This window comes from Cohnella faecalis, assembly GCF_003570905.1.
GTDB lineage: Bacteria > Bacillota > Bacilli > Paenibacillales > Paenibacillaceae > Cohnella > Cohnella faecalis.
In genome coordinates, this window is record NZ_QXJM01000023.1 from 57,510 (window position 1) to 113,934 (window position 56,425).

62 protein-coding genes, 1 tRNA gene and 2 pseudogenes (2 of these 65 only partly in view) are annotated in these 56,425 nt (G+C 55.3%); 62 read left to right on the top strand and 3 right to left on the bottom strand.

The genetic code is table 11. The features are described 5' to 3' along the window. The 38 genes and pseudogenes from D3H35_RS03890 to D3H35_RS04070 form a co-directional block, all read left to right on the top strand. Positions 1–262, top strand: partial view of an ABC transporter permease gene (locus D3H35_RS03890; RefSeq protein WP_119147841.1) — the final stretch only. It extends 725 nt beyond the left edge of the window; 262 of the gene's 987 nt are visible here — the last part of the coding sequence; its start codon lies off the left edge, out of view; the stop codon is at positions 260–262. Positions 263–367: 105 nt separating this feature from the next. Continuing rightward, positions 368–640 (top strand): HU family DNA-binding protein, encoded by a 273-nt coding sequence (locus D3H35_RS03895; RefSeq protein ID WP_119147842.1) that lies wholly within the window; start codon positions 368–370, stop codon positions 638–640. Between the two features lie 85 nt (positions 641–725). Then, positions 726–802, top strand: a tRNA-Pro gene (locus tag D3H35_RS03900). Positions 803–919: 117 nt separating this feature from the next. Further along, entirely contained in the window at positions 920–1,144 is a 225-nt protein-coding gene (mtrB, locus tag D3H35_RS03905) for a trp RNA-binding attenuation protein MtrB (RefSeq protein ID WP_119148088.1), read from the top strand. A 146-nt stretch (positions 1,145–1,290) separates the two neighbouring features. Beyond that, positions 1,291–1,830 (top strand): hypothetical protein, encoded by a 540-nt coding sequence (locus D3H35_RS03910; protein WP_119147843.1) that lies wholly within the window; start codon positions 1,291–1,293, stop codon positions 1,828–1,830. A 102-nt stretch (positions 1,831–1,932) separates the two neighbouring features. Then, positions 1,933–2,676 (top strand): heptaprenyl diphosphate synthase component 1, encoded by a 744-nt coding sequence (locus D3H35_RS03915; protein WP_158593936.1) that lies wholly within the window; start codon positions 1,933–1,935, stop codon positions 2,674–2,676. Next, positions 2,673–2,810 (top strand): hypothetical protein, encoded by a 138-nt coding sequence (locus D3H35_RS30570; protein ID WP_158593937.1) that lies wholly within the window; start codon positions 2,673–2,675, stop codon positions 2,808–2,810. The genes D3H35_RS03915 and D3H35_RS30570 overlap by 4 nt, the downstream gene beginning before the upstream one ends. A gap of 7 nt (positions 2,811–2,817) precedes the next feature. After that, a complete protein-coding gene (locus D3H35_RS03920) occupies positions 2,818–3,537 on the top strand; it encodes a demethylmenaquinone methyltransferase (RefSeq protein ID WP_119147845.1) in 720 nt (239 codons plus the stop codon). Continuing rightward, positions 3,534–4,409 carry a UbiA-like polyprenyltransferase gene (locus D3H35_RS03925; protein WP_119147846.1) on the top strand — a complete coding sequence of 292 codons (876 nt, stop codon included), beginning with the start codon at positions 3,534–3,536 and terminating at the stop codon, positions 4,407–4,409. Before D3H35_RS03920 ends, D3H35_RS03925 begins: the two co-directional genes overlap by 4 nt. After that, the gene (locus D3H35_RS03930) at positions 4,403–5,026 is read left to right on the top strand and encodes a UbiX family flavin prenyltransferase (protein ID WP_119147847.1); all 624 of its coding nucleotides are present in this window, start codon (positions 4,403–4,405) and stop codon (positions 5,024–5,026) included. The genes D3H35_RS03925 and D3H35_RS03930 overlap by 7 nt, the downstream gene beginning before the upstream one ends. Then, complete coding sequence (locus D3H35_RS03935; protein WP_119147848.1) at positions 5,019–5,900, top strand: menaquinone biosynthetic enzyme MqnA/MqnD family protein; 882 nt, start codon at positions 5,019–5,021, stop codon at positions 5,898–5,900. The genes D3H35_RS03930 and D3H35_RS03935 overlap by 8 nt, the downstream gene beginning before the upstream one ends. Beyond that, complete coding sequence (locus tag D3H35_RS03940) at positions 5,897–6,871, top strand: polyprenyl synthetase family protein (RefSeq protein ID WP_119147849.1); 975 nt, start codon at positions 5,897–5,899, stop codon at positions 6,869–6,871. The genes D3H35_RS03935 and D3H35_RS03940 overlap by 4 nt, the downstream gene beginning before the upstream one ends. Positions 6,872–6,926: 55 nt before the next feature. Continuing rightward, positions 6,927–7,370 (top strand): nucleoside-diphosphate kinase, encoded by a 444-nt coding sequence (gene ndk / locus D3H35_RS03945; protein ID WP_119147850.1) that lies wholly within the window; start codon positions 6,927–6,929, stop codon positions 7,368–7,370. Further along, positions 7,361–8,161, top strand: a complete 801-nt coding sequence (locus tag D3H35_RS03950) for a CheR family methyltransferase (RefSeq protein ID WP_325049999.1) — start codon at positions 7,361–7,363, stop codon at positions 8,159–8,161. Before ndk ends, D3H35_RS03950 begins: the two co-directional genes overlap by 10 nt. A 63-nt stretch (positions 8,162–8,224) precedes the next feature. After that, positions 8,225–8,383, top strand: coding sequence for a hypothetical protein (locus D3H35_RS31240; RefSeq protein WP_199728457.1), 159 nt, complete (start codon positions 8,225–8,227; stop codon positions 8,381–8,383). Positions 8,384–8,474: 91 nt separating this feature from the next. Then, a complete protein-coding gene (gene aroC / locus D3H35_RS03955) occupies positions 8,475–9,644 on the top strand; it encodes a chorismate synthase (protein WP_119147851.1) in 1,170 nt (389 codons plus the stop codon). Further along, positions 9,644–10,750, top strand: coding sequence for a 3-dehydroquinate synthase (aroB, locus tag D3H35_RS03960; protein ID WP_119147852.1), 1,107 nt, complete (start codon positions 9,644–9,646; stop codon positions 10,748–10,750). The genes aroC and aroB overlap by 1 nt, the downstream gene beginning before the upstream one ends. A gap of 6 nt (positions 10,751–10,756) precedes the next feature. Further along, on the top strand, positions 10,757–11,125 hold the full coding sequence (gene aroH, locus D3H35_RS03965) for a chorismate mutase (protein WP_119147853.1): 369 nt from the start codon (positions 10,757–10,759) through the stop codon (positions 11,123–11,125). A gap of 293 nt (positions 11,126–11,418) precedes the next feature. Next, positions 11,419–12,984, top strand: a complete 1,566-nt coding sequence (trpE, locus tag D3H35_RS03970; protein WP_119148090.1) for an anthranilate synthase component I — start codon at positions 11,419–11,421, stop codon at positions 12,982–12,984. A 27-nt stretch (positions 12,985–13,011) separates the two neighbouring features. After that, positions 13,012–14,061 carry an anthranilate phosphoribosyltransferase gene (trpD, locus tag D3H35_RS03975; RefSeq protein WP_119147854.1) on the top strand — a complete coding sequence of 350 codons (1,050 nt, stop codon included), beginning with the start codon at positions 13,012–13,014 and terminating at the stop codon, positions 14,059–14,061. Continuing rightward, on the top strand, positions 14,051–14,878 hold the full coding sequence (gene trpC / locus D3H35_RS03980) for an indole-3-glycerol phosphate synthase TrpC (RefSeq protein WP_119147855.1): 828 nt from the start codon (positions 14,051–14,053) through the stop codon (positions 14,876–14,878). The genes trpD and trpC overlap by 11 nt, the downstream gene beginning before the upstream one ends. Beyond that, the gene (locus D3H35_RS03985) at positions 14,875–15,555 is read left to right on the top strand and encodes a phosphoribosylanthranilate isomerase (RefSeq protein ID WP_119147856.1); all 681 of its coding nucleotides are present in this window, start codon (positions 14,875–14,877) and stop codon (positions 15,553–15,555) included. The genes trpC and D3H35_RS03985 overlap by 4 nt, the downstream gene beginning before the upstream one ends. After that, entirely contained in the window at positions 15,552–16,754 is a 1,203-nt protein-coding gene (gene trpB / locus D3H35_RS03990; protein ID WP_119147857.1) for a tryptophan synthase subunit beta, read from the top strand. Before D3H35_RS03985 ends, trpB begins: the two co-directional genes overlap by 4 nt. Continuing rightward, a pseudogene (gene trpA / locus D3H35_RS03995) lies at positions 16,751–17,586 on the top strand (tryptophan synthase subunit alpha). The gene trpB and the pseudogene trpA overlap by 4 nt, the downstream one beginning before the upstream one ends. Before the next feature lie 134 nt (positions 17,587–17,720). Continuing rightward, entirely contained in the window at positions 17,721–18,818 is a 1,098-nt protein-coding gene (gene hisC / locus D3H35_RS04000; RefSeq protein WP_119147858.1) for a histidinol-phosphate transaminase, read from the top strand. A 4-nt stretch (positions 18,819–18,822) separates the two neighbouring features. After that, the gene (locus tag D3H35_RS04005) at positions 18,823–19,962 is read left to right on the top strand and encodes a prephenate dehydrogenase (protein ID WP_119147859.1); all 1,140 of its coding nucleotides are present in this window, start codon (positions 18,823–18,825) and stop codon (positions 19,960–19,962) included. A gap of 1,718 nt (positions 19,963–21,680) precedes the next feature. Continuing rightward, entirely contained in the window at positions 21,681–22,280 is a 600-nt protein-coding gene (locus D3H35_RS04015; protein WP_119147861.1) for an RNA polymerase sigma factor, read from the top strand. After that, positions 22,277–22,879: an anti-sigma factor family protein gene (locus D3H35_RS04020; protein ID WP_119147862.1), complete on the top strand. Its 603-nt coding sequence runs from the start codon at positions 22,277–22,279 to the stop codon at positions 22,877–22,879. The genes D3H35_RS04015 and D3H35_RS04020 overlap by 4 nt, the downstream gene beginning before the upstream one ends. Next, a complete protein-coding gene (locus D3H35_RS04025) occupies positions 22,876–23,484 on the top strand; it encodes a histidine phosphatase family protein (RefSeq protein WP_119147863.1) in 609 nt (202 codons plus the stop codon). The genes D3H35_RS04020 and D3H35_RS04025 overlap by 4 nt, the downstream gene beginning before the upstream one ends. Positions 23,485–23,608: 124 nt before the next feature. Next, entirely contained in the window at positions 23,609–24,856 is a 1,248-nt protein-coding gene (locus D3H35_RS04030) for a hypothetical protein (protein WP_119147864.1), read from the top strand. A 73-nt stretch (positions 24,857–24,929) separates the two neighbouring features. Further along, the gene (locus D3H35_RS04035; RefSeq protein ID WP_378124781.1) at positions 24,930–25,421 is read left to right on the top strand and encodes a gamma carbonic anhydrase family protein; all 492 of its coding nucleotides are present in this window, start codon (positions 24,930–24,932) and stop codon (positions 25,419–25,421) included. Between the two features lie 37 nt (positions 25,422–25,458). Then, a complete protein-coding gene (locus D3H35_RS04040; RefSeq protein ID WP_119147866.1) occupies positions 25,459–25,641 on the top strand; it encodes an IDEAL domain-containing protein in 183 nt (60 codons plus the stop codon). Positions 25,642–25,785: 144 nt separating this feature from the next. Then, entirely contained in the window at positions 25,786–26,223 is a 438-nt protein-coding gene (locus D3H35_RS04045; RefSeq protein ID WP_119147867.1) for a DUF2487 family protein, read from the top strand. A 225-nt stretch (positions 26,224–26,448) separates the two neighbouring features. Next, positions 26,449–26,985 (top strand): ubiquinol-cytochrome c reductase iron-sulfur subunit, encoded by a 537-nt coding sequence (locus tag D3H35_RS04050; RefSeq protein ID WP_119147868.1) that lies wholly within the window; start codon positions 26,449–26,451, stop codon positions 26,983–26,985. Between the two features lie 19 nt (positions 26,986–27,004). Then, a complete protein-coding gene (gene qcrB / locus D3H35_RS04055) occupies positions 27,005–27,676 on the top strand; it encodes a menaquinol-cytochrome c reductase cytochrome b subunit (RefSeq protein ID WP_119147869.1) in 672 nt (223 codons plus the stop codon). Positions 27,677–27,695: 19 nt separating this feature from the next. Further along, complete coding sequence (locus tag D3H35_RS04060) at positions 27,696–28,562, top strand: menaquinol-cytochrome c reductase cytochrome b/c subunit (RefSeq protein ID WP_119147870.1); 867 nt, start codon at positions 27,696–27,698, stop codon at positions 28,560–28,562. 89 nt (positions 28,563–28,651) lie between these two features. After that, the gene (locus D3H35_RS04065) at positions 28,652–29,302 is read left to right on the top strand and encodes a DUF1405 domain-containing protein (protein ID WP_233567755.1); all 651 of its coding nucleotides are present in this window, start codon (positions 28,652–28,654) and stop codon (positions 29,300–29,302) included. Between the two features lie 42 nt (positions 29,303–29,344). Continuing rightward, on the top strand, positions 29,345–30,289 hold the full coding sequence (locus D3H35_RS04070; protein ID WP_158593938.1) for a sporulation protein YpjB: 945 nt from the start codon (positions 29,345–29,347) through the stop codon (positions 30,287–30,289). 22 nt (positions 30,290–30,311) lie between these two features. Here the strand turns inward: D3H35_RS04070 and D3H35_RS04075 are convergent, their stop codons facing one another. Next, positions 30,312–31,181 (bottom strand): YitT family protein, encoded by an 870-nt coding sequence (locus D3H35_RS04075; RefSeq protein ID WP_119147872.1) that lies wholly within the window; start codon positions 31,179–31,181, stop codon positions 30,312–30,314. Between the two features lie 96 nt (positions 31,182–31,277). On the opposite strand from D3H35_RS04075, the gene D3H35_RS04080 reads away from it, so the two are divergent. The 23 genes and pseudogenes from D3H35_RS04080 (at position 31,278) to D3H35_RS04190 (ending at position 53,679) form a co-directional block, all read left to right on the top strand. Beyond that, a complete protein-coding gene (locus D3H35_RS04080; RefSeq protein WP_199728458.1) occupies positions 31,278–31,646 on the top strand; it encodes a nucleotide pyrophosphohydrolase in 369 nt (122 codons plus the stop codon). A 45-nt stretch (positions 31,647–31,691) separates the two neighbouring features. Beyond that, positions 31,692–32,240, top strand: a complete 549-nt coding sequence (locus D3H35_RS04085; protein ID WP_119147873.1) for a hypothetical protein — start codon at positions 31,692–31,694, stop codon at positions 32,238–32,240. A gap of 5 nt (positions 32,241–32,245) precedes the next feature. Further along, positions 32,246–33,049 (top strand): 4-hydroxy-tetrahydrodipicolinate reductase, encoded by an 804-nt coding sequence (gene dapB, locus D3H35_RS04090; RefSeq protein WP_119148093.1) that lies wholly within the window; start codon positions 32,246–32,248, stop codon positions 33,047–33,049. 44 nt (positions 33,050–33,093) lie between these two features. Beyond that, entirely contained in the window at positions 33,094–33,516 is a 423-nt protein-coding gene (locus D3H35_RS04095; protein ID WP_199728459.1) for a methylglyoxal synthase, read from the top strand. After that, positions 33,513–34,226 carry a bacillithiol biosynthesis deacetylase BshB1 gene (bshB1, locus tag D3H35_RS04100; RefSeq protein ID WP_119147874.1) on the top strand — a complete coding sequence of 238 codons (714 nt, stop codon included), beginning with the start codon at positions 33,513–33,515 and terminating at the stop codon, positions 34,224–34,226. Before D3H35_RS04095 ends, bshB1 begins: the two co-directional genes overlap by 4 nt. Before the next feature lie 72 nt (positions 34,227–34,298). After that, positions 34,299–35,462, top strand: coding sequence for an N-acetyl-alpha-D-glucosaminyl L-malate synthase BshA (bshA, locus tag D3H35_RS04105; protein ID WP_119147875.1), 1,164 nt, complete (start codon positions 34,299–34,301; stop codon positions 35,460–35,462). Positions 35,463–35,468: 6 nt separating this feature from the next. Continuing rightward, positions 35,469–36,812 (top strand): CCA tRNA nucleotidyltransferase, encoded by a 1,344-nt coding sequence (locus D3H35_RS04110; RefSeq protein ID WP_119147876.1) that lies wholly within the window; start codon positions 35,469–35,471, stop codon positions 36,810–36,812. Further along, positions 36,809–37,804: a biotin--[acetyl-CoA-carboxylase] ligase gene (locus D3H35_RS04115; RefSeq protein WP_119147877.1), complete on the top strand. Its 996-nt coding sequence runs from the start codon at positions 36,809–36,811 to the stop codon at positions 37,802–37,804. Before D3H35_RS04110 ends, D3H35_RS04115 begins: the two co-directional genes overlap by 4 nt. A 305-nt stretch (positions 37,805–38,109) precedes the next feature. Continuing rightward, positions 38,110–38,973: a 3-methyl-2-oxobutanoate hydroxymethyltransferase gene (gene panB, locus D3H35_RS04120; RefSeq protein WP_119147878.1), complete on the top strand. Its 864-nt coding sequence runs from the start codon at positions 38,110–38,112 to the stop codon at positions 38,971–38,973. Next, positions 38,970–39,857, top strand: a complete 888-nt coding sequence (panC, locus tag D3H35_RS04125; RefSeq protein ID WP_119147879.1) for a pantoate--beta-alanine ligase — start codon at positions 38,970–38,972, stop codon at positions 39,855–39,857. Before panB ends, panC begins: the two co-directional genes overlap by 4 nt. After that, positions 39,857–40,240, top strand: a complete 384-nt coding sequence (gene panD / locus D3H35_RS04130) for an aspartate 1-decarboxylase (protein WP_119147880.1) — start codon at positions 39,857–39,859, stop codon at positions 40,238–40,240. The genes panC and panD overlap by 1 nt, the downstream gene beginning before the upstream one ends. A 72-nt stretch (positions 40,241–40,312) precedes the next feature. After that, positions 40,313–40,972 carry a tetratricopeptide repeat protein gene (locus tag D3H35_RS04135; RefSeq protein WP_119147881.1) on the top strand — a complete coding sequence of 220 codons (660 nt, stop codon included), beginning with the start codon at positions 40,313–40,315 and terminating at the stop codon, positions 40,970–40,972. 13 nt (positions 40,973–40,985) lie between these two features. Further along, positions 40,986–43,864 (top strand): annotated as a pseudogene (gene dinG, locus D3H35_RS04140) (ATP-dependent DNA helicase DinG). Further along, positions 43,861–44,493, top strand: coding sequence for a redox-sensing transcriptional repressor Rex (locus tag D3H35_RS04145; RefSeq protein WP_119147882.1), 633 nt, complete (start codon positions 43,861–43,863; stop codon positions 44,491–44,493). The pseudogene dinG and the gene D3H35_RS04145 overlap by 4 nt, the downstream one beginning before the upstream one ends. A gap of 21 nt (positions 44,494–44,514) precedes the next feature. Continuing rightward, on the top strand, positions 44,515–45,825 hold the full coding sequence (locus D3H35_RS04150; RefSeq protein WP_378124782.1) for an amidohydrolase: 1,311 nt from the start codon (positions 44,515–44,517) through the stop codon (positions 45,823–45,825). Beyond that, complete coding sequence (locus D3H35_RS04155) at positions 45,822–46,364, top strand: cell wall elongation regulator TseB-like domain-containing protein (RefSeq protein WP_119147884.1); 543 nt, start codon at positions 45,822–45,824, stop codon at positions 46,362–46,364. Before D3H35_RS04150 ends, D3H35_RS04155 begins: the two co-directional genes overlap by 4 nt. A gap of 339 nt (positions 46,365–46,703) precedes the next feature. Continuing rightward, the gene (locus D3H35_RS04160; RefSeq protein WP_119147885.1) at positions 46,704–47,240 is read left to right on the top strand and encodes a hypothetical protein; all 537 of its coding nucleotides are present in this window, start codon (positions 46,704–46,706) and stop codon (positions 47,238–47,240) included. Further along, positions 47,233–48,729 (top strand): AAA family ATPase, encoded by a 1,497-nt coding sequence (locus D3H35_RS04165; protein WP_119147886.1) that lies wholly within the window; start codon positions 47,233–47,235, stop codon positions 48,727–48,729. The genes D3H35_RS04160 and D3H35_RS04165 overlap by 8 nt, the downstream gene beginning before the upstream one ends. Positions 48,730–48,971: 242 nt before the next feature. Next, positions 48,972–49,532 carry an RNA polymerase sigma factor gene (locus D3H35_RS04170; protein WP_119147887.1) on the top strand — a complete coding sequence of 187 codons (561 nt, stop codon included), beginning with the start codon at positions 48,972–48,974 and terminating at the stop codon, positions 49,530–49,532. After that, entirely contained in the window at positions 49,519–50,700 is a 1,182-nt protein-coding gene (locus D3H35_RS04175) for a hypothetical protein (protein WP_119147888.1), read from the top strand. The genes D3H35_RS04170 and D3H35_RS04175 overlap by 14 nt, the downstream gene beginning before the upstream one ends. 161 nt (positions 50,701–50,861) lie before the next feature. Then, positions 50,862–51,734 (top strand): 3-hydroxyacyl-CoA dehydrogenase family protein, encoded by an 873-nt coding sequence (locus tag D3H35_RS04180; protein WP_119147889.1) that lies wholly within the window; start codon positions 50,862–50,864, stop codon positions 51,732–51,734. Then, positions 51,731–52,939 (top strand): acetate kinase, encoded by a 1,209-nt coding sequence (locus D3H35_RS04185; protein WP_119147890.1) that lies wholly within the window; start codon positions 51,731–51,733, stop codon positions 52,937–52,939. The genes D3H35_RS04180 and D3H35_RS04185 overlap by 4 nt, the downstream gene beginning before the upstream one ends. Then, complete coding sequence (locus tag D3H35_RS04190; protein WP_119147891.1) at positions 52,936–53,679, top strand: DnaD domain protein; 744 nt, start codon at positions 52,936–52,938, stop codon at positions 53,677–53,679. Before D3H35_RS04185 ends, D3H35_RS04190 begins: the two co-directional genes overlap by 4 nt. Before the next feature lie 135 nt (positions 53,680–53,814). Here the strand turns inward: D3H35_RS04190 and D3H35_RS04195 are convergent, their stop codons facing one another. After that, positions 53,815–54,747: an alpha/beta hydrolase gene (locus D3H35_RS04195; RefSeq protein WP_119147892.1), complete on the bottom strand. Its 933-nt coding sequence runs from the start codon at positions 54,745–54,747 to the stop codon at positions 53,815–53,817. A 185-nt stretch (positions 54,748–54,932) separates the two neighbouring features. Here D3H35_RS04195 and D3H35_RS04200 point away from each other — a divergent pair, with 185 nt between their 5' ends. Beyond that, positions 54,933–55,439, top strand: a complete 507-nt coding sequence (locus tag D3H35_RS04200; protein ID WP_119147893.1) for an SRPBCC domain-containing protein — start codon at positions 54,933–54,935, stop codon at positions 55,437–55,439. Positions 55,440–55,698: 259 nt separating this feature from the next. Here the strand turns inward: D3H35_RS04200 and D3H35_RS04205 are convergent, their stop codons facing one another. Continuing rightward, positions 55,699–56,425 carry the 3' portion of an alpha/beta fold hydrolase gene (locus D3H35_RS04205; protein WP_119147894.1) on the bottom strand. 86 nt of this gene lie beyond the right edge of the window, so 727 of the gene's 813 nt are visible here — the last part of the coding sequence; its start codon lies off the right edge, out of view — the gene reads right to left on this strand; it ends in the stop codon at positions 55,699–55,701.

Here is a 56,425-nt window from a genome sequence, read left to right on the forward strand (position 1 = left end):
GCGTGTCGGCAACGGCCAGGTCGACGCCGGAGCGCCCTTGCTCATGGATGCGGTAGCGGCCGTGTTCGTAGGGTTTTCGGTATTCGGCGCGGGCAGGCCTAACATCATCGGCACCTTTTTCGGAGCGATCCTGATTGGGGTTCTCGTTAACGGGATGACCATGCTTAATGTCGAGTACTTCAAGACGGATATCGTCAAAGGAGTCGTGCTCGTGCTCGCCCTGGCCGTTACTTTCATTCACAAAGACCGACATAAAGCTTGAAAGTTCAAGCCCCGCTTGAAACTGCGAGCCCGGTCTGTGTATAATTTCTGATGAAACGGATAAACAGTTAACGAGCGAGTTTTTCGTTCCGGGAGGTGAATTGCCATGAACAAAACCGAATTGATCGCCAAAGTGGCCGAGTTGACCGATCTGTCCAAGAAGGACGCAACGCAAGCGGTAGACGCCGTGTTCGACGTTATCTCCGAAGCGCTGCAGAGCGGCGACAAGGTTCAGCTCGTCGGCTTCGGTAACTTCGAAGTTCGCGAACGTTCCGCCCGCAAAGGCCGTAACCCGCAAACCGGAGTCGAAATCGAAATTCCGGCCGGTAAAATCCCAGCTTTCAAGCCGGGCAAACAACTGAAAGAAGGCATCAAATAATCGACTGATTATCGCTTTCTTTTTTGTAATGGAAAAGGTTGCATAGCTGGAATGGCCTGTGCTATAATCGCTCTCGTATTTACGTCGGGACGTGGCGCAGCCAGGTAGCGCGCACCCTTGGGGTGGGTGAGGTCGAGAGTTCGAATCTCTCCGTTCCGACCATTACATAACCGCTGAACTGCTTTTCCGACGGGTTTCCCGCGGGGAAGCAGTTTTTGTTTGACATCGATATCCTTTTTCCTTCATCATGAGAAAAAAGAGGAGGCTGACGGAGCCGTTATGGAAGAAAAGACGCAAGCGGAGTATGTCGTCATCAAGGCGAAAGACAACGGGGTGCAGGTGATCGGATTGACTCGGGGCCAGGATACGAAGTTTCATCATACCGAGAAGCTTGATCGCGGGGAAGTGCTGATCGCCCAATTCACAGACCATACGTCGGCCATCAAGATTCGCGGCAAGGCGACGGTACTGACCAAGTACGGTACTGTAGATACCGACGTGTAAGGAGCGGGAGCTTCGCGCGGAGGCGGCCGACCGGCACATCGAATTCCGGCTTGGCAACGAACAAAGCGTAATGCAGGCATAGCCTGCCTTTTTCTTTTGTACAATGGGAAGGAGGACATCCGTCCCGGCGAAAGGGGAAGGCTGACATGGCCCATTGGCTGCGTTTTGGAGGGCTGCTTGCGACCGGCTTCGCCGTCGTTCTGCTGCTCGGACGGCTGCCGGCGATCGAGAGGAGCCCGCCCTCGCATCGCCAGTCGCTGGAGGTGTTCACTCCGGTGCAGGTGAAAACATTAACGGGGGAAAATTTGGTCGACGCGATGATCGGTCTGCCTTTGAGGGAGCGGTTGTCGCGCGTCGGCTGGGACCATTCGATTTTGACGGTCGATCTTTCGGTCGAACAGCCGTTGGCCGCTCCCAGGGACGTGTGGAGGGATACGGCGCGTTTGATCCGCTTCTCTTTTTTCGATGTGCAAGGAGTCCGGCAGCTTCTCGTTCGGGTGTATTCGGTGGACGGCGGGCAGCGAACGCTGCTGTTCTCGGCCGAAACGAGGCCCGGCGACTGGACGGAGGAGCGGCTGGCGTCGCTGCGAACGCCAATCGGCTATCCGGATGACGAATTTCGAGCGGGCATTCATCTTGTTATTTATCCGCAAGGAGAGCTCTGGCTTCGAAATTTTGCAAATTGATGAACTTAGAGCGTGTCTTATGCGGGCTTAACCGGGTTATGTTATAATATACGAATGAGCGAGCGCCGCTGCGGCGCCAGGTACCAAGTTCGGAGGCTTGAGATGACACGAAATCGCATTGCGCAACTGGCCCAAAAATATATGTACCACGATATGATCGGCAAACATACGGAGTTGCCGGATTTCCCCGAGGCTCGGATCCGGCTGCTCTATTCGGTTCTGGGCCATCAACCTGCGGCATCGCTTAACAAAGAGCTGATGGCTCTCGTCGCTTCTCTGGTGCAAATGGGGCTCGACACCCATGACACGGTTCGGAACGAGAACGCGCCGTCAGGCGAGAAAAGCGGAATTCTATCCATGCGGGCCCAGCAATTGAAAGTGTTGGCCGGCGATTTTTTTAGCGCGCGTTTTTACCAGTTGCTGTCTCAAGCGGGGCAAATCGACGCGGTACGCCGCATGAGTGAAGCAGTGTGCGAAGTGAACCGCGTGAAGATGATTTTTTATACGAAAATGAAGCAGTTAAAGCTGAACGCCGAAGAGTACGTGCAACTGAGCTCCGAAATTCGCTCCGGCTTGTTTGTTGCGTTTACCGCCTTTATGCAGGGACTCTGCGAGAGACTGTGGCCCGAAATCGTGGAACGGTTCAGCCGCTGCGAAGTGCTTCTTAAGGAAATTCGCCAAGTGGAGCAAACGTCCGATCTGGAAAGCAGCTGGGGCGTCTGGCACATCATGCAAGAAGGCTCGGAGGAAGATCGGCTCGCTCTTGCTCAGCGGCAGGAGGACAGCAGCTTCATTCGTCATTTGCTTGACAAGTATCACGTCCCGAGAAGCTCGGCGGGCTGTTGAGGCAGTCGGCCCAGCAGCTTCAAGGGCTGTTGCAGCGGGTACAATCGGATAAGCTTCTGCGCGACGTGCAGCCGCTTATCGAACCATTCATTACGGCGGCGGGACTTCAGCCGGCTTTGAAAGAGTTGGGGTGAGGACACCATGATCGACGCGAATTCCAAGGACCATGTCCATTCCGTATTCGAGAGCATTGCTCCCAAATACGATTTGATGAACGATATTTTGAGCTTCCGCAGACATAAGGCATGGCGCGCATTCACGATGCGCAAGATGAACGTTCAGCCCGGGCAGAAGTCGCTCGACCTCTGCTGCGGCACGTGCGATTGGACGATTTCTCTCGCCCGCGCCAGCGTGAACGGAGAGACGGTCGGGCTCGATTTCAGCCGCAATATGCTTGATATCGGGCAAGCGAAGGTGGACAAGCTAGGGCTGGCAAAGCAGATTACTCTCGTTCAAGGCAATGCGATGGAGCTTCCGTTCGCCGACAACACGTTCGATTACGTGACGATCGGCTTTGGACTCCGCAACGTGCCGGACATCGTTCAGGTGCTTAAGGAAATGAAGCGGGTAGTGAAGCCGGGCGGCAAGGTTGTCTGTCTCGAGCTTTCTAAGCCGACCTGGCAGCCGTTCAAGGGCATTTATTATTTTTACTTCGAAAAACTTCTTCCCCTGATGGGCAAATGGTTCGTTCGCAAATACGAACAATACCGATGGCTGCCGGAGTCGCTCGCCGTATTTCCGGATCTTCAGGCGCTGGCCGAGCTGTTTCGAACGGTCGGTCTTCGCGGCGTCAAGGCGTACCCGTTGTTTTTCGGCGTAGCCGCGCTGCATATCGGGACGAAGGGAACTGACGGGGAATGATTCATAAGCTGCGAGTCATACTGGAAATGATTAAATTCGAGCATACGATTTTCGCTTTGCCATTCGCTTACGTGGGAGCGATTCTCGGTGCCGTTACGATGGAACGACGGCTGCCGGAATGGTCCGAATGCGGGTGGATTTTGCTGGCGATGGTCGGCGCGAGAAGCGCGGCAATGGGACTTAATCGCGTCATTGACAAGGCTATCGACGCTCGCAATCCGCGAACCGCGACTAGAGCGCTTCCCGCAGGTCTGCTCAAATCCGCGGAAGTGCTGCTGTTTATCGTCGTATCGTTCGTATTGCTGTTCTGGGCGGCGTCCCAGCTTAATACTCTCGCCGTCAAGCTATTGCCCGTTGCGGTATTCATGACCGTTATTTATTCTTATACGAAAAGATTCACCTGGCTTTGCCATGTCGTGCTCGGATTGACGATCGGTCTGGCTCCTCTGGGGGGCTGGGTGGCGGTTACCGGAGAAGTGACGTGGACGTCCATCATTTTGTATTTGACCGTCGCGCTTTGGACGGCCGGCTTCGACATTATCTATGCTTGCCAAGACATCGATTTCGACCGCAAGGAAGGGCTTCATTCCATTCCATCCCGATTCGGGATTGCCGGAGGCTTATCCATCGCCCGCATGATGCATGCATTGACGGCGCTTGGATTTGCCTTGCTTCTTGTATTGACCGATTTAAGCTGGTGGTATTTTGCCGGCATCGTCATTTCCGGCGCTCTTCTTCTCTATGAGCATCGTCTTGTCAAGCCGAACGATCTATCCAAGCTGAATGCCGCCTTCTTTACGATGAACGGCATTTTGAGCGCCGTCGTATTCGCGTTTACTTTCATCGATCTCGTTCTGGTGAAGGCGTGGTAACCGGAGCGCCTGACAGGCGCTGGGTCGTCGGCATTACGGGAGCGAGCGGAGCGGCATACGGCATCAAGCTGTGCCGGGAACTGCTCGCCGGAGGGTACGTTATTCATCTTGTCGTGACGGATGCCGGTTGGCGGGTGTTCAAGGAAGAGCTCGGGTGGGATGCTTCAAGGCGGATGGAAACTTTGCGCCATGCTTTCGGCGACGAACCGTTCGAGGAAGGACGTCTGATCTATCATCCGCTTAACGATATCGGGGCGAGCATCGCCAGCGGTTCGTTCCGCTGCGAAGGGATGGTCGTCGTTCCATGCTCGATGGGGACGTTATCCTCCATCGCTCACGGAGCTTCGACGAACCTGCTTACCCGCGCGGCGGACGTTATGCTTAAGGAAGGCCGCCCGTTGCTGCTGGTCCCTAGGGAGACGCCTCTTCATGCGATTCATCTTGAGAACATGCTAGCTCTTGCGCGCTTGGGGGTGCGGATCATACCGGCTATGCCGGCTTTTTATTACGGGCCCCAGACTTTGGACGACGCTGTCGCTTTTATGGTCGGCAAAGTGATGGACAGCATGAGCGTACCGCACAATTTGTATAGAAGATGGGGAGAAAGTCATGAGTAGCAAGCTTCATCGGCCGATCCGCATCGGCCGTATCGATTACACGAACGTATGGCCCGTCTTTCATCATTTCGACGAATCCGCCCTCGCATGCGAAGCGGAGATTGTCCGGGAGATGCCTGCGGCTCTCAATCGCAAGCTGCGGGCGGGAGAAATCGACGTGGCGGCCATCTCATCGTTCGCTTACGGCCAGTCGTCGGATCGCTATTATTTGCTGCCCGATCTGTCCGTAAGCGCGCTTGGGCGCGTCCAATCGATTCTGCTGTTCTTGAAATCTCCGTTGGAGAAAGCCATCCACGGTAAAATCGCCTTGACGACGACGTCCGCAACGTCCGTCAACTTGCTCAAAATCATTATGGAGAAATTTTACGGCGGCAAGCCGGTTTACGAGGATGCGGAACCATCGCTCGATCGGATGCTCGAACATGCGGATGCGGCGCTATTGATCGGCGACCACGCCATTCGCGCCTCTTGGGAAAAGCGAGGCTATCGGGTGCTCGACCTCGGGGAAGTGTGGAACGTATGGACCGGTCATTGGATGACGTTCGCCCTGTGGGCGGTAAGGCGGGAAACCGCAGATAGCCGTCCGGACGCGGTGCGCAGCATCTATGAAGCGCTGCTTGCAAGCAAGCATGCGTCCGAGAGCGATAGGGAGCCGATTATTCGGAAGGCGATCAACCAAATAGGAGGTACGCGATCCTATTGGGAAGGCTACTTCTCTAATTTGCACCACGGCTTCGCAAAGGAGCAGCAAGCGGGTCTTGCGCTATATTTTCAATATGCACGGGAGCTTGGGTTAATGGACGGCCAGCCGTCCTTGACGGAGTGGCCGGAAGCCAAGGCCGCTTATTCCCGGAAATCGCAGGTGAACTTATGAAGCTGATGCAGTTGTACGCCTCGCTGAAATCGGATTTGCAGGCGATTGAAGACGATATGTCGCGGACGGTTACGTCCGATATGCCGACACTTAGCGAAGCGTCCCAGCATTTGATGAAAGCGGGGGGGAAGCGGCTTCGCCCCGTATTCGTGCTGTTGTCCGGCAAATTCGGCCGCTACTCTCTCGACACAGTCAAAAAGGTAGCCGTTCCGTTGGAGCTCATCCATATGGCTACTCTCGTTCATGACGACGTCATCGACGATGCCGAAACCCGACGCGGGCAGCTCACGGTCAAGTCCAAGTGGGACAATCGGATCGCGATGTACACGGGCGATTTCATCTACGCGAAAGCGCTGACGGTAGTGAGCGAGCTGGGCAATCCGCGAATTCATCAGGTTTTGTCCAATGCCATTGTCCAAATGTGCATCGGCGAAATGGAGCAGGTTCGCGATTTTTTCGAGACCGACCAAAGCATTCGCAACTATTTGCTGCGTATTCGCCGCAAGACGGCGCTGCTCATCGCGATCAGCTGCCAGTTGGGTGCATTGGCGACCGATGCTCCCAAGCGCCACAGCGACGCACTCTACCGATTCGGCTACAATGTCGGAATGGCCTTCCAAATTACGGACGACCTTCTCGACATATGCGGCACGGAAAAAGCGATCGGAAAGCCGCCGGGAAGCGATTTGCGTCAAGGGAACATTACGTTGCCCGTTCTGTACGCGCTTCAGGATCCCGCGCTTAAAGACCGTCTGCTCGCCGAAATTCGCTTGATACGGCAGAGCGAAGGCGCCGCAGATTCGTCGGCCGCCGTTCGGATCGTCAGAGAGAGCCGCGGCATTAAGGATTCGGAAAAGATGGCCGATCGCTATATAGCAAAAGCCGTTAAGGCGCTTGGCGAGCTTCCGGATTTGACCGCTAAGAAGAATTTGGCCGAAATTGCCCGTTTTGTAGCAAAACGGAGTTATTAACGCGCTCTTTTGTGGTAAAATGAGGGTTACCTATCCACGCAGGGGGTTGAAAATAATGGAAAGAACCTATCTGATGATCAAACCGGACGGCGTACAACGCGGACTTATCGGCGAAATTATCGGCCGGTTCGAACGCAAGGGACTCAAGCTCGTAGGCGCAAAGCTGATCCAAATGCCTTTGGAGCTTGCAGAACGTCATTACGCCGAGCATAAGGGGAAAGATTTTTACGCCCGGCTTCTGGAATTTATTACGGCAGGGCCGGTCATGGCGATGGTGTGGGAGGGCGATCAAGCCGTCTCGCACGCGCGCGCGCTCATCGGCAAGACGAACTCGCTGGAAGCTGCGCCGGGAACGATCCGGAGCGATTACGCGATACATACGAATTTCAATTTGATACACGGCTCGGATTCCCATGAAAGCGCGCTTCGCGAAATCGGCATCTTTTTCCGCGATGACGAATTGGTTTCTTATGAGAAAGCGGTGCAAGTGTGGATTTAAGCCGCAGCGTGATAACGGAAGACGAGGATTTCGTCCGATTCGTAGCCGATATTAAGCGAGCTACTTCCATCGATCTGTCGCTCTACAAAGAAAATCAAATGCGCCGACGGCTGACGACGCTGCGCCTGAAGCACGGATTTTCGTCGTTCGGGGAATATTTCGCCGCTTTGATGAGCGAGCCGCGGCTGCGCAATGAATTTTTGGACCGAATGACGATCAACGTATCCGAATTTTGGCGCAATCCGAACCGGTGGACCGTCCTTGCGGACAAATTCCTCCCTCAGATGCTGAAGCAATCCGGCAGATTGAACATTTGGAGCGCGGCGTGCTCGACAGGCGAGGAGCCGTATACGCTTGCGATGATTTTGGACGCGTGCGGAGCTCTGGAGCGAACGTCGCTTCTGGCAACGGATATCGACGACGGCGTTCTGGCGAAAGCGAAGGAAGGCAGCTATTTGGAGCGTTCCTTAAGAGATGTGCCGGCCGATTTTCGCGCCAAATATTTCACAGCCGAGGATGGGGCGTTCCGCATCTCGGATAAACTTAAGAAAGCGGTTAGGCTTCAGAAGCAAAACTTGCTGAAGGACGAATTCGCAACCGGCTTTGATCTGATCGTCTGCCGAAATGTCATGATTTATTTCACGGAAGAAGCGAAGCACGATTTGTACGGCAAATTCGCCCGCGCACTCAAGCCGGGAGGCATTCTGTTCGTCGGGAGCACGGAGCAAATCTTTTCCCCCGGCCAATACGGATTGGAAACCGCCGATACGTTTTTTTACAGGCGAGCGTAAGGCTGCGTATGAGGCGGCAGTTCCCGCGTGATACTAGAAGCAACATGCCACGCGGAGGGAACCATGGATAAGCGAAAAGTTATAAATGCTTACAGGCGGGGGCTTATTTCCGCACAGGAATGCGCGCAAATTCTCGGTCTCGACAACGTTGAGCTAGTCGGCGTGATGCGCGACGGTCAGCAAGCTCGCAAGCAAGCGCAAGGAAAGCAGTCCGTCCGATAGCGGCGGGCTCTTTTCTTGTCAAACGCTTTAACGCTGTACTATAATGAGCAAAGATATGAACGGGTTTTGAGGGATAAGGGAGGAACCGAACTTGAGTTTACGCTATTTGACAGCAGGCGAGACGCACGGTCCGCAATTAACGGCTATTATTGAAGGATTGCCAAGCAATCTTGAGCTTGATTTTGAGGAAATTAATTTTCAATTGCAACGTCGGCAGAAAGGCCATGGACGCGGACGCCGCATGCAGATCGAGACGGATACGGCGACGATCGTCGGCGGAGTGCGCCATGGACGGACGACCGGAGCGCCGGTCGCTCTATTCGTGGAGAACAAGGACTGGAAGCATTGGACGACGGTCATGAATATCGAGCCGGTCGAAGGCAGCGACGAGACGAAGCGCCGGGTGCATCGGCCGCGTCCGGGGCACGCCGATTTGAACGGCGGCCTGAAATACAACCTGAAAGATCTTCGCAACGTACTCGAGCGCTCCAGCGCTCGCGAGACGGCGGCTCGCGTCGCTGTAGGAGCGATTGCAAGACAGCTTCTCGCTCGTTTCGGCATTAAGGTAGCCGGACATGTCGTCTCGATCTGCGGAGTGGAAGCGGCGGCGCCGAATTTGCCGATCGACGAGCTGATCCGCGTGACGGAGGAATCTCCCGTTCGCGTGGCGGACAAAGCGGCCGAGCAGAAGATGATCGAGCTGATCGACAAGACGAAGGAAGACGGCGATTCGATCGGCGGCATCGTCGAATGCATCGTCGAAGGGCTTCCCGTCGGACTCGGAAGCCATGTGCAATGGGATCGCAAGCTGGAAGGACGGATCGCTCAGGCAGTCGTCTCGATCAATGCGTTCAAAGGCGTGGAATTCGGGCTGGGCTTTGAAGCCGGACGCCGCCCGGGATCGCAGGTTCACGATCCTATTCTTTATAACGAGCAGCAAGGGTTCCACCGCGCGTCCAACAACGCCGGCGGCTTCGAAGGCGGAATGACGACGGGAGAGCCTCTCGTCGTGCGCGGCGTCATGAAGCCGATCCCGACGCTTTACAAGCCGCTGCCGAGCGTGGACATCGACACGAAGGAGCCGTTCACCGCGCAGGTTGAGCGTTCGGACGCATGCGCCGTACCGGCGGCGAGCGTCGTTCTGGAGCATGCTGTCGCATGGGAAGTGGCGAAGGCTTTTCTGGAAAAATTCGGGGGAGATTCGATCGAAGAAATTCAAGCGAATCTCGATAACTACTTGAAACAGGTTGCGGCTTACTGATGGCGGGCGGGATTAAGGAATTGACGGTTGATTTGGGGGAACGTTCCTATCCCATTCTGATCGGCCCGGGCTTGCTGGCCCGGGTCGGGTCGTTGTTCGCGGAGCGCGGATTTGCGGTTAAATCGCCGATTCTGCTCATAACGGATGCGTCCGTAGAAGATTTGTACGCGGGAACGGTAGAGCAATCGCTGCGCGACAAAGGCTACACGGTCGCACGCGCGGTCGTTCCATCCGGGGAGACGTCAAAATCGCTTACGGTGTTCGACGATATGATCACGGCTTGCCTGGAAGCGGGACTCGATCGCAGATCGACGGTTATCGCGTTGGGCGGAGGCGTCGTCGGAGATTTAGCCGGCTTTGTAGCCGCTACTTATATGCGGGGAGTCCGGTTCGTTCAAATTCCGACGACGATTCTGGCTCACGACAGCAGCGTCGGAGGCAAAGTCGCCGTCAATCACCGCTTGGCGAAAAATATTATCGGCGCCTTCTACCAGCCCGAATTCGTTATGTACGATCTGGATACGCTGCTTACGTTGCCGATTCGTGAAGTAAAAGCTGGCTTGTCTGAGGTCGTTAAGCATGGCCTCATCTGGAATGCCGATTTCGTCGCGTGGTGCGACGACAATGTCGACAAGCTGCTCGCACTCGATCCGGAAGCTCTCGGCTACGCCCTCTACGAAGGGTGCAAGGTGAAAGCTATCGTCGTATCTCGCGACGAAAGAGAGAACGACTTACGGGCGATCTTGAATTTGGGCCATACGATCGGCCATGCGTTGGAAGCGGTCGCAGGCTACGGCGAGCTGCTTCACGGCGAAGCGATTGCAATCGGCATGGTCGGTTCCGCCCGGCTGGCCGGGAAGTTCGGATACGACCCGTCGATCGAAGCGGTCACGGAAGCGTTGTTCCGCAAGATCGGATCGCCGGTGCGCATTCCCGGCCATCTGGATGTCGATCAAATTATGGCCGCAATGCAGCACGATAAGAAGTTCATGGAAGGTCAAATGGTATTTGTCGTGCCGACAGCGATTGGCGCGGTGGAAATCCGTCATGACGTTCCGACCGCATGGGTGAGGGAAATCGTCGAAGGATTGCGAGAGGGGAACTAACGGAACATGAGCGTAAGAGGAATCCGCGGAGCCATTACGGTAGACGCCAACGAAGAAAAATTGATTTTGGACGGCACGATCGAGCTGCTTAACGAAATCGTCCGGGTGAACGAGATCGTTCCGGAAGATATCGCCAGCGTCCTCGTTACGGTAACGCAAGATTTGGACGCGACGTTTCCGGCTCGCGCCATTCGCCAAATGGCGGATTGGGAGCTCGTGCCGCTAATGTGTTCGATCGAAATTCCGGTCAAGGGCAGTATGGAGCGATGCATTCGACTGATGGTGCTCGTGAACACCGATGCGTCGCAAGCTGATATTCGCCACGTTTATTTGGCAGGAGCGGCTGCGCTGCGTCCGGACTTGTCTAGAAAATAAGAAGGACGATATTGCCGTTGACGCGCTGCTGTAGGCGGTGCTATAGTAATAGCATTGATGCAGCGCGGAACGGCCGGCCACAGGGACGGCAACTTACGCAAGCTGCGAGCAGAGATGAGAAGAGACGAGTGGAGCAGCCGAACCGCGTTTGCCGTAAGGCCATACGCGCAAGAGGTTTAACCGTACCCGCGCTTAGTGCAATATGCGCTATGGGTATTGGCTTATCCACGACTATCGACGGCATCTCTGCGGAGCAGGGGTGCTTTTTTTATTTGGGAAAGGGAGCGGTGCAGATGGATCAACGCGAATTGCAGCAAGTCATTGCGATGGCTGGCCGATACAATGTCATTCCGGTCGTACGTACGCTTTTGGCCGATACGGAAACGCCGATTCGGGTGTTCCAGCATCTGAGCCGGGACAAGCGGGCGTTTTTACTGGAAAGTGTGGAGGGAGGCGTGAAATGGGCTCGTTATTCCTTCATCGGAACCGACCCCTTCCTCGTACTGAAGCTGAAAAAGAACGAAGTGTCGCTTGAGCAAGGCGGCAAGACGGAGACGCATACGACGAACCGCCCTCTGGAGCTGCTTCGCGAGAAGCTGAGAGGGTATCGCAGTCCCTCGCTGCCTGAGCTTCCGCCGTTCACAGGCGGAGCGATCGGATTTTTCGGCTACGACTTGCTCCAATATTACGAGAAGAAGCTGCCGCCGCACGATGTGGACGATTTGCAAATGGACGATATGCAGTTCATGTTTTGCGATCGGATAATCGTATTCGATCACTTCAAGCAGCAAGTTCTCGTCATCGGCAACGTTCACGTGAAGGATGGCGCCGCGGACGCGGACATCGAAGCCTCGTACAAGGAAGCGGTGCAAGGGATCGAAGAGACGATCCGGAGATTGCAAAGGCCGCTCCCGACGTTTGCTTCCGCATCCGCGCCTCCAATGGACCCGGATCTCGGCGAAATCGGCTCCAACTTGACGAAGGAGCAATTCCTGAGCAACGTCGAGAGCGCAAAAGAGTATATCCGGGCCGGAGATATTTTTCAGGTCGTGCTCTCCCAACGGTTCCATATCGAGACGGAAGTCGATCCTCTGCACGTCTACCGCGTTCTGCGCACGATGAATCCATCGCCGTACATGTATTATTTGAAGCTGGACGATGAGGTGATCGTCGGTACGTCGCCGGAGCTGCTGGTCAAAGTAGATAATGGCAAGGTGGAGACTCGCCCGATTGCGGGAACTCGCCCGCGCGGCCGTACGCCGGAGGAAGATGCCGCGCTGGAGAAGGAGCTGCTCGCCGACGAGAAGGAGCGGGCGGAGCACGTTATGCTCGTCGATCTCGGCCGCAACGACATCGGGCGGGTGTCCGAGTACGGGACGGTGAAGTGCGACAGCTATATGGAAATCGAACGGTACTCGCACGTTATGCACATCGTCTCGAACGTAACGGGAACGCTCGCTCCCGACAAGGATTTCTACGATGCGTTTCTCTCTTGCTTGCCTGCGGGCACCGTATCGGGCGCTCCGAAGCTTCGGGCGATGGAAATTATCGCGGAGCTCGAGAACGAAGCCAGAGGGGCTTACGCTGGCGCTATCGGTTACCTCGGCTTTTCGGGAAGCCTGAATACGTGCATTACGATTCGAACGATTATTTTCAAGCATGGCAAAGCTTATGTCCAAGCCGGGGCGGGAATCGTATGGGATTCCGTGCCCGAGAACGAATACCAGGAGACGGTTAACAAAGCGAAAGGAATGCTCAAGGCGATCCGCGCGGCGGAAGCGGCATTCCCGCAGTCAAGCCGGAAGCAAGCGATTTACGCTTCATTAGGCGATCGGCGCACGAACCTGGATTACGATTAAGAGCGAGAGCGGAGGAGGAGACGGCAAATGAGCGAACAGGCGGTTGGAATGACACTGCCGCAAGGACTGGCCAAGCTCGTCGGTAGGGCGGACTTGACTCGCGAGGAGTCCTTCGGCATTATGACAACGATAATGCGGGGCGAAGCGACGCCGGCCCAAATCGGCGGCATCATGATTGCTTTGCGGATGAAAGGCGAGACGGTCGACGAAATTACCGGCTTCGCGGAAGCGATGCGTTCGTTCTCCAGCCATGTGCAGACGGAAAACGCGGATCTTCTCGATACGTGCGGAACGGGCGGCTCCGGCATTCATAAATTCAATATTTCCACCGTTTCGGCCGTGATCGCTGCGGCGGCGGGCGCCCGTGTGGCAAAGCACGGCAACCGCGCCATGTCGGGCAAAGCGGGCAGCGCGGATGTGCTGGAGGCGCTGGGCGTCAATATTAACCTAACTCCGGAGCAAGCGGGAGCTTGCTTGGAGCGTACGGGCATTTGCTTCATGTTCGCCCAACTCTATCATCCCGCCTTGAAGCATGCGGCCGCTCCGCGCCGCGAGCTGGGCGTCCGGACGATTTTCAATATGCTGGGCCCGCTCGCGAATCCGGCGAATGCGGACCGGCAATTGATCGGACTGTATGATCGGACGATGACGGAGACGGTCGCGAACGTTCTCGGCAGACTAGGCTTGAAGCGCGCCATGGTCGTCGGCAGCCATGACGGACTCGATGAAATTAGCATTTCCGCGCCAACTCAAGTGTCCGAGATGCGGAACGGAGTCGTAACGACGTATAACATTACGCCTGAGGAGCTCGGACTCGCCAGCGTGAAGCTTGGTGAAGTCACCGGCGGAGACGCTGCGGAAAACTCGCAAATTATCCGTCGCATTCTCGGCGGAGAGAGAAGCGCGTACCGCGACGTTGTTCTCGCTAACGCCGGCGCTTGCATCTACGTCTCCGGCCGCGCGGAATCGCTGCAGGACGGCGTACGCGTCGCCGCACAGACGATAGACGACGGCTTGGCGCTGAACAAATTGAACGAATGGATTGCCATGACAGGAGAAGTGAGCCATGTTTCTTGATGCTATAGTCGCAACGAAGCGCGAGGAGGTAGCCGCCCTATCCCGTTCGATGAATATCGGGACGGCGGAGCGTCAAATCGCTGATATGCAGCCATGCCGCGGGTTCGAGCGGGCGATCTCGCAGCGCCTCCGTCCGGTCGGCCTCATTGCCGAAGTGAAAAAAGCGAGCCCGTCCAAAGGGCTGATCCGGCCGGACTTTCATCCCGTTTCTCTTGCGCGCGCTTATGAGGCCGCCGGAACGGATTGCATTTCGGTGCTGACGGACGTCGATTACTTTCAAGGCAGCAACGATTATTTGAAGGCTATTCGCGAAGAGGTGGCCGTACCGCTGCTTCGCAAAGATTTTACGATAGACGAGCGCCAAATTTACGAAGCGCGTCTGATCGGCGCGGACGCGATCTTGCTGATCGCGGCAATCTTGACCAAGGAGCAGCTGTCGTCGTTCTACACGCTGGCGCGCGACATCGGTCTTGACGTGCTCGTCGAGGTTCATGACCGTCCCGAGCTGGAGACAGTGCTGGACATCGGCAAAGCGACGCTTGTCGGCGTCAACAACCGGGATCTTCGCACGTTCGTGACCGATCTTCGCGTCACTGAGCAGTTGATCGGGTTAATGCCAAAAGGTGTAACGGCTGTGAGCGAGAGCGCGATTTCGACTCCGGACGATGTAGCGTTCGTTCGCGGCGCGGGAGCTCAAGCCGTGCTCGTCGGCGAGCATTTCATGCGTCAGTCCGACGTGGCGTCAGCCGTCGAAGAGCTCCTTGGGCCTGTCGATCGTTCTCAAGAGGGCGCTGCTCAAGAGGGCGCTGCGCGATGAGCAAGAAGGCGCGGGTCAAAATATGCGGGATCAAGGAAGAGTCGACGTTAAGAGATATGGCGGAGCTGCCCGTCCACTATGTAGGCTTTATGTTCGTTGCGGCGAGCAGACGGCGAGTGACGGCCGAGCAAGCGGCCAAGCTTATTGCCGCTTCTCGCGTCGTCAACATGGCTGACGGCAATCCGCCGCTCGCAGTAGGGGTATTCGTCAATCCGACGATAAACGAGCTGAGGGACGTTCTCGCTCAAGCTCCGCTTGACGTTGTGCAGCTGCACGGAGACGAGACGCCGGCCTTTTGCCGGGAAGTGCGCGATACGTTCGGCGTAGACGTCTGGCGGGCGCTGCCCGTCGCCGAGCCGGGCTCCTCCGACGCCGACGAATCGGGATCGGAGCGATTGGAAGCCTATAAAGGCTCCGTCAGCACGATTCTGATCGATACGGCGGGCGGAGGGACGGGGCGTACGTTCCGATGGGATCTGATTCCGTCGTATCAACGGATTGCCGACCGGCTCGGATTGAAGCTGATCGTAGCGGGCGGCTTGTCGCAGGACAACGTAGAGGAGCTTTTGGCTCTCCATACTCCCTATGGAGTCGATATATCAAGCGGCGTAGAGACGGAAGGCGCGAAGGATTCCGTCAAAATCGCCGCATTCGCAGAAAGGGTGAACCGTTCATGAGTCAGACGCAAGTGCCCGATCAACACGGGAGGTTCGGAGCGTTCGGCGGCAAATACGTGCCGGAGACGCTGATGAACGCGCTAATCGAGCTGGAAGAAGCTTATAACCGATATAAAGACGACCCCGATTTTTTGGAAGAGGTTCGCTATTTGCTGAAGCAATATTCGGGCCGTCCGACTCCGCTTTACTACGCCGAACGTCTGACCGAGCATCTCGGCGGCGCGAAAATTTATTTGAAGCGCGAGGATTTGAACCATACCGGAGCGCACAAGATCAACAACACGATCGGACAAGCGGTTCTGGCAAAGCGGATGGGCAAAAAGAAAGTAATCGCCGAAACCGGAGCCGGCCAGCACGGCGTCGCCACTGCGACGGTCGCCGCTTTGATGGGGCTGGAGTGCAAGGTGTTCATGGGCGAAGAGGATACGAAGCGCCAGCAGCTTAACGTATTCCGGATGAAGCTGCTCGGCTCCGAAGTCGTTCCCGTGCTGTCCGGGACTCGAACGCTCAAGGACGCCTGCAACGAAACGCTGCGTTACTGGGTCAGCCATGTCGAAGACACCTATTATATTTTGGGCTCCGTAACAGGTCCTCACCCTTATCCGATGATGGTCCGCGACTTCCAACGCATTATCGGCCTGGAAACCCGCGATCAAATTGTCGAAGCCGAAGGCAGGCTGCCTGATGTGATCATCGCCGCCGTCGGAGGCGGAAGCAATGCCGCCGGGATGTTCCATCCGTTCGTCGGCGACAAGAGCGTTCGCCTCATCGGCGTTGAAGCGGCCGGACGCGGAGTCGATACGGACGAGCATGCGGCAACGATGAGCAAAGGCCGGCCGGGCGTATTCCAAGGCTCGCTCAGCTACGTTCTTCAAGACGAGGGAGGCCAGGTGCTGCCGGCTCACTCGATTTCCGCCGGTCTCGACTATCCGGGCATCGGACCGGAGCACGCGTATTGGAAAGATTCGGAGCGAGCCGAGTACGCGCCGATCACGGACGCAGAAGCGCTTGAGGCGCTTAAGCTTCTTTCGCGCAAGGAAGGAATCATTCCGGCGCTGGAATCCGCGCACGCGGTCGCCCACGCGCTCAAGGTCGCGCCTTCTTTGAGCAAAGACAAGATTATCGTCATCAATTTGTCGGGACGCGGAGACAAAGACGTCGAATCTATATTGAGCTATGAAGCGGAGGGGAAGCTATGAGTGCGATTACGTCCCCGAACGCCATCGACAAGGTGTTCGCCGATTTGAAAGCGAGCGGCGAGACCGCGTTAATTCCGTTCATGACGATGGGAGACCCGGACTTGGAGACGTCCGTCTCTCTCGTGCAGGCAGCCGAAGCGGCAGGAGCCCATATGATCGAGCTGGGCGTTCCGTATTCCGACCCGCTTGCCGACGGCCCGTCATTCAGCGCGCTTCCGAACGCGCTTTGAAAAACAAAATCAGCCTGGTCGACTGCATGTCCGTCGCTTCCAAGGCTCGCAGTCTTGGAGTGAAAATTCCATTCATTCTATTCACGTACTACAACCCGGCATTGCAGCTCGGGCTTGATCGGTTTTTCTCGCTGTTGCAGGAACACGGCTTCAGCGGAGTCATTATTCCGGATTTGCCGATGGAAGAGGACGAAGAGGTGCTCGTCAGAGCGGAAAAGTCCGGCATTCACTTGATTCCGCTTGTCGCTCCAACATCGGACGCGCGAGTAGAGAAGATCGCGGCAAGAGCGAGCGGCTTTGTCTACTGCGTATCGTCTCTTGGCGTAACCGGCGTTCGTTCCTCGTTCCACGAAGGCATCGAAAAGTTTTTGCGTACGGTTCGCGATGCGGCCAGCGTGCCGATCTGCGTAGGCTTCGGCATCTCGTCCCGCGAGCAGGCGGAGCAGCTGTCCGGCCAATGCGACGGCGTTATCGTCGGCAGCGCGATCGTCCGAAAAGTCGAGGAGGAGCTTCCTCAGCTTTGTTCCGAGAATGCGGGCGAGCGTGAGCGAGGCATCGCGGCGGTGCAGCAATTTATAGCCGATTTGAAGCCCCGTGCCTAGCGATTGCCATTTTTAATCTGTACACAGCCATTTCCTTATGTCACAATATAAGATACCTTTCGATAGCGGAGCGCCATGCGCTCCGTTTTCGACGATCATTCGGGTCAACGAAGTCATTAGGAGGTTAATCGTTTATGCAGCCGAAACCGAATATTGTGGGCTTGCCCGTGTATCAGCCGGGCAAACCCGTCGATGATGTGAAGAGAGAGCTCGGCTTGTCCGAGGTCATTAAGCTAGCTTCCAACGAGAATCCTTTCGGATGTTCTCCGAAGGCGAAAGAAGCAATCGTTAGAGAGCTTGATAACGTCAGCATTTATCCGGACGGAGCTGCCGTGGAATTGACGGCCGCAATCGCTTCGTACCATGGGGTTAACACGGATCAGATTATTTTTGGCATGGGCTCCGATGAAATCATTATGATGATCGCCCGCGCGTTCCTGCTTCCGGGAGACGAGACGATTATGGCGGACTTGACCTTCCCGCAATATAAGCATAACTGCGTCATCGAGAATGCCGTAATCGTCGAAGTCCCCCTCAAGAAGGGCACGCACGATTTGTTCGGCATGGCTCAGCGCGTTACTTCCAAGACCAAGGTTATTTGGGTATGCAATCCGAATAACCCTACAGGAACGATTGTCACGGCGGACGAGGTGGAATGGTTCCTATCCAACGTTCCTCCGCACGTTTTAGTCGTGCTTGACGAAGCTTATTGCGAATATATCGACGACTCGTCCTACCCTAACGGTCTGAAGCTGTTGGAAAAATATCCGAACGTCGTCCTGCTCCGCACATTCTCGAAAATTTACGGTCTCGCATCGCTTCGCATAGGGTACGGAATAGGGCGTCCCGATGTGATCAGGTTCATCAACCAGGTGCGCGAGCCGTTCAATACGAGCCGTTTCGGCCAAGCGGCCGCGCTGGCGTCTCTCGCAGACGAATCGTTCGTTGCCGATTGCCGCAATGCCAACCGGGAAGGTCTCGCGCAGCTTCGTTCGGCGTTCGAGCGCCTTGGCTTGGAAGCTTTCCCGGCTTACGGCAACTTCATTATGGTTGACGTGAAGCGTCCGGCGCAGGAAGTGTTCGATAGTTTGCTTCGCAAGGGTGTCATTGTGCGAGGCGGCTTTAAGCTGACGCCGACTCATCTTCGGATCACGGTTGGCAGCCGCGAAGAGAACGACAAAGTGATTGCTGCGCTCGAAGCGGCGCTGCAAGAAATCGCGGTAAAGGTGTGACGGAATGAGCGGAGATTTTAGCGACTTTACATTCGAACAGAGCGAGGGAACGAAGATCAAGATCGCGATTTTTGGCGTTGGCTTGATCGGCGGCTCGCTCGCCCTGTGCTTCAAAGGAAATCCGGGGTTTCATGTCGTCGGCCATTCGGTCAACCCGGCTTCTATCGACAAATACATCGCATCCGGCGTCGTCGACGAAGCGACGACATCGTTGGCGGACGCGGCTGCGGACGCGGATTTTCTGTTTCTGTGCGTCCCGGTCGGACGTCTTTCCGACTATGTGGAAGAGCTGTCGCGGCTGTCGCTCAAGCCAGGCTGCATCATTACCGACGTCGGCAGCACAAAAGCGTCGGTCGTCCGCCATGCCGACAAGCTGGCGCTGCAGGGCGCCGTCTTCATCGGAGGACATCCGATGGCAGGCAAGGAGCGTTCGGGCGTGGAAGCGGCTGATGTCCATCTGTTCGAAAATGCCTATTATGTTCTTACTCCAACCGAAGCGACTCCGGCAGAAGCTCTAGCCAGACTTGAGGAGCTGCTTCATTGGACGCGGGCTCATATCGTGAAGACGGACGCCGTTCTTCACGACGACGTCGTCGGGGCGATCAGCCATCTGCCGCACGTCATCGCCGTTGCGCTTGTCAACCAAATTGCGGGCTACAACGAAGAGAACGGCTTGTACGCCAGTCTGGCGGCGGGCGGCTTCCGCGACATTACGCGAATTGCTTCCAGCGAGCCGGTTATTTGGCGTGACATCTTGCTTAACAATCGCGATGTGCTGCTGAAGCTTCTTGGAGATTGGAAGGAAGAAACCGATAAATTCGTAGATTTGCTTGAACGGTCGGACGGAGAAGGAATAGCGGAGCAGTTCCGTGCGGCGGGAGAGTTTCGGAACAGCCTGCCGGAGCGGCGCAAAGGCTTGATCGCCTCTTTGTTCGAATGCTACGTCAATGTGCCGGATCATCCGGGCATCGTTGGCGGCATTGCGACCGAGCTTGGACAAGCCCGAATCAACTTGAGCAATCTTCATATAATCGAAAGCCGCGAAGACGTGCCGGGAGTGCTTAGGCTGTCGTTCCGCAACGAAGCCGCTTTGGAGCAAGCCGTCGCTTTGTTGAAATCACTTGGCTACGACGTCCATTTCTAATGAAATGGGCGTTTCTTTTTTTATATAGGAATTCATTTCTGCACCATTATCCCTTTCGTTCAGAAAAAGAAGGTGCGAGCAAGCAAGCCAGGGGCAAGGTGCGAGAACGACCGCGTTTATAGCAGATGGAGCAGCGCTCTCTGTATCGTTAAAGCCGGGCAGTAGCCGATGGGCGTGCAACAATAGTACGCGATCCCACTGATTGGGCGAAATAGCGGCGCTGGCGGGGGAACGATGGTATGATGTCCCACTGATTAGCGCAATAGCGGCAATGGCGTGCAACAATGGTACGTGCTCCCACTGATCGGGCGGAATAGCGGCAATGGCGTGCAGCAATGGTACACAGTCCCACTGATAGGGCGGAATAGCGGCAATGGCGGGGCAACAATGGTACGTAGTCCCACTGATCTGCGGAATGTGGAGATGGCAGAGTAACAAATGGTACGTGGTCCCACTGATTGGACGGAATAGCGGCAACGGCGTGCAACAATGGTACGTAGTCCCACTGATTGGGCGGAATAGCGGCGCTGGCGGGGGTACGACGGTATGAAGTCCCACTGATTGGGCGGAATAGCGGTAATGGCGTGCAACAATGGTACGGGCTCCCACTGATCGGGCGGAATAGCGGCAAAGGCGTGCAACAATGGTACGTAGTCCCACTGATCGGCGGAATAGCGGCGCTGGCGGGGGAACGATGGTATGAAGTCCCACTGATTGGGCGGAATAGCGGCAACGGCGTGCAGCAATGGTACGTAGTCCCACTGATTGGGATGAATGGCGGCGCTGGCGGGGCAACAATGGTACGATGTCCCACTGACTGGGCGGAATGGTTGCGATGGCGGGGGAACAAAGGTACGCAGTCCCACTGATCAGCGCAATAGCGGCATTTTTGAATGGAGTAGGTGGAACCCCTCCCTATATTCCCTATAGGCGGGCGAATTCGAATTGGAGCGGCAAGGTCGTTTTGCGGGAGAAGTTTAGCTCGGAAAAATCGGGCTATCGCCCTTCGCTCGTTCGCAAAAACGACGCTCTGTCTGAATGGCAACGGATACGCAACGTGTTTGACGGCAAAAAAAAAACCGCCCTCACGGGCGGCTGCACAGAGTGCAAGGATTGGATAGGAGTGGAGAGAAACCATACTGTACTTTTATTATATGTATCCGTTTACATTTTGTCAATAAGCGTTTACATTTTATTTTGATGACGCTTTCATCGTCAAATAACCCCAAATTCACGCCGATATCGCTTTTGATAAAAGCCGGCAACCGCGTCTTATCGCCTAACGATAAACGGTGTCGCGTTTTTGGCAACTTTACGGGTACGGTCATGCATGACGCATTTCCGATAGGTGCTGCCGCTTGCCCGCTCGCAACATGATTTAAGCGCTTACGAACAGGTTATATAGCGTTGACGGCTACATAATGCGATGCACCAATGGCAAGGAAGGAAATAAAATAAGCAGGCCGGTGTATATTAGGCTATAAGTTTCCTCTACCGAAAGGAAAAGCCAGCATATTCCCGTTTTTACCTGTTCAATTTGAGAAATTTTTAAAGTATTGGTCTTTGCTAATGTGTTACAATACGAGGTGTATTTTGTAAAATACTGCCTTCCTGAATGAAACGCGCAGCAGATGGCGCAACTTTTTCGTTTTATGCCGGTATAAGAGGTTAGATCCGGCTGCGAACGTTCACCCTGAAGCGGGGGGAGGGTCGCGGGAATGCTTACGGATTCCCAATTGATTCGGGAAATCAAGGACGGCAATGTGGAGCTTTATTCCACGTTAATGAGCCGCTATCAGAAAAAGATTTTATCTTTCGTATTTCATATGCTGAAAAGCGCTAAGCTGGAAATCATGGCGGAAGACGTCTGCTCGGAGACGTTCTACAAAGCTTACCGGAGCTTAAGCTCGTTCCGGGAAGTGGATGCCTCTTTTTCCACCTGGCTATATACGATTGCGCGCAATACGGTATTAAGCGAGCTTCGCAAGCAGAAGACATCACACCTTTCGTTGGACGATTCCACTTATATACCCGCCGCACCGATGGAAGCGGCGCCCGAACAGCGGCTTTTGCGGAACGAGAAAGTGCTCATGGTTCGCGAGGCCATCAACAGTCTTCCCGAGAAGCAACGATCCGCGCTTATTCTGAGGGAATACGACGGGATGGATTACCAGGAGATCGCGAATATCCTGGGGCAGACGGTCAGCTCCGTCAAATCCCTTCTGTTCCGGGCCAGGGCAAGCGTCAAAACCCAATTGGAATCGTACTTCACCGAACCGTCCATGATGAAGGAGTACGAGGAGATGAAACTGCGATGAAATGCGAACAAGCCGAAGAGCTATTCGGCGTTTACTGGGACTTGCCGGAACATGCGCCGGAGAGGATCATGGTCGACATCCATATTCAAAGCTGCGCTGCCTGCGCAGAGCAATTCCGCATGTGGGAAGAGAGCTCCGATCTGATTCGCGATATTCCCGACGACGACAAGCTCGAAGAGGAGATTTTCGCTTATCAAGGAATGAGCGATAAGGTGATGAACCGGATCTATTCCGAACAGAGCTGGTTTCTGCCGACTTCCCGGCGAACCTATTCCTTTACCAACGGCTTCCGCAAGAAGACTGCCATCGTATTGGCCGGTCTTCTCACGGTGTTTTTCGGCGGCTTCCTCTATTCGACGATCAATCGCGCTATCGGACCCGACAGCAACATAACCGGAGTTATGGAAACCGCCAGCGCCTTCGCGGCTTCGCACGATCTGAACAACAGCGTTACTATCGAGGTTCCTACCGCCAGCCTTAGCGAGCCTTACTTGCTGCACGTTACGCCTGCTATGCCGGAGTATTGGGTGGCGCTGTCCATGCTTGGCATGATTATGACGCTGCTGATTCTGAATTGGTTTTCGCGGGTTCGTTCATGAGCGCGACGACCCGGATCGGCTGGATCCGGCACGGAATTACCGCATGGAATCAGCTGGGGAAAATCCAAGGCGCAACCGACATTCCTCTCAGCGAGGAAGGGGGGGCGCAAGCGAGGCTGTTGGCGGCCAGGCTCGCGGAGGAGAAAAACCGGTGGGACGGCGTGGTATGCAGTCCTCTATCCAGGGCGAAGAGCACGGGGGAGACGATCGCCGAACGGTTGGGCATTCCGATTCGGTTCGACTCTCGTCTCAAAGAGAGAGCTTTCGGCGAAGCGGAAGGCACGACGGAACCGGAGCGGCTCGCTCGATGGGGCGACGACTGGAGACGTCTCGTACCGGATCAGGAGACGGACGAGCAGGTGCTGGAACGAGGGCTAAGCTTTCTGGACGAATTCGTCAGAGACCATGAGGGGGAAGCGTGGTTAGTCGTTACGCACGGCAGTTTTCTTGGACGCATGCTGCAGTCGATGTGCGACGATCTGACCGACGGTCGGCTGAACAACGTATCGTTAACCGTCGTGGAACGCCGCGGCGAGAAGTGGATTCCGCTGCTCCATAATTGCACCGCTCATCTGAACGAAAGAATCGAATCGCAACAATCGTAAATCCAAGGCTTTCCGCAAACCGTTACGACGGGGCGGAAAGCCTTTTTTTCATGAGCGTCGACGTTTAAACCGCTGCTGTTCAACCGATAATGGGATTAAATGCTCCTAAAAGCGGGGAATGCCGATGAATTTGGCCGATATGCTCTGTTATGCCGACATTGAACAGCTAACCCGGATAGCGGACGCCTATGAGTGCGATTGCAGCAGCCATTCCAAAAACGAGCTTATCCAGTCGATTTTGACGGCGGTTCAGCGCAGAGACGCATTGGAGACGCGGGTCGGGCAAATGAGCAAGGACGACTTGCGATTCCTGAACTCGCTCTTGTTCGAAACCCGCGCGACTTACAGCTTGGAGGAATTGAAAGCCCGTGCGATCGGGAATGCAGCCGGCAAGGAAGAGCGGGCATCGGGATCGGCAAATTCGCCGATGCTGTCCGTTCCCGTCAAGCAGGCGTTGTCTCCGGCCGGCAGCCGATCGCGCAAAAAGAGTGCCAGTCCGGAACTTCCGCCGCTGGAGCCGGATGAAATCGCAAGGCTTGCGATTACCAGATTCAAACGGTTCGGATGGCTGTTCAACGGGATATCGCAGCAAACGCGTTATTTGTTTCAGGTTCCCGAAGACGTCAAAACACGGTTGTGCGATACGTTGGAACGCCAATTCCGAACAAGCCTTCAAATAACCGATGAGCCGCCCGTCTATCGGGACGAGCAAGGTCTTCTCGCGGACGACCTGATTCGGTTGTTGCGTTATGCGAGAGATAACGATGCTCCTCTGACATCCGAAGGTATTTTGTATAAAAGGCAGCTGGGACAACTGCTGGAGCTTATGTCGATCGGAGAGCAGGTTCCGGCCAAGGGCGGTTGGCGGTTCGGCTATGGCAGAAGAATTCGGGATTATCCGGAACGGTTTTCGCTGCTGTACGATTTCGCTTGGTACAACGGCTTTATTCGGGAAGAATTCGAAAGATTGGTTGTAACCGAGGAGGGGCATCGCGCCGCGGAAGCAAAGGGGACTCTCGATCCGGCTCCGCTGTATCGCTTATGGCTTCGGCTCTACAAAGGACCGATCCCGAATCTTCTGTCGCTCGTTCAATGGGTTTCCCGGCTGGGCACGGAGTGGGTGACGGTGTCTTCCTTGAGGGAGGTTCTGCTTCCTCTTATTCGTCCCTACTATTACGATACGCCCCAGGACGTGCTGGAACGCCGCGTTCTTGCGATGATGGTCCACCTTGGCTTGCTAAGATGGGGGGAGACCGAAGCCCGCGAGGCGGTCGTCCGCATGACTTCGCAAGGGAGATCGATCGTAAAGGGGACATCGCTGGCTTTCGAAGACACTATCCGGATGGATGGAACGGGCGTTGACAGCAGTTGAATGGAGTTGCTACAATCTCTCTCAACTTCAGCGGAACAATCGGAAGGAGAGAGCGGTCGTGTTGCTGCCATTCATGGGAGTTGTTCCCCGTCTTGGAACCGGGGTGTTCGTGGCCGACGGCGCCAAAATCGTAGGGGACGTCGAAATCGGAGCCTGCAGCTCCATTTGGTTTAACGCCGTGCTGCGCGGGGACTTGGCGCCGATTATTATCGGAAAAGAATCGAACATTCAAGACGGCGTCGTCGGGCATGTGAATCGAGATCAGCCACTTATTATCGAAGACGGAGTATCGGTCGGGCATTCGGCGATCGTTCACGGTTGCCGAATAGGCAAAGGCACTTTGATCGGCATGGGGGCCATTGTCCTGAGCGGTGCCGAAATCGGTGAATATGCTTTAGTAGGAGCCGGATCGCTTATTACCGAGCGTCAGGTTATTCCGCCGTATACCCTGTGTCTTGGCTCGCCCGCCAAAGTCGTCAGGGAGTTGACCGAGCGGGATTTGGAGCAATTAAAGCGGACAGCGGACAGCTACGTAACCAAGGGCAAGCAATATTTGAGCCTCTAGGAGCCCGCTAATCCGGAATTTACGGAGGTGCACGATGATGGACAACATGAAAGTCGCCTACGAGAACATGCTGGGACTGGCGGCCGAAATGGTCCTGGACGAGGCGCTGCGCAAATACCGGACGGAAAAGCTATACGAAGACATCGACGATGCGCTTGCGCGGCACGATCCGGAGCAGTTCCGGCTTCTGACCGACGAACTGAAGACGATCCTGTCTTGAACCAAACGATAAGAAGCCGCCCGGCAGCCGCCGCGGCGGCTGTTTTTTGCTTTTCTTGTCCGATAAATTGGAGTACGATGAAGATGATAGTATGCCTAGAAGCATATAGAGACGATATCGAACGGAATAGAGGTTGGGTGGAAAATGAGATTCAGCGAGTTGAACGAAGCGGAATGGCCGGACTTGCAGCCCTATATGGATACGTGCCTGCTTCCCGTAACCGGGCTTGACGGAACGGAGTCTCCTTGGGAAGCGAAGGAGAAGGTGGGGGCGGCCGGAGACTGGCTCTCTCCGGTCGAGTACGCGTTCAAGGGGCGCACGGTTACGATGCCGGCCTACCATTATTACGATGGCGGAGAGGAAGCGCTGGAACGTCTGAGAGCGGCTTGCCGGCAATTGAAGCGATCCGGCTTCCGTTACCTTATTATTGTGTGCGGTCAGCCGAACGGAATCGCTGGCATTCCCGAAGCGGATTTGATTCTCCAGCCGGAGGCCGAGGGAGCTGCAGCCGACGAGAGCTTGATTCGCAAGTCGGTGTCCGCTCTCTGGAAGGAAGCCGCGTTCGCGTCGGATTCGAGGTAGCCCGCGCATATTTCCGCAAGAAAGGAAAACAATAGGCAGACAGGGCTCGCCGGGGAAATGTGACAATTTGAGAACATTTTAAGCTGGCTTTTCCCGCAGGCGTTGGAAACGTTCACCGCGATTCTTGACGTTCCAAATCGCGTGGGCTATTATAGTTTTGTCCTTGTGAATGTAAGGTAAAGTCCGTGATGGACGCAAGTTGGTGTGGCAAAGGGGGTAGAAGGAATGGACCACAATGAGCAGCAGGATACCGTGCATAAACCGATTAAGCGTAAGGAGATGTCGAGAAGGCAGTTTTTGACATATACGCTTGGCGGTGCCACAGCCTTCATGGCAGGCGGGGTCATTTTGCCGATGATTCGGTTTGCCGTCGATCCCATCTTGCAAAAGAAAACGTCGGGCAATTTCGTGAAAGTCATTGAAGAGAGCAAAGTAACGAAAGAGCCTCAGCAGGTGGATTTCAAAGTCCATCAGATCGATGGATGGTACGAAAGCGATCCGAAAATGCAAGCATGGCTTACGAAAGGCGACGACGGCAAAGTGTTCGCGCTGTCTCCGATCTGCAAGCATCTCGGATGCACGATCGGCTGGAGCGGCGAAGAAGCGCCGAACGAGTACCACTGCCCGTGCCACGGTGCACGCTATACGAAAGACGGCAAAAACCTGAAGGTTGCGCCGAAACCGCTCGATGAATACGAAGTCAAGCTCGAAAACGGCTGGGTATACCTCGGACCGCTGTTAGCCAACACGCGCGTGAAGTAGAAGGAGGGCGTTTCGTCCCATGTTCAAAAGCATGTACAATTGGATCGACGAGCGTCTGGACGTTACGCCGATGTGGCGGGACATCGCGGATCACGAGGTGCCGGAGCACGTTAACCCGGCGCATCACTTCTCCGCTTTCGTCTATTGCTTCGGCGGATTGACGTTCTTCATTACCGTCATCCAAATCCTCTCGGGGATGTTCCTGACGATGTACTACGTTCCCGACATAATCAACGCATACTATAGCGTCGATTACCTCCAGCATCAGGTCGCCTTCGGCGCGATTGTGCGGGGGATGCACCACTGGGGCGCGAGTCTCGTCATCGTTATGATGTTCCTACATACCTTGCGGGTTTTCTTCACGGGCTCTTACAAAGCGCCTCGCGAAATGAACTGGGTAGTCGGAATGTTGATTTTCTTCGTTATGCTAGGTCTTGGCTTTACGGGCTATCTGCTTCCTTGGGACAACAAAGCGTATTTCGCGACGAAGGTCGGTATCGAAATCGCGGCTTCCGTTCCGTGGGTCGGCCCTTACATCAAGGAGTTGATGCAGGGGGGCACGATCGTCGGCGCGCAAACGCTGACTCGTTTCTTCGCGATTCACGTGTTCTTCCTGCCCGGCCTGCTGCTCGCGCTGCTTGCCGCACACTTCTTCATGATCCGAAAACAGGGCATTTCCGGGCCGCTGTAAGAGAGAGGAGTGGCAAGCGTTGGCACACAAACAAGATCCAAATGAAAAAATCGTATACGTCGGCGATTCGCGTATTCGCAAGAGAGACAATAAGAATGTCGTGCCGCCCGACTACACCGCTTTCCCGGGCAAATCGGAAGCGTTCATTCCGAACTTCCTGCTGAAAGAATGGATGGTCGGCGTCGTGGCGCTCGTGGGCGTTCTCGTCCTCGTCATCTCGGAGCCTGCTCCGCTCGGATATCCGGCGAACCCGCTTAACGGCGCGTTCATTCCGATGCCGGACTGGTACTTCCTGTTCATGTATCAGTTGTTGAAATATCCGTATACGTCCGAGGATTTCATCGTGTTCGGTACGGCGCTCTTTCCGGCGTTGCTGTTCGGAGGTTTGCTGCTCGCTCCTTTCCTGGATACGGGCAAGGAACGCCGCTTCTACCGCCGTCCGATGGCTTCCTCGTTCATGGCGCTGTCGCTCGTTGCCGTCATTTACTTGACTTGGGTATCGTGGGATCACTACCAGTTCGAGCTCAAAGCGTCGGGAACGATTCCGGAGCACATCGAACGCGAGATCAAAGCGGAAGAGGCCATCGAAAAAGGACTTCCTCGCCCGATTCCGGGCAAAGAGAAAATTCCTGCGATGGTGGCCGCGGACGACGTCGCCTTCACCGGGACGATGAAGGAAGCGCAATGTATCGCTTGCCACGGTGCCGAGCTCGAAGGAGGAGGCGCCCCTGCGCTTCGCGGTATCGGAGACACGCTTAGCAAAGAGGAACTTGTCGCTACGATCACGAATGGCAAAGGCGACGGAATGCCGCCGTTCAAAGGCAAACTGACCGACGAACAAATCGATCAGGTAGCAACCTGGCTCTCCAAGCAAAAAGCCGAATAAGCTGGCATCAACCCGAGTAGCGGCACGCATGGTGCCGCTACTCTTTCGTTCCGGGATTTCCAACCATGGCCATGAAGGAGCCGACCGAAGTGAGCTTACGCTGGTATTTTTCGAAGCATTGTCTTTTGCATCCGGTTACGCTGCTTTTGTTGCTGCTCATTTACGTTCCGGGTACGATCTACGGCTACATCTGGTATGAAGACCAGCTAGTCAAGACATGGAATCATCATCCGCATTGGCAAATTCCGTTCGTGCCGGACAGTCCGACCGCTTCGTTGTTTTTTGCGATAGCGGTGCTGTGGCTTTGGATATCGCCGAAGCCGTCCAAATCGGGGTTCGTCCAATCGATCCGCGGAATTATCGAGGCGCTCGGCGTCGTTACTTCCGTGAAATACGGAATTTGGGCCACGGTTATTATTTTCTGGGGACAAGCGCAAGGCGACGTCCTATATTGGGAGCATTGGATGCTCATCATCGGCCATACGGCGATGGCTGTTACGGCGCTGTTATATGCTCGCTTTTTCTTCTTCAATTGGATTTCGCTCGCCGTCGCCGCCGCATGGACATTCCTTAACGACAGTATCGATTACGGCTATGGCATATTCCCTTATTTGCCAAGCGAGCTGGACGACGATCTGGTTCTCGTGCGTAATTTCACCTTCATCTTGACCGGTTTAAGCGTGCTGTCGGGAGCATGGGCCAGGTTCGTTCTCCGACGCAAATCGGACAACCCGTTCTAATTGCGGACATCCCCTCATACCTTAGGGCAGGAGGGGATGTCCGTGTTGTTAGACAAACGTCAGTATTCGTCGGTTAAGTGGCGGGAGGGGCGCATCGTCCTGTTGGCGCTGCTCGGGCTCTTGCTCGGCAATCCCGTTGTCGCTTGGGGCGATGCGCAGGGATCGATCGATGCTGATCCGACAGCAACGTCCGGCATCTCTTCTGCTTCCGGGGATTCGGCGGTCCGTTCCTTTCGCGATGCCGCAGAGCTGCTCTACAAATCGGTTCAGGATGGCGACAAGCTCGAGTCTTTGCGCAGGATGCAGCAGACGGAACGGGGCTTTCTCGCGCTTCGGTTGGAGGGCTTGACGTCGGTGGAAGGCGTGCAGGCGCTGTCGAACAGCATAGCCGGCTTGAAACGCCAAATTGTCTCCGTCTCTCCGGACCATCAGCGCTGGAAGACGGCGGCCGCCGAAGTGAGACTTGCCGCAGACGCTTTGGCTAATCCCGGCGAGCCGATGTGGCATCGCTACCGGGCCGTCGTACTCGATGATTTGAACTCGTTGGATAAAGCTTTGAAATCGGAAGGAGCATCTTCTTTGCGTGCGCGCTCCGCTTTTCAAGCTTTGAACAATCATTATCGACTTATCCGAACCGCAGTCTTGCTCAGCACGGAGCCGTTTGTCGCCGAAAGAGCCGATTCGGCGATGGCCTATGCATCGCGCGTAATGTCGGCTGCCAAGGCGGACGCCAAGCTGACCGACAATCTTATTCCGGCATTGACCAACGCCCTTGAGGGGGTGTTCCCGAACAAGGATGAGGAACCGACCGTTTCCGTGCCGGCCTCCGGTCCGACTTGGGGATGGTCGGCGATGATCGGGTCGATTGTCGTCGCGATGCTGACATGGGTCGGCTGGAGACGCTACCGATCGGATATGTCGACGGGAGTGCCGGCATTGCCCAAGCGGGGCTCGCGCCGCGATCCGGCCGACCGCTGGATGAAATAATACGTGCGAGCCCCATGAGCGGTTACTCCTCTCGGAACCCTTCTCCAAGAACGTCGTGAACATCGTTGATTACGATAAAAGCCCGTTTGTCATGCTGACGAACGAGGCTTTTTAATTTGGGAATTTCGAAGCGGCTTACGACGCAATAGACGACGGTTTTCGGTTCGCCGGAGAAGCCTCCTCGCGCGGGCATCAAGGTGACCCCGCGATCCAGCTCCCGTGTAATTTCCTTTGCGAGCCGGTCGGGCGACTCGCATACAATTGTGAACGCCTTGGCCGCATAGGCGCCCTCTTGAATGAAGTCGATGATTTTGGATGCAATGAAGACGGTAACGAGAGTGTAGAGCACCTTCTCCTTCGGTATGAAGAAAAGGGAAATTCCGAGGATCAGAACGTCCAGCGACAAAATAATTTGTCCCATGCTCCAGCCTTTTGCCCTGTGGAGGATGCGGGCGATAATGTCGACGCCGCCCGTCGTGCCGCCTACCCGAAACACCAAGCCGAGTCCTACTCCTAGCGTGACTCCCGCATATAAGACGACGAGGATGAAATCCTGCTCGGTTCGGAACGGCTCGATGTAACCGTGCTGAAATAGACGCTCCAATATCCACAAAAAGATCGACAGAAGCACGGTGCCGCCTACCGTATAGACCATCGCGGACTTTCCGAGCCGACGCCAGCCGAGAGCGAACAAGGGAAGATTGATGACCAGCGTCATGAGCGAGGTCGGCAAATTGCCGGCGTAGTTAAGAAGGACGGCAACGCCGGTCACGCCGCCTTCCATCAGCCGGTTGGGCAAGATGAAATATTGAATTCCGAAAGCGTATACAGCCGTTCCGGCCGCTAAAGTAGCCCATGTTCGGACTTTTCGCCAAAAATCGTCGGATGACATGATCGAATCCCTCCGTGAAATGGTGAATTTGCATTTGTTTTCCCCCACATCTTACGCTAACATAGGAATGAAACGAATGAAAAGGGAGCAAGGCTTGTGGGAGAATCGCAAATTACGAACCGTACGCTTTCCGAAAAGTCGCTGGCCCAAATCCAGCGCGAGGTGGATGCTTACATTTCGCAGTTCAAGGAAGGCTACTTTTCGCCTTTGGCCATGCTTGCCCGAATGAGCGAAGAAGTAGGCGAATTAGCCCGCGAAGTAAACCACCGGTTCGGCGAGAAGCCGAAAAAACCGGACGAAGCCGATAATTCCATTGAGATGGAGCTAGGCGATATTTTGTTCATCGTCACCTGTTTCGCCAATTCACTCGGTATTGATTTGGCGGAAGCGCACGACAAGGTGATGAGCAAATTCAATACCCGCGACGCGAATCGCTGGACGAAGAAGAACACCGATAACCTGTAGCAATCATATGCTGTACCATCCCCGCACGAAGGGAGGATGGTCGATATGGACGGGGAATCCTATGTTCGGCTGGCGTACGACGCGATTTTCAAAGGCGATTTCGAACAGGCAGTCTGCTGGTTTCAGCAGGCTATGGAATGCGAGCCGTCGAACGCAGCGTATGCATACAAAGCATCCATTACATGCGCGCGGAGCGGGAAGCTTGCATTGGCGCTCGAGTACGCCGGCCGCGCCGTGCGGCTCATACCCGAAGATCCGCAGTATTCGCTTCATCTCCGAATGCTGGAGGCGAAGGACTTGACGGCTCGTGCCCAAGCGGCGCTTGCCGCTATGCCCGCAGCTCCGGAGAGGGCCGTTCCCGACCTGCTGCAAGCCGTCCGGCTTGATCCGTTATCGGTTGAAGCCAGAGTGCTTCTAGGCATTGGGCATCGGATGATGGGCAAGCACCGCGACGCGGTTATCGCTTTTCGCGATGCGCTTCAACTGGAGCCGTTGCACAATGAAGCGGCAAGGTTGCTTCGGGAAGCGAAGGCGGAATGGCGCAATCAATTGAAACGGCGGTTTTCCAATCCAACAACGAATAGGAATAGGTGATTGAAGTGTCTGAAAGAATTAAAGTGGCGGTAGCCGGAGCCGGCGGCCGAATGGGCCGGGAAGTCGTCAAGATGGTGCTGGAGGACGAAGAGCTGCAGCTTGTCGCAGCCATTGCCCGATCGGCGGGACCTGTCGACGCCGGCACGCTCGTAGGCAAACCGGCTGCCTCCGTCATTGTATCCTCCGATCTGGAGTCCGCATTGACAAGCTCTCGTCCCGACGTCCTGGTCGATTTCACGAACCCGCAATCGGCTATGCCGAATACGGAAATCGCGGTTCGACTAGGCGTTCGTCCCGTTGTTGGCACGACCGGATTCACACCGGAGCAAATGGTTCAGTTGGACGAGCTGTGCAAGGAGAAAGGCATTGGCGCATTGATCGCTCCCAACTTTTCCATCGGCGCCATTCTCATGATGAAGTTTTCGGCTATGGCTGCCAAATATTTTCCCCATGTTGAAATCATCGAATACCACGGCGATCAAAAATTAGACGCTCCTTCCGGGACTTCGATCAAGACGGCGGAATGGATTTCGGAGACGCGCAAGGAGCTTCGCCAAGGAAATCCGAAGGAAGAGGAAGTCATCGAAGGCTCTCGCGGAGGTTACTACAACGGGTTCCGCATACATAGCGTACGATTGCCAGGCGTATTCGCCCAGCAGGAAGTCGTATTCGGCGCCTTCGGCCAAACGCTGAAAATTCGCCACGACTCCTACGAACGCGCGGGTTACATGCCCGGCGTGAACACCGCGATCAAAAAAATTATGGGCGTGACCGGTCTCGTCTACGGGTTCGAGCACTTCCTCGATTAAAAGCACGAACATAAGCTTCCCTTCAGGAGAGGAGAACGTTCCGCATGATGCACATTGCTCTCATCGCGCACGATCGCAAAAAAGACGAAATGGTCAATTTCGTCATCGCCTACGAAAACGTATTGGCACCGCACAAGCTATATGCTACGGGAACGACGGGAAGCCGGATCATGGAAAGCACGAGCCTGAACGTTCATCGGTTCATGTCCGGTCCGCTAGGCGGAGACCAGCAGATCGGCGCTCTCGTTGCGCAGAACGAGATGGATTTGATTATTTTCTTGCGCGACCCTCTAATGGCGCAGCCGCACGAGCCGGACATCATCGCGCTTCTGAGGCTTTGCGACGTGCAAGGCATTCCGGTGGCAACCAATATCGCAACGGGAGAGCTGCTGCTTAAAGCGATGGAACGGGGAGATTTCGCTTGGCGCGAGCTCGTTCACAAGTATAAGCCGGGGATTGACGAATGACTGCGGCAGCGCATCGGTACGGTTTGGACATGCTCATATTTGCCGCGCATCCGGACGACGCTGAAATCGGCATGGGCGGGACGATCGCCAAGCATACCGCTGCCGGCAATCGCGTTGGCTTGATCGATTTGACCTATGCGGAGATGTCCTCCAACGGCAACGTCGAAACTCGGCAAAAGGAAGCGGCGGAGGCTTCGAAAATTCTCGGATTGGCGGTAAGAGAAAATTTGGGGCTTCCCGATCGGCGGCTTGCCGCGGTACCCGAGCAAATCGACCTTATGGTGTCCGCCATCCGGCGGCATCGGCCGCGCATCGTGTTCACTCCGTATTTTATCGACAGGCATCCCGATCATGTCATGTGCAGCCGTATGACGGAAGAAGCGGTGTTCAATGCTAAGCTGAGACGCTACATTCCGGAGGAACCGGCGTGGACGGTCGACATGCTTTATTTTTATTTCATCAACGAAGTTCATACGAGCCAGGTGCTCGTCGATATTAGCGACGTTCAGGAGCGAAAGATGGCGTCGGTTCGCGCGTACCGTTCCCAATTCATGCCGGCCGGAAGCGAGCAAGATTGGGTGGAAACCCCGCTGACCGGCAGCTATGTGGAAATGGTTGTCGCACGCGATCGCTTGCTCGGACAGCAGAGGAAATTGGCGTTTGCCGAAGGCTTCGTTCCGAGAGGGCCGGTCACGCTCGATCGGCTCTGACCGTTCGCTCCCGGCAACGGGCAAGAAGGCAAGCGGGTAAAGAATAAGCAAGAAAAGAAAGGAGGAGAACGCGTGATTCGTCCACTAAAAATCGGTATTACTTGCTACCCTTCGCTAGGAGGGTCCGGTGTCGTAGCTACCGAGCTCGGAAAGCTGCTTGCCGAGAAGGGCCATGAAATTCATTTCATTACGAACAGCATTCCGTTCCGGCTTGGCAAGTTCCACCGCAATATTTTCTATCATGAAGTCGAGGTGTCGGACTATTACGTATTCCGTTATCCTCCTTACGATTTGTCGCTGGCAAGCAAGATGAACCAGGTAGCCCGTCTGCAAGGGCTGGACGTTCTGCACGTGCACTATGCCGTGCCGCATGCGATATGCGCTTTTCTGGCCAAAGAAATGTCCGGCGACAAGCTCAAGGTTGTCACGACTCTTCACGGAACGGATATTACGGTTCTCGCCCAGGACGAGTCGCTTAAAGACATTATCAGGCTCGGCATCCGCAAGAGCGATGCCGTCACGGCGGTCAGCCAAGATTTGATTCGGGAAACCCGCGAGCTTCTGGAAATTCGGGAGCCGATCGATTTGACCTATAATTTCGTGGACAAACGGATTTACTACCCGCGCGAATGTTCGGATCTTCGCCGCGAATTCGTCCGCCCGAACGAGAAGCTGCTTATGCACATATCCAACTTCCGTCCCGTTAAACGTACGAGCGACGTGGTCGATATTTTCGCGAAAGTAAACGCGGAAATTCCTTCCAAGCTGCTGCTTGTCGGAGAGGGACCTGATTTGCCGAAAATCCAGACGAAAATTATGCAGATGGGATTGGCGAACAAGGTTCATTTTTTGGGCAAGCAGGATGACGTAGCCCATGTCATTTCGATTGCGGACTTAATGTTGCTCCCTTCGGAAAAAGAGAGCTTCGGACTCGTCGCGCTTGAAGCGATGGCATGCGGAGTGCCGACGATCGGTTCCATCGCAGGCGGTATTCCGGAGCTTGTTCAGCACGGCGTTACTGGCTTTTTGGCTCCGATCGGCGATACGGACCAAATGGCTTCGTACGCATTGCAGCTGCTGAAGGATCCGGAGCTGTTCGCCAAATTCAGGAAAGCTTGCATCAGCCGGGCCACACAGCAATTTTGCAATGACTTAATTACCGCGCAGTACGAGCAAATCTATTACCGGGTACTCGGGATTCCTTACGAAGTTCCGATACCTGTATGCGAAGGATAGACGAAGATGGCTGCCGTTGACGGAGAAGCTCTATGGGCTGCAGGGCTTGCCGTCGTCCGCCGGCTGCGCGAAGCGGGCTTCGAAGCGTTCCTGGTCGGAGGCTGCGTCCGCGACCGGCTGCTGCGAAGAGCCGTTCACGATATCGATATCGCGACCTCCGCGCTTCCGGAAGAGGTCATGTCGACGTTCGCTCGTACGCTGCCGACCGGGCTGCAGCATGGAACCGTAACCGTGATGGAGAATGGCGTACCGTTCGAGGTGACGACGTATAGGCACGAAACCGGCTACAGCGACGGCCGGCGTCCGGACGAAGTAACTTTCGTGAGAGATATCAGGGAAGACCTCGCTCGGCGAGATTTCACGATGAACGCTATCGCTGTCGGATTCGAAGGAGAGACAATCGATCCGTTCGGAGGAGAACGCGATTTGTCGGCAGGTTTAATTAGATGCGTAGGCGATGCCGATTCAAGGTTCGGCGAAGACGCTCTGCGAATGCTCCGCGCCGTCCGGTTCGCCGCAGTTCTCGATTTTCGGCTTGCGTTATCGACCTGGCGGGGAATAAAGAGGCAGCGCGAGCGTTTGAAGCACGTAGCCATGGAACGGGTCGCGGCCGAATGGGACAAGCTGATGGCGAGCGACAAGCCGGATCGGGGTGCCGCTCTGCTTATTCGAAGCGGATTGCTCGCGAACGTAAAGGATCCGCTGCCGGACACTCTCGCAAGCGTCAAGCCCGATGCCATAGATATTCGTTGGCATTGCGTCAAGGAGTGCCGATTGTCCGAAGCGGACGATATCGATGTTCGCTGGGCCGCTTTTCTGTCGGCGGCAGGCTGCGGGGCAGACGAAGCGGAGCAACTGTGCCGGAAGCTGAGGCTGAGCTCGCAGAGAACGAAGCGGATTTCGGGCGTTATCGGCTTTGATCGGTTATGGTCGGACCGGCTGATGGCAGTCGCTGGAAGTGCCGGGAAAAAGGCTTTTGATGAAACAGCGAATGAACAGGCTAATGCCGTGCAGTTGTCTTCTCTTCGGGCTTCGTGGGTAAAGCTGGCTTTGCGGTTCGGTCGAAGTACGGCGGAGGATTGGCTGAAGATGACGAAATGCCGCCCAGTTGCTTACTCGTTACTAGCCTATGCTAAAGATTGGACTAACGAGATATCGGTATGGAAGGCTGCGGAGCTCGCCGTAAGAGGGGATGAGCTGTCCCGTTCGTTGGCCAAAGCTCCCGGTCCCTGGATCGCCGAGCTGCTTAACGAATTGCTTGAGCTGGTCGCGCTGGACCGATTGGGCAATGATTCGGAATCGCTGCTTGCCGCTGCGCGAGCGCAAATGGACGGAGGTAACGCATCGTGAGCAACGTTTCGTTGTTAGAGCTTTTGGAGGCGGAAGCGGGAGCTTACGTGTCCGGTGAGGACATTAGCCGCCGGTTGAACGTAAGCCGAACGGCGGTATGGAAGCAAGTTCGCAAGCTGGAGGCGCAAGGGTATACGATCGACGCGGTTCCCCGCCTTGGCTACCGGTTATCGGGGAAGCCGAGCCGGATTACGGCGCTGGAATTGCTTCCTAAGCTGAATACGCGCGCCTTCGGCCGCCAATTGCGGATTATGGACGTTGTCCCGTCTACTCAGGACGAGCTTCGCAAGCTTGCGGAGGAAGGCGCTCCCGAAGGAACGCTCGTTATCGCGGAGCAGCAGACGAGCGGTCGCGGGAGAATGGGCAGGGCATGGGTATCTCCGGCTGGCAAAGGCGTATGGATGAGTCTGCTGCTGCGTCCGCTCGTTCCATTGCCATTGACCCCGCAGCTAACGCTGCTTGCGGCTGTCGCCTTAAGCCGAGCCATTGCGAGAGTCGTTCCTTCGTTATCCATCGGCATTAAGTGGCCCAACGATTTGCTGGTCGACGGCAAAAAAATAAGCGGTATATTGCTCGAATCGGCAGCGGAAGACGAGAGGCTTCGCTACGTGGTCGTCGGTCTCGGCGTTTCCGTCAATTTGGAGCCGGACGATTATCCCGAAGAGTTGCTGGAACGGGCGGTATCGTTGAAAATGGCTAACGGCGGCAAGGCAATCGATAGAGCAGAGCTGATCGCGGTCATTCTCGAAGAATTCGAGAGGCTGTACGATCTGTTCGCGGAGAGAGGCTTTGCGCCGATTCGGGCGCTGTGGGAAGCTCATTCGGTAACGCTTAATCATACCGTTCGCCTGACGACTCCGACGGGGACGCTGATCGGCGTTCCAAGGAGCCTGGACGAGATGGGCGGCCTTCGCGTCGAACTGCCGGACGGCAGCTTCCAAACCGTCTATTCCGCGGACATAGGCGATCCGGGGACGCGCGGCGGTCAATAAGCCGCAATAAGCGTCGCCGATCGCATTCAGCCGCCGCATCTATTTACCCGATAGACTAAAGCGGTGCACGTAGGTTATAATAAAATCCGCAAGGTGGTATCGCCAAGGAGCGAACCGCACTTGCCGGCTTATAACAGCAATAACAGCTTCATACCCGTCATGATTTCGCGGCGGATTCTGCTCTGAGCCTTAAGGGACCGAGACAGAAGGACGTGAAGGACGTTCGATGTTGACCTGGAACCTTTTTTGCTCATGGGCGAAATGGGTTTTTTTATTTTTTCTAAATTCAAGGGGGGCGTAAGACCATGAAACAGGCTTTGACCATCCCGAAACTCAAAGCGATGAAACAACAAAACAAACCGATAGCGATGCTGACGGCGTACGATTATCCGTCTGCCAAGCTGTCCGAGGAAGCCGGCGTGGACGTTATTCTTGTCGGCGATTCGCTCGGCAATGTCGTGCTTGGCTACGATACGACGGTGCCCGTCACTCTCGAAGATATGATCTACCATACGAGGGCCGTCGTGCGCGGCGCTCCGAATACGCTAATCGTAGCGGACATGCCTTTCGCGACCTACCGTCTTGGTCCCGCAGAGACGCTTCGCAATGCGGCTCGTCTTATGCGCGAGGGAGGCGCTCACGCCGTCAAGCTCGAAGGAGGCGCCGATTTGGCCGAGGAAGTTCGCCGTCTGACGGCTTCCGGCATTCCGGTGATCGGCCACCTTGGGCTGACGCCGCAATCGGTTCATCAGATCGGCGGCTATAAGGTGCAAGGGAAGGATTCCAAGGAAGTCGAGAAGCTTCTTGACGACGCCAAAGCGCTCGAGCAAGCGGGAGCGTTCGGAATCGTGCTAGAGCTCGTTACCGAGCCGGTCGCCGCCGCCATCAGCAAATCGCTGACCATACCGACAATCGGAATCGGGGCGGGAAGAGGCTGCGACGGCCAAGTGCTCGTCTACCACGATCTGCTTCGCTACGGCTCCGGCATCCGGGACAAACGATTCGTCCAAAGCTACGCCGATATCGGCACAACTATCAAGAGCGCAATAACCCAATACGTGGACGACGTAAAATCGCAAGCTTTCCCGCAGGAGAAGCACGGTTTTCCGCTTGACGATCAAGCCGTTCAAGCGTGGTCTTCCCGCCTATACGGAGGAGATTCAAAATGACGTTATCCATCATTCGGCACATTCCCGAGCTTCGCGAGCGTATCGCGGAATTTCGGCGAAGCCGACCCGATTCCTCTGTCGGCTTCGTGCCCACAATGGGGTATCTTCACCAAGGCCATGCCAGCCTTATTCGCCGATCCGCGGAAGAAAACGGATTAACGGTCGTCAGCGCTTTTGTCAATCCGACCCAATTCGGTCCGAACGAGGATTTCGATAAATATCCGCGAGACGAGGCACGAGATAAGAGTCTGGCTTCGGAAGCAGGCGCCCATATTCTGTTCATGCCGGAAGTGTCGGAAATGTACCCGGATCCTATCCGAACGACAGTAGCCGTAACGGGACTGACGGACCGTCTGTGCGGCGCCAGCCGTCCCGGTCATTTCGAAGGCGTAGCTACCGTCGTGACGAAGCTGTTCAATATCGTAACGCCTGATCGGGCCTATTTCGGCTTGAAGGACGCGCAGCAGGTGGCTGTTATCGCAAGGTTCACCCGGGATCTCAATATTCCCGTCGATATCGTGCCTTGTCCGACCGTAAGGGAGGCGGACGGGCTGGCCCTCAGCTCGCGGAACGTGTACTTGAGCCCGGAGGAGCGCAGGCAGGCGCTTATCCTTTCCCGCACGCTCGGCCAAGTGCCGGACTGGATCGAGGAAGGAATGACGGAAGCGGAGCTGAGCGTAAGATTGCGCGGCAAGATCAGATCCCAGCCGCTCGCCGATATCGATTACGCGGACGTGCTTACGTATCCCGAGCTGGAATTTCCGCGCGCGGGAATGCGGCTGCGCAATTCGGATCGTCCTTTGCTGATCGCATTGGCTGTCCGGTTCGGCAACACCAGGCTAATCGATAACGTTCTTTTATTTCCTCAGGAGGTGAGGGCTTGATGTTTCGCCAAATGATGAAGTCCAAAATTCACCGGGCTACCGTAACCGAAGCGAATTTGAATTATGTGGGCAGCATCACGATCGACCAGGATTTGATGGAGCTGGTAGACATTTTGCCCGACGAAAAAGTTCAGATTGTGAACAATAATAACGGCGCGCGTTTCGAAACGTACGCCATTCCAGGCCCAAGAGGCTCCGGGGTCATCTGCTTGAACGGCGCTGCGGCCCGACTCGTGCAGCCGGGCGATCTGGTCATCATTATCGCTTACGGCTTCGTCACGGACGAAGAGGCGCGCCGCCATCATCCAAGAGTGGCTATCATGGACGAACGGAACCGGGTTGTCAAATTGTTGGCGGAGGAGCCTCATTCGACCGTCATGTAAAGCGTATGAAAGACGTTCTCCGAACGCAGAATGAGCAGTACCATCTCATTCTCGTCAAGGAGGGGCGTCCAAATGTCCATAATCCGGCAATGGTTTGGGACGATGAACGAAGTGCTCGACGATTTAATTTTGAGGTATCCGGGCGCATCGGGCGAGGAAAGGTTCCGAATGCAGGAACAATGGGAGATGCTGAAAGCGTTAAGTGATGATATGATTGAGTCATGGCTTTCCTTCGAAGACAAAATGGCCTTATACCGCGATTTGGAGCTTCAACAGCCTGCGCCGGTTAAAGCCGCGGCGGCCCCAGCGCCTGCGGAGCATGTGCTTGCCGTGTTTCAAAAAGGGCAAGGGTACTTCCAGCTCCACATGTTCGGCCATGCCGCAGAGCAGCTTGAGGAGACGGTTCGCTCGCATCCCGAGTTCATTGCGGGGCGGTTGTATCTGGCGATGTCGCGCATGCATTTGAAGGAATGGAACGAGGCGCAACGGCATTTTCAGCTCATCTCGACATTAACCGACGAACCGAAGCTGATCGCTATCGCTTACAACGCTCTCGGGTGCATTCAAGCGATTTTCGCCCAATTGGAGCAAGCCCGCACTTATTTTCGCAAATCGCTCGAAACCGATCCTTCTTTTTGCGACCCTAGACGGAATCTGGAATCCTGCCTGAACGGCAAAGGCCAAATTCTGCTGCAATTCGGCAGCGCGGAGCTGCAGACGATTTGTTTGTGAAAGGAAGTCCTTCATGAAATTTGCCGTGCTCGATTTTGAAACGACGGGCATGTCTTCCGATAAAGACGACATTATCCAAGCGGGAATCGCGGTCGTGGACGAATACGGGACGCTTTTGTCCTCATACGCAAGCTATGTCCGGCCCGCAAGACGGTTCCGGCGGAAATTACGGCGCTTACCGGGATCAAGGACGAGGATGTCCGCGAAGCGCCGGAGCTTGACGAGGTTGTAGCCGAAATCGTGCCGTATTTGCAAGACGCGATATTGGTCGGACATAACGTGGAGTTCGATGCCCATTTTTTGCAAGCCGCCCTGGATAGGTGCGGCTATTTGCCGTTCTCCGGCAGACTGCTGGACACGGTGGATTTAACAAGGCTTATGTATCCGACTTTGCCTTCTTATAAGCTGACGTCGCTTGCCGTTCATTTTGAGATCGGCCACGACCGTCCCCATCAAGCGGACAGCGACGCGCTAGCGACCGCGGAGCTGTTCCGGATCGTAGGCGATAAGCTTCGCTCGCTGCCGTTGTTCACGCTGCAGAGGCTGAACGCTCTGTTCGATCCGGAAGCCAGCGATACCGGATGGCTTCTTTCCCGCATGCTGGAATGGAGGGAAACGCAGCCGCTCATTTCCGAGGACGGCTATCGCCATTTCCGTCAATTCGCCATGAAAGCAGGCGATTGGGGAGAGGACCAGCAGTCCGAGGACGAGCACGCGCAAACGTCCGAACTGCTTGCACCGCTATCTTTTGCCGATTTCGTCGAAGGCGTTCAAAACCGGCTCAAGGAAAAGCTGCCCGCTTACGAAGCGCGGGAAGGCCAGGATATAATGTTCGGAGAAGTATTCGAAGCGCTGAACGGCGATTCTCATCTTCTCGTCGAGGCGGGTACAGGTACCGGCAAATCGCTTGGCTACTTGCTTCCTTCTCTCTATTATGGGCTAAAGGAATCCAAAAAAATCGTTGTCAGCACGCATACAATTCAGCTTCAAGAGCAGCTTCGCCAGAGGGATTTGCCGCTGCTGCAGGAAGTGCTGCCTGTCCCGTTCAGCGCCTCGGTATTCAAAGGCCGCAGCAATTACCTGTGTCTGCGAAAGTTCGAAAGCCGTCTGAACGTTCCCGAGTACGCGCTAACGAACGAAGAAGCGGTGTCCCGGGGCGGCATGACCGTATGGCTCGGCGAGACGGAGCGCGGCGAAGGCGAAGAGCTGAACATTGGCAGCCGATCCAAGGAAGAATGGGACGCGGTCGCGAGCGACGCCGCTTCCTGCTTGAACCGGGCTTGCCCCTGGTTCCGCAGATGCTTCTACCACCGGGCGCGTAACGAAGCTTCCAAAGCGGACCTTATCATTACGAATCACGCGCTGCTCTTCACGGATATGAGGGCGGATCATCGCCTGTTGCCCGGCTACGAGCGGCTGATCGTCGACGAAGCCCATCATCTGGAAGAAGTGGCGAGCAATCATCTCGGACAAAAAACGGGCTACACATCACTGACGGTACCTTTGTACCGGTTATGGCGGGATGCGCGGAGCGGGCTTATGCCCCAGCTATTGAGCGAGGTTCAAACGGTTGGATCTCCGCAAGCCTCGAAATGGGAGGAAAAGCTGGCGGAGGCGATTCCGAAGCTTAACGAAATTCGCGAAGCGTGGGATCGCTGGAACGATGCGCTGTTCGGGCTGCTGGCCGGTCAGGCGGCCGCTGACGAAACCGGGAATTTGACTCTCCGCCTTAAGCCAGACGCGCTTCCGGACGGTTGGGAAGCGATTCGGGTCGACGGCGACAACGTTATTATGCTGCTCTCCGACTTCATTCGCGCAGTCGATAAGGTAACGAATGAAATTCGCGAAGAGGATCCCGATTCCGCCATGCAAGGCTTATTGACCGATTTGGCAGGCGCGATGAAGGATTTGCAGACGATCCGCTCGGATCTCGGCTCGTTCGTATCGCTCGGCAGGCCGGAGTATGTCTACTGGGCGGAAGGCCATTATCAATACAGGGGCAGATCGGTCCATATGTACGGGGTTCCAGCCGACGTAAGCGATTTGCTTAAGGAGGGGCTGTTTGACAAGAAAGCGAGCGTTGTTATGACGTCCGCTACTCTAACCGTCGACCGGTCGTTCAAATTCGTAACCGAGCAGCTCGGTCTCGGCGAGGCGGAGCGAAAAGGACGACTGCGTACATCGCAGCTCCCTTCGCCGTTCCGGTATCGCGAGCAGGCGCTCGTTCTCATCCCCCGCGATTTTCCGGCGATCAAGGGAAGGGACGGAGAAGCCCGCTTTTTGCAAGAGCTCGTTCGATCGCTCTCCGATGTGGCGCGTACGGTAGGGGGACGAACGCTCGTGCTGTTCACGTCCCACCGGATGCTGAAAAGCGTGTACGAACCGCTGAAGACGAGCCTTGAATCGAGTGGAATAGGCGTTCTCGGGCAAGGTATCGACGGCAGCAGCCGAAGCAGGCTCACCCGCCAGTTCAAGGAGCAGCCGAATTCCGTGCTCCTCGGAACGAGCAGCTTCTGGGAAGGCATCGATCTGCCCGGAGATTCGCTTACGTGCCTCGCAATCGTTCGTCTTCCTTTTCAGCCGCCGAACCACCCGGTCGCGGAAGCGAAGTCCGAGAAGCTTCAGGCGGAGAAGCAAAATCCTTTCATGAAGCTGTCGCTCCCGCAAGCGGTCATCAAATTCAAGCAAGGCTTCGGCCGGCTCGTTCGGACGACTTCGGACAAGGGAATCGTCATTCTTTACGACACGAGAGTCATCGATACGAATTACGGCAAATATTTTCTTTACTCGCTGCCGGGACCGAAGATGGAGCATTTGCCGACATCCGGAATTCCCGCCCGCATCGAACAATGGTTATTGCCCGAAGGTGACAGGGAGGGGCTAGAGCGATGAAGCAGGATAAAATATCCGAGGCGGTCGTACGGCGGCTGCCGCTGTACTTAAGATATTTGAACGAGCTGACCATTAGCGGCGTTCAGACGGTTTCGTCTCAGGATTTGGGGGACAAGCTCGATCTCAACCCGGCGCAAATCCGCAAGGATCTTGCCTACTTCGGGGAATTCGGCCGCAAGGGCGTCGGCTATAACGTTCATTATTTGATCGAGAAAATCAGGCAAATTCTGAAGCTCGACAAAATTTTGAACGTAGCCTTGGTCGGTACGGGAAATCTCGGACGAGCGCTCAGCAATTACAGCATGTATATCCGGGATAACATGAAGATCGTCGCCGTATTCGATTCGGACCCATCCAAGTATGGCACGTTCATTAACCGGCTTACCGTACAGCCGATGAACGAGCTGTCGGAGACGGTTAAACGTCTTGATATTACTATCGGGATCATTACCGTGCCTGCGACCGAAGCGCAAAACGTTGCGGATCGATTCGTCGAGGCGGGAATCCGGGGCATCCTGAATTTCGCGCCTTCCGTGATCAAAGCTCCGAGCGGCGTGCGGGTGCACCATGCGGATTTTACCGGCGAATTGCTAAGCTTGGCTTATTACATGGATCATGAAAAAAGTTAAATATCGTTGAAAAAGGGGCTTATTATAATGAGACGGTTGTTAATTGAAGGCGGCACATTCGTAACGATGGACGATTCGCGTCCGATCATGAAGGGCTGGATGGCGGTCGAAGGAACTCAAATCGCCGCGATGGGCGAAGGAGAAGCGCCGGAGTCCGAGGTTCGGGCGGCTGCCGAAACATTCAAGGGAGAAGGCTTCCTTTTCCTGCCCGGTCTTGTCAATTCGCATGGGCATGCCGCAATGTCTCTGCTGCGCGGTCTGGCGGACGATCTGGTGCTGCAGGATTGGCTGCAAAACCATATGTGGCCGATGGAAGCCCGATTCACCAGCGACGACGTCTATTGGGGCACATCGCTTGCCGCAGCGGAGATGATCCGAACCGGAACGACGACTTTCGTCGATATGTACGACCATATGAATCGAGTCGGCGAAGTCGTCGACAGCTCCGGCATGCGCGGCGTGCTGACACGCGGCGCCATCGGGCTGTGCCCGGAAGACGTTCAACGGGAGAAGCTGCGTGACGCCGTCACCTTCGCGAAAGAGTGGAATGGCGCGGCGAACGGCCGGATCACGACGATGATGTGTCCTCACGCTCCCTATACATGTCCTCCGGGATTCATCGAGAAATTCGTGGAAGCGGCTCACGAGCTGAATTTGCCGATGCACACACATATGTCGGAAACGGCTGCCGAGGTAGAGCAGAACGTTCGCGATTACGGCGTTCGTCCGGTTGAACACCTGGACAAGCTCGGTTTGTTCTCGCGTCCTGCGCTAGTCGCTCATGCCGTCCATCTGACGGACGAGGAGATCGCTTTGCTGGCCGAACGCGGAGTGGCAGTCTCGCATAATCCCGTCAGCAATTTGAAGCTGGCGAGCGGCGTCGCCCGCGTACCGGAGCTTCTCAAAGCCGGCGTCACGGTATCTCTCGGTACCGACAGCGTCGCAAGCAACAACAATCTCGATTTGTTCGAGGAAATTCGGATGGCGGCGCTGCTGCACAAAGGCGTATCCGGGGATCCGACGGTCGTTCCGGCGACGGAAGCACTGCGGATGGGCACCTCGCAAGGAGCCAAGTCGGTATTTCTGGACGGCGTGACCGGAGTGCTGAAGCCGGGCTTGAAAGCCGACTTCATCGCGATGTCGACGGCGAATACCCGTTTCGTGCCGCGCACCGATTACGTTTCGCATCTCGTCTACTCCGCTTCCGGCATGGATGTTACTCATGTGTGGGTGGACGGCAAGCAGCTTCTTCGCAATGGAGAGCTGTTAACGCTTGATGAAGAGCGCATTCGCGCAGAAGCTCAGCGTTGCTTCGAGAGGCTTCGCGGATGAGAGCGAGCCGCCGGACCGAACATAACCGGGCTCCGCGCGCGATGACGGCCGGCAAATGGGTGTTCGTCATCGTCTGCTTCATCGTGTTTCTTATTGTTTCCTTTGTGGTGTACATTCGATCCTCCGAGAGCGAATACCGAAAGGACGAACGAACGGCGATTCGGATCGCGCGCGAGCAAGGCGGGTTGAAGAAGATTGACGAAGCTCTGCCCTATACGTGGGAAGAATCGATGTGGATCGTGCGGGGCGAGGATGAGCGAGATCAAATCTGGTACGTATGGGAGCGGAAGGACGGGATCGTCAAAAAGCTTGAATCGGAGGGACTGTCCGAACAGCAGGCCAAGCAGCGTTTTTCCGATGAATATGGCGGGGATGTCAGTCCGGTTCGAATCATTCCGGCTTGGTTTGACGGGCAGCCCGCCTGGGAAGTCCGCTACGAAAGCCGCACCCAGGCCGGCCATCAGGCGATTGATTTTTACTCGTTTGAAAACGGAGCCAAGCTAAAAACGTACGAGCTTCCAGGGACGTCGAACGATTGACGATTGCGGGGCTGTTCCATAAGTCTAATAGGAGGATTGAGCGGAGATGGATGTCTCTGCTCAATCCTTTTGCTTTGTATCCGAAGGAAGTGGCCTCTCATCAGCTGCAGCAACAGCAGCATGTACGGGATCTCGTCCCACCGATGCGAGTCCACCCGCACTATTCGCCGAAAGAGTGGGATCTCGTTCTTGGCTATTCCATTGTTGGAAGTCTCCTCACGTGAGCAATGGGCGCATTACCATCCATTAGCTAACGATTAGAACGACTAAAAATGATATACTTCTAGATGTACGAATCGTATATCAACTTTTTATATAGATGAAGGGGACAATAGCGGCATGAAACTTCGAGTATGGCCTTTGACGGTGACGGCCGCCTTGTCGGCGGCCCTATTGTTCGGCGGATGGTTTGCCTATCGCCATTACGGGGTCGAGCAGCCGCTCGATCGGATCGCGGCAGCGGTGCCGGGCGTCCAAGCCGCTACGACAGAGATGCGGACAGGCGAAGTCGTCGTTAATGTGGAGCTTGCTCCCGATGCGAATCTATCCGATGTCTACAATCGGATCAAGAATGACGGCCAAAGCGCGATCGGCAGCAAAAAAGTAGAGCTGAAGGCTACTGCGCACAAGTCATCCGAGCTGCTTGACAAAGCATGGAGTCACGCACTGTTCGACGTTGCCGAAGCGATGGAAAATCATCGTTATTCCGGCGTTCGCGACGCTATGGACAAGCTGTCGCAGCAATTCGGGGGCGTGACGGCGACGACTTCGATGGATGAGGATAATGTATATATTAGCCTGCGCGACGGAACGGCGGCGAAATTCGTCGTCCTGCCTCGCGAAGGGGCTGCAATGGGGGTGTGGCCGAATGCGTAATATTCGAGGCTTTGGCAAAGAAATCGCGCTCGGCTTCCTGCCGGTTTTGATCGCTTTTCTCATTTTTGCAGGAATGCCCGCCTTGCCGCTTATTATGGGGGCGCTGATGGTCGCGGCGATATTCATGTTCGCCCGGTCGCGCGGCGGGCTCGCTATGAGCGCCGCAGGGAAAAAGCCGAGCGCTAGAGAGCCGGACTATATGTCGTTCGAGGACATCGGCGGCCAAGAGCAGGCGAAACGCGAGCTGAGCGAAGCGCTGGAATTTCTCGTTCAACGCGACAAGATCGAGAAGCTCGGCATCCGTCCCATGAAAGGCATTCTATTGACGGGGCCTCCGGGCACCGGCAAAACGCTGCTCGCGAAAGCGGCCGCGCATCATACCCAGTCCGCTTTCGTAGCCGCGTCCGGCAGCGAATTCGTCGAAATGTACGTCGGCGTCGGCGCAGGGCGGATTCGCGACTTGTTTAAGGAAGCCCGCAATCTGGCGGTCAAGCAAAAACGCGATTCCGCGATCGTATTCATTGACGAAATTGACGGAATCGGCGGCAAGCGCGACGGCGGTCAGCATCGCGAGTACGATCAGACGCTGAACCAGCTGTTGACCGAGATGGACGGCATTCAAGGCGATGAAAAAGTTCAAATTTTGCTAATAGCCGCAACGAATCGAAAAGAGCTGCTGGATCCGGCGCTGCTTCGTCCCGGCCGGTTCGACCGGCATATTCAGGTCGATCTTCCGGACAAGACCGGCAGGGAGCATATTTTGCAGCTTCACGCCCGGAATAAGCCGATGCGCGAGGGCGTATCTTTGTCCCGAGTAGCGGAAGAGACGTTCGGCTTCTCCGGCGCTCAGCTCGAGAGCGTTATGAATGAAGCGGCTATCTATGCGCTTCGCGCCGGCAGCGATCGGCTGGATTCCGAGCATTTGAGCCAAGCGATCGATAAAGTTATGATGGGCGAGCGGATGGACCGCGAGACGACGCATGAGGAACGGGAGCGGGTCGCGCTCCACGAGCTCGGACACGCCATCGTGGCGGAGACAGTTCGCCCCGGAAGCGTCGCGCAAGTGTCGCTTACTCCTCGCGGGCAGGCGCTCGGCTATGTGCGCCATCATCCCCGCAAGGACAGCTATTTGTATTCGAAGCCCGTTCTGGAGGAGCAGATTATGATCGCTCTAGGCGGCTCGGCTGCGGAGGAGATGTTCTACGGAGGCCGAAGCACCGGCTCTCGCGGCGATTTCGAGCAAGCGACCAATATCGTCAGGACATTGATTGAGTCCGGTATGTCGGGTCTTGGCATCGTTCATCCCCAGGCGCTGACGCAAGAGCAATGGTCGAAGGAAAACGAAGCTATCCTAAGCGAACTGACGGATCGGACGAGAAAGCTGCTGGCAGACAGCAAGCTCGCTTTCGAGCAGCTGCTGGACACGCTTATACAGGAAGAAACGTTGTCGGGCGAACAGCTCCGCTCGAAGCTTCAACACGCTTCTTGACGCGAAGCCGTCTCCTACTGGAGGCGGCTTTACATATGTTTCAGGGAGATCGGGCGGTTAGATTGTCGAAAGGCGTATCTCCTAGGGCACTAATTTGTTAAAATAAAAGATAGTCGCAGCTAATCCGGGCTAAATTCAAAGTGCGAAAATCACTTTTTTAAATTTTTCTTAAATTTTTTATAAATTTTATTGAACCGAAGTTGGATTACAATCGTCTAACGGAAATGAGGTGCTAATCTTTCGTGAATCCCGAAGTGAAACTTGACTATATGAAGCACATGTCCGAAAGCGACGATGCGGGCGCATTACTAAACGAGCTGATGACGGCTTACGGGAAAGACGTATGGAATTACGCCTACAGCATTACGCGCAAGTGGGATATGGCCGACGACATCGCCCAGGAAGTATTTATTAAAGTGTTCCGCAATATGCACGCTTTTCGCAGGGACGCCTCGGTCAAAACCTGGCTGCTTACGATAACGCGCAATACCGCCATCGATTTCAAGCGTTCGGCTTTTTTGCGCAAAGTAACGTTGTCGGATTGGTTTGAAGAAAGGGGAGAACGTCATTCCTCGGAGCAGGAAGTGATGGAGCAGCTGGCGGTCAACGATATGTGGAAGCAGGTGCTGCTGCTGCCGCCCAAATACCGCGAAGCTATTATCCTGTTTGCCCATCACCAGCTTTCCATGAAAGAAATGGCGGACATACTGGGCGTTACGGAAGGAACGGTGAAATCCCGGCTGTTCCACGCTCGGCAAAAGCTTGCCAAAATGAAGGAGCGAAATATCGATGGAACCGACTGATCATGAACTGAAGGAGTTGCTGGCCAATGGACCGCTTTCTCGTCACGGCTTTAACGACGAGCTGCGCAAACGGATCGAGCGGGAAATCTCCCATCAGGAACGACGGCCGCGAGCTCGTTTGTTCGGCTCCGCATACCGCTACGGCGCCGTGGGCGCGCTCGCAGTCGCCATTCTGGTCGGCTTCTGGCAATGGGGATTGCCGGCGTTGAACGGCGGGGCGAATAACGAGCTTTCCAAGACAAGCTCGTCAATATCCGATATTACGAATGCCGCGGTCTCGAATGAGCCTCCGCGAGCGGCGCTGCTGATCGGAACTCGAACGGATCGGCTTTCCGGAGACGGAGAATCGACGGTAAGCTCGTATCGAACCGTTCTTGTCGCTCCAAGCGCCGCCGGACTTGAAGTCGTAGCTGACGGCCCCGGACTCTATATGCCGTATAAGCAAAATTTCTGGAAAATCGACGCCGCAACGGATTCCGCAGATGGAGAGCAGCAATTGCATTCGAGCAAATTGTCCGCGGGAGTCAAGCCCGTTGCGATGGTGACGGAGCCCGTTCCAGGGCTGTCCGAGAAGCTTCTGTTTGCGGGCAATCGTTACGTCTCGATCTTGCAGACGGTCAAATCGGCGGAGCCGGACGGCAAGTCGCAGACGTTCGCTTGGGTAAAGGATTTCGACCAGTTGAACACTCCCCGCGAAAATAAGCCGTTCGATCCGGCAACGGAGCCCCATGTCGCGCTCGGGGAATGGCTGGGTACGAAAACGACGGAGGAGCAGTGGGCGATCGTGCGCCAGGAAGGCCAATGGAAGCCGGAAAAGCCGGCCGCCGGCAAGTCCGCGACCGACAAGTCGAAGTGGCAGGCGCTCGGAACGCCGCTGCCCGAGCTTATCGTATCCTATGATTCGCTAGGCTTGTCTTGGGAGCAGATCAAGCAGTTCAACCCGAAAGCGGTAGACGCCTTCACGTCCCCGTCCGACGATATTCTCGCTACTGTCGAAGAGGAAGGGATCGTTATCTATCCTTTCCGCCAAGCCGATCCGCAGGCCAAATCGCTGACGGTCAAGCTTGCCGAAGGAGAGTCCGTTGTCATGGTTCAATGGGCGCTCGACAACTACGTTCCTACCTGGAAGCAGCGGCTTGGCGAATGGATTCCTCCCGCCTCGTCTTGACGATATCAGCAGGGCGCTCCTTCAGGAGCGCTTTTTTATTTCTCCAAATTGCCATACTCCCGAACAGTACAGCTTAATTTCAATTGTGATAAAATGAGGAGGGAACAAGAGAACAAAACCGAGACGTCGTGCGAGGCAGGCAGATGGAGGGGAATGGCACCATGTTTCGAAAAATCGGCGTCGTAGGCGCGGGAACGATGGGTCAGAGCATCGCGGAATTGTTAAGCAGCAAAGGGTTGGACGTCTATCTCGTGGAGAAGACGCCGGAGCTTCTGGATCAAGCCATGGAGACGCTTGAAGCGAGCCTGGATCGCCAGATGGAACGGTGGGCCATTACGGGCGCTGAAAAAAAATTACTTTTAAATCGCATACATAAGAACGTTACCATGGCTGCACTCGCGGAATGCGAATTGGTGATCGAGACGATCAGCGAGGATTTGGACAGCAAAATAGAGGTGTTTGCCGAGCTGGATCGTCTATTGCCGAGCGATACGATCATTGCGAGCAATACTTCGACATTAAGCCTGACGGAGCTTGCAGGCGCTACGAAGCATCCGGAGCGGGTCATCGGCGTTCATTTCGTGTATCCGGCGATGAAGGTCGATGTCGTCGAGCTCATACGCGGCTTGCAGACATCGGACGATACGTTCGTCAAGACGAAGCTGTTCATCGAGGATATATTGTACAAGAAGGGCGTCATGGTATATGAATCGCCCGGCTTCGTAACGACTCGTCTCATTTGTCTGCTCATTAACGAAGCTCTACATCTGATGGAAGAAGGAGTCGCCAATCCGGAGGATATCGATTCGGCTATGCGGGACGGCTATCAATTCGGCTACGGTCCTCTCGAGATGGCGGACCGGTTCGGGCTCGATTCGGTGCTTGCCGCTCTCGACCGAATGTTTCGGGAATTCGGAGAGCTCAAATACAGACCTTCCTTTTTGTTGAAGAAAAAAGTTCGAGCGGGTCATCTAGGAGTCAAGACGAACATCGGATTTTTCAAGTACAACAAGGATGGTGAACGGGAATCATGAACGTTCTTGTCATCAATGCGGGCAGCTCGTCGCTGAAGTATCAGCTCTACAACATGGTTACCGAAGAGGTGCTGTCCAAAGGCCGGGTCGAGAGAATCGGGATGGATTCGTCCATCTTGACGCACGAAGTGGACGAGAAACCGGAAGTGCGCGAAGTAAGCGAAATACTCGACCATACGACCGCGATCCGAAAAGTGCTCGACATGCTGACTCACCGGGAATTCGGCGTACTCCGAAACATCAAGGAAATTCGGGCAGTCGGCCATCGCGTCGTTCACGGAGGAGAATCGTTCAGCGAATCGGTTCTCGTCGATAAGGATGTGAAGCTGGAAATACGTCAATTGTTCGATCTTGCTCCGCTGCATAATCCGGCGCACATGATGGGAATTATGGCTGTCGAGACGAATTTGCCGGACGTGCCGCAAGTCGTCGTGTTCGATACCGCATTCCACCAGACGATGCCGAAGAACTCGTACTTATACGCGATACCGACCGTTCTCTACCGGAAGCACAAAATTCGCCGATACGGGTTTCACGGCACCTCCTGCGATTATGTCAGCAAGCGCGCGGCGGAGTTTCTCGGACGGCCCATCAAGGAATTGAACTTGATCGTTTGCCATATCGGCAACGGGGCCAGCTGCACGGCTGTACTCGGCGGCAAATCGTTCGATACAAGCATGGGGATGACGCCGCTCGAAGGGCTCATGATGGGTACGCGAAGCGGCGATCTCGATCCTGCGATCGTCCCGTATACGCTTAACAAGGAGGAATTGACGCTGAATGAAGTCAATTCGATGCTGAACAAGCATAGCGGTCTGCTCGCCGTTTCCGGAATCAGCAGCGACATGCGCGAGGTTGTTCAGGCGATGAAGGAAGGCAATGAGCAGGCGAAGCTGGCGTTCGAAATGTACGCTTACCGGATACGCAAGTACATCGGAGCGTACGCGGCGGCGATGAACGGAGTCGACGCGGTTATATTTACGGCCGGAGTCGGGGAAAATTCGGACGTGCTGCGCCAAGCGGTATGCGAGGGACTGACGTTTTTCGGAATCGGGCTTGACCATGAACGGAATGCGGTTCGATCGGGCGAGCCTAGACGAATATCGACGGACGATTCCAAAGTTGAGGTGCTTGTCGTTCCGACGAACGAGGAGCTGCTTATCGCGAGGGATACGTATCGCCTGGTATTGGGGGAAGGGAAATGAACGACAGGAACGGATTGGCAAGGGGCTTGATGGAAGCTTATATGGAAGGCTCCGTCAGCATTCCCTATGCGATATTGCGTACGTACCGCGCTCTGAAGCTTAGCGATACGGAAGGAATGCTGCTTATTCATCTGCTCGCTTATCGGCAGCTGGAGCAGAATGAATTTCCGACGATCGAGCAGCTGCAAGAGCGGATCGGTTCGTCTCCGTCCGTTGTTGGACAGGCGATGCAGAAGCTGGTCAAGCAAGGGTTGGTCAGCATCGACGAAGTGCTCGATCCGGTAACGGGCGTACAATCGGATCGTTATAATTTGACCGGTCTTTTCCAGAAAATTTCGGTGCTGCTGGCGGCGGGAGAGCTGCCGATTCGTGCAGGCGGAGTCGCGGAATTGTCGTCAGCGTCCGGAGCCGGAGAGCCGCAGGACCGGGTCTACTTGCCGAAGGCGCAGACGACTTCGAATACGTCCGCTTACGGAGGCGCAGCCAATTTATTCGGCGTTTTCGAACAGGAGTTCGGCCGCCCGCTGTCGACGATGGAAGTGGAGACGATCAGCGGCTGGCTCGATCAGGACAAGTATTCCGAGGAGCTTATTCTGTTCGCTTTGAAGGAGTCCGTATTCGCTGGAAAAATCCACTTCCGCTACATCGACCGCATTCTGCTCGAATGGAGCCGCAACCGAGTTACGAACGCCGAGGAAGCCCGCGCTTACTCGCAGAAGTTCCGTGGTGGAAGAGTTTAAAGGGGCGAGAGGCGACTTCGCTTCGCTTGTTCGGGCGGGGACTGGCGGAATTGGAAAATGGGTACCGAATAGAACGTGACCGAATGGAAGGCTGGGGGTACCCGTTAAAGTTTATTATGACGGATACCCCCGGCTTTATTTTTTGTCCCCGACCTCTCGTTCCAGAATCCATTTCAACGCATCCGGAAACCGTCTGTTCCAGGCCGATTCGTTATGGTCCCCGACCGGGTCGATATAAAGCTTGAGTCGGTCTTCGGAAACTCCCTTTGCTTGAAGCATTTCCAGCACCTTGCGATTATCCGAAACGGAGTAGCTGAATTGCTGATCTTCAATAGTTCCGATATCCAGATAGAAGCGGGAGGAATCGAGTGTCCGATCCAACTGGCCGATGTAGCCGAAAAAAGCTTTTTGGCCAATTTGGAATACGTTCGAGAAGGCCAGCACATTGCCAAAAATATCGGGCCTCTCCAATCCGGCATAGACGGAAATATATCCGCCCAATGAGCTTCCGGAAATATAGGTGTCGGGCGAATTTGGTTTTGTCCGAAAGCTTTTGTCGATGAAAGGCTTTAATTCGTCCGTTAAAAAAGCGACGTATTTCGCGCCGTCCCCTCCCAAGCCGTCGCTGTTGGGATATGGGGTGTAGTCGTACATTCTTCGGGGCCCGTTCTCGACGCCGACAACGATCATTTTGAATGCTTCATTATCCGCCGATAGCCGCTCCATCGTCTCGTCGATCCCCCATTCTCCGGCATACGAGGTTGCCTTATCGAACAGGTTTTGGCCGTCGTGCATGTACAGTACAGGGTATCGGGAATCGCTCTCTTCATATCCCGGAGGCAGGTAAATCCAGATATTCCGCGTCGTGCCTAAAGAATGGACGGGAAACTGATTAATAATTTTGACGTTGCCCTCAATCGAATGATTTTGCTCGCTCTTAAGCACCTGCTTCCAGTCCTGGATCGAAACCGGGGACGTTGCAGCCGAGGAAGAATTATTCGGATGATTAACGCATCCTGTCGCAATGCCGGCGAAGAGAGCAATTGCGGCAAGAAAGTGCTGTTTCATAATGGCTTTCCCCCTTTTTCTTGTCCAAGATATGGTAACATATCGGGAGGAAAAGGAAAGTACCTGTTTGTAAAGTTCCTCTCGCAGGAGGATGCAACCGTGTGCTGTAGTAATTTCATATATATTCCTTGACGAGAATATTCCTTTTCAAGTATATTTAAGACATAAAAAAAGGAGGTTCGATCATGGAGAAGAGATCGACTAGTGAAAGCATCGTCTTAAGGAAAGGCGAGAGGGATTTCGTGGTGGAACGGACCTTCGATGCGCCTAAAGCGCTCGTCTTTAAGGCGTTTACTCGACCGGAGCACGTAGCTCGCTGGTGGGCTCCCGGCGGATATACGATACCGGTATGCAAGATCGACCTTCGCCCGGGCGGACTATGGCATTACTGCATGCGTTCTCCGGAAGGACAAGACCAATGGGTTAGAGCCGTATACCGCGAAATCGTCGAGCCGGATCGGATCGTCTATGTCATCACCTTCGCTGACGAAGAAGGAAATCCGACCGAGGAAATTCCCGAGCAGGAAGGGACGATAACGTTCGACGATTACGCGGGCAAGACGAAAGTTTCGATCCGGATTATGCTCGGAACGGCCGAAGAGCTTAAATGGACTCTCGAAATGGGCATGGTCGAAGGGATGACCGAAACGCTTGGCAACTTGGCGAAGCTTTTGAACGAAATCGAAAGCTGAGAGGCGGTTCGCTTCACGGTATTATGGTGAAGGAACTGTAATTCGTACATTTGTTTTCGGTGGCGGATTGGTCGTTAAGAAGCGGCCTGCAAAATGTACAGTTAAAAGCGCCGGAAGCTGCGGAGCACCCGATATTGTCGTCGATTTGATGCATGAAATGCTGTTAAATTCAAGAAGCATAGCATTCTTCCATTAATTAACTGCAGGTAATGCAGGCGTTGATCGGTTTGATCATGCAGAGTTCTGACAAGGAGCCGTCCTAATGCCCGTCGTTCAAAGCTTTGAAGAACCGCTGATTGAACAGCTCCAGCTCGTCATAGAAAATGCCGTGTCCGCTTTTTTCGAATCGATGGAGGACGGAGCCTTGGATGCCGGCATGCTGGGCCAAGGCTAGCGGATATAGGCATACTTTGTCCAGCACGCCGTGGAAGATCGAGGTCGGAACCCGAATGAACGGAAAATCTTGTCCGACGAATTCATCGCGCAGCGATTCCATGACGGCGACGGTAGCGTGGTTAGCGGCTTCGAGCCCGAGCGACTGAAACCATTGCCGGAATGGCGTCGATACCGGGCTTGCGAAGCAATCTTCCCCGAACTGAGCCAATACGCCCGGACGGTCCGCGTATGTTCCGGCAATGATTTTATCGATATTCGCCCTCGGTTGGCCGATCGGGTAGCCCGGCCTTTGCGTCAGACTGGGGGCTGCGGCGGCGAGCAGCAGGAGCTGGGCTATTTTGTGCCCTCTATGCCGGCCCATGTAACGAACGACGATCGCTCCGCCGACGGAAAAGCCGACCAGCCTTACGTTGTCCAATCCGAGCGTGTCGATAACGACCCGAATATCGTCCGCCAGCCGATCATACGAATATCCCGTCCAGGGCTTATCCGACTTGCCGTAGCCTCTAAGATCGATCAGGATACAGCGGAAGCCGTATTTCGGAAGATGGGTCGTCTGGTACTCGAACATGTTATGATTCACCGGCCAG

Bases quoted from the DNA above. Each gene is read 5' to 3' on its own strand.
- D3H35_RS04160 (WP_119147885.1), top strand. From the start codon at position 46,704: ATGAAACTTCGAGTATGGCCTTTGACGGTGACGGCCGCCTTGTCGGCG.
- trpE (WP_119148090.1), top strand. From the start codon at position 11,419: ATGGATCAACGCGAATTGCAGCAAGTCATTGCGATGGCTGGCCGATAC.
- D3H35_RS04045 (WP_119147867.1), top strand. From the start codon at position 25,786: ATGAGATTCAGCGAGTTGAACGAAGCGGAATGGCCGGACTTGCAGCCC.
- D3H35_RS04165 (WP_119147886.1), top strand. From the start codon at position 47,233: ATGCGTAATATTCGAGGCTTTGGCAAAGAAATCGCGCTCGGCTTCCTG.
- D3H35_RS04005 (WP_119147859.1), top strand. From the start codon at position 18,823: ATGAGCGGAGATTTTAGCGACTTTACATTCGAACAGAGCGAGGGAACG.
- D3H35_RS04095 (WP_199728459.1), top strand. From the start codon at position 33,094: ATGATGCACATTGCTCTCATCGCGCACGATCGCAAAAAAGACGAAATG.
- D3H35_RS04015 (WP_119147861.1), top strand. From the start codon at position 21,681: ATGCTTACGGATTCCCAATTGATTCGGGAAATCAAGGACGGCAATGTG.
- mtrB (WP_119148088.1), top strand. From the start codon at position 920: ATGGAAGAAAAGACGCAAGCGGAGTATGTCGTCATCAAGGCGAAAGAC.
- ndk (WP_119147850.1), top strand. From the start codon at position 6,927: ATGGAAAGAACCTATCTGATGATCAAACCGGACGGCGTACAACGCGGA.
- trpB (WP_119147857.1), top strand. From the start codon at position 15,552: ATGAGTCAGACGCAAGTGCCCGATCAACACGGGAGGTTCGGAGCGTTC.
- D3H35_RS04110 (WP_119147876.1), top strand. From the start codon at position 35,469: ATGGCTGCCGTTGACGGAGAAGCTCTATGGGCTGCAGGGCTTGCCGTC.
- D3H35_RS04030 (WP_119147864.1), top strand. From the start codon at position 23,609: ATGAATTTGGCCGATATGCTCTGTTATGCCGACATTGAACAGCTAACC.
- D3H35_RS03895 (WP_119147842.1), top strand. From the start codon at position 368: ATGAACAAAACCGAATTGATCGCCAAAGTGGCCGAGTTGACCGATCTG.
- D3H35_RS03985 (WP_119147856.1), top strand. From the start codon at position 14,875: ATGAGCAAGAAGGCGCGGGTCAAAATATGCGGGATCAAGGAAGAGTCG.
- D3H35_RS04200 (WP_119147893.1), top strand. From the start codon at position 54,933: ATGGAGAAGAGATCGACTAGTGAAAGCATCGTCTTAAGGAAAGGCGAG.
- trpC (WP_119147855.1), top strand. From the start codon at position 14,051: ATGTTTCTTGATGCTATAGTCGCAACGAAGCGCGAGGAGGTAGCCGCC.
- D3H35_RS04195 (WP_119147892.1), bottom strand. From the start codon at position 54,747: ATGAAACAGCACTTTCTTGCCGCAATTGCTCTCTTCGCCGGCATTGCG.
- D3H35_RS03910 (WP_119147843.1), top strand. From the start codon at position 1,291: ATGGCCCATTGGCTGCGTTTTGGAGGGCTGCTTGCGACCGGCTTCGCC.
- D3H35_RS04155 (WP_119147884.1), top strand. From the start codon at position 45,822: ATGAGAGCGAGCCGCCGGACCGAACATAACCGGGCTCCGCGCGCGATG.
- D3H35_RS03935 (WP_119147848.1), top strand. From the start codon at position 5,019: ATGAGTAGCAAGCTTCATCGGCCGATCCGCATCGGCCGTATCGATTAC.
- D3H35_RS04025 (WP_119147863.1), top strand. From the start codon at position 22,876: ATGAGCGCGACGACCCGGATCGGCTGGATCCGGCACGGAATTACCGCA.
- D3H35_RS04145 (WP_119147882.1), top strand. From the start codon at position 43,861: ATGAAGCAGGATAAAATATCCGAGGCGGTCGTACGGCGGCTGCCGCTG.
- D3H35_RS04185 (WP_119147890.1), top strand. From the start codon at position 51,731: ATGAACGTTCTTGTCATCAATGCGGGCAGCTCGTCGCTGAAGTATCAG.
- bshB1 (WP_119147874.1), top strand. From the start codon at position 33,513: ATGACTGCGGCAGCGCATCGGTACGGTTTGGACATGCTCATATTTGCC.
- trpD (WP_119147854.1), top strand. From the start codon at position 13,012: ATGAGCGAACAGGCGGTTGGAATGACACTGCCGCAAGGACTGGCCAAG.
- panC (WP_119147879.1), top strand. From the start codon at position 38,970: ATGACGTTATCCATCATTCGGCACATTCCCGAGCTTCGCGAGCGTATC.
- D3H35_RS03940 (WP_119147849.1), top strand. From the start codon at position 5,897: ATGAAGCTGATGCAGTTGTACGCCTCGCTGAAATCGGATTTGCAGGCG.
- panB (WP_119147878.1), top strand. From the start codon at position 38,110: ATGAAACAGGCTTTGACCATCCCGAAACTCAAAGCGATGAAACAACAA.
- aroB (WP_119147852.1), top strand. From the start codon at position 9,644: ATGGCGGGCGGGATTAAGGAATTGACGGTTGATTTGGGGGAACGTTCC.
- qcrB (WP_119147869.1), top strand. From the start codon at position 27,005: ATGTTCAAAAGCATGTACAATTGGATCGACGAGCGTCTGGACGTTACG.
- D3H35_RS31240 (WP_199728457.1), top strand. From the start codon at position 8,225: ATGGATAAGCGAAAAGTTATAAATGCTTACAGGCGGGGGCTTATTTCC.
- panD (WP_119147880.1), top strand. From the start codon at position 39,857: ATGTTTCGCCAAATGATGAAGTCCAAAATTCACCGGGCTACCGTAACC.
- D3H35_RS04075 (WP_119147872.1), bottom strand. From the start codon at position 31,181: ATGTCATCCGACGATTTTTGGCGAAAAGTCCGAACATGGGCTACTTTA.
- D3H35_RS04190 (WP_119147891.1), top strand. From the start codon at position 52,936: ATGAACGACAGGAACGGATTGGCAAGGGGCTTGATGGAAGCTTATATG.
- D3H35_RS04050 (WP_119147868.1), top strand. From the start codon at position 26,449: ATGGACCACAATGAGCAGCAGGATACCGTGCATAAACCGATTAAGCGT.
- D3H35_RS04085 (WP_119147873.1), top strand. From the start codon at position 31,692: ATGGACGGGGAATCCTATGTTCGGCTGGCGTACGACGCGATTTTCAAA.
- D3H35_RS04135 (WP_119147881.1), top strand. From the start codon at position 40,313: ATGTCCATAATCCGGCAATGGTTTGGGACGATGAACGAAGTGCTCGAC.
- aroH (WP_119147853.1), top strand. From the start codon at position 10,757: ATGAGCGTAAGAGGAATCCGCGGAGCCATTACGGTAGACGCCAACGAA.
- D3H35_RS03915 (WP_158593936.1), top strand. From the start codon at position 1,933: ATGACACGAAATCGCATTGCGCAACTGGCCCAAAAATATATGTACCAC.
- D3H35_RS04020 (WP_119147862.1), top strand. From the start codon at position 22,277: ATGAAATGCGAACAAGCCGAAGAGCTATTCGGCGTTTACTGGGACTTG.
- D3H35_RS04175 (WP_119147888.1), top strand. From the start codon at position 49,519: ATGGAACCGACTGATCATGAACTGAAGGAGTTGCTGGCCAATGGACCG.
- D3H35_RS03920 (WP_119147845.1), top strand. From the start codon at position 2,818: ATGATCGACGCGAATTCCAAGGACCATGTCCATTCCGTATTCGAGAGC.
- D3H35_RS04180 (WP_119147889.1), top strand. From the start codon at position 50,862: ATGTTTCGAAAAATCGGCGTCGTAGGCGCGGGAACGATGGGTCAGAGC.
- hisC (WP_119147858.1), top strand. From the start codon at position 17,721: ATGCAGCCGAAACCGAATATTGTGGGCTTGCCCGTGTATCAGCCGGGC.
- D3H35_RS04040 (WP_119147866.1), top strand. From the start codon at position 25,459: ATGGACAACATGAAAGTCGCCTACGAGAACATGCTGGGACTGGCGGCC.
- D3H35_RS03925 (WP_119147846.1), top strand. From the start codon at position 3,534: ATGATTCATAAGCTGCGAGTCATACTGGAAATGATTAAATTCGAGCAT.
- D3H35_RS04035 (WP_378124781.1), top strand. From the start codon at position 24,930: ATGGGAGTTGTTCCCCGTCTTGGAACCGGGGTGTTCGTGGCCGACGGC.